Origin of the sequence: Vibrio kagoshimensis, assembly GCF_050337535.1 — a bacterium.
Lineage (GTDB): Bacteria > Pseudomonadota > Gammaproteobacteria > Enterobacterales > Vibrionaceae > Vibrio > Vibrio gallaecicus.
Map to the genome: position 1 here is coordinate 230,687 of NZ_JAKJSZ010000006.1, position 57,671 is coordinate 288,357.

Sequence of the window (57,671 nt, forward strand, 5' to 3'; positions counted from 1 at the left end):
TACTTGGTATTTGTTTAGGTATGCAGTTACTAGGCAAATTGTCTCAAGAGAAAGGTCAAAAGGCTGACGAGTTAGTTGAGTGTTTAGGCTTGTGTGATGGTGAAGTTCGTTTACTTGAAACGGGCGATTTACCCCTACCACACATGGGTTGGAACACAGTAACGGCAACACCTAACCACCCGCTATTTAAAGATATCGAAGAAGGCGAGTATTTCTACTTTGTCCACAGTTTTGCAATGCCAGTAGGTGACTACACCATCGCACAATGTGATTACGGTAATCCGTTCACTGCCGCAGTGCAAAGTGGCAACTATTATGGTGTTCAGTTCCACCCCGAGCGCTCCTCAAAGGCTGGCTCTAAGCTGATTCAGAACTTCTTGGAATTGTAATAAGGATTAGGCAGCGGCTAACGTTGCCATATAAGGAATGTAAATGATTATTCCCGCATTAGATTTAATTGAAGGTCAAGTAGTTCGCTTATTCCAAGGGGACTACGGGCAAGTAACAGAATACAAAGTAGACCCAGCAGAGCAGTTTAATCTGTATCACCAAGCTGGTGCTGGTTGGCTGCACCTTGTTGACTTAACGGGTGCAAAAGACACAACGGCTCGTCAGTTAGACTTGATTGCTAAGCTACTGGCTAGCACGCCTGCCAATATTCAGATTGGTGGTGGCGTGCGCAACGAACAAGATGTCGTTGACCTACTAGAAGCTGGCGCGCAGCGTGTTGTGGTTGGCTCTACTGCGGTTAAGCAACCAGAGCTTGTGAAAGGTTGGATGGAAAAATACGGCGCTGAAAAAATTGTACTGGCTCTGGACATTAACATTGACGAAAGCGGCACACGTAAAGTGGCAATTTCTGGTTGGCAAGAAGATTCAGGCGTGACTATTGAAGCGCTGATTGAAGACTACCTAACTGTAGGTCTTAAGCATGTTCTGTGTACTGATATTTCACGTGATGGTACGTTAGAGGGATCAAACGTAGAACTCTACGTTGACCTTTGTAAGCAGTACCCACAAGTGCAATTCCAATCATCTGGTGGCATTGGCAGCCTAGCTGATATCGAAGCTCTGAAAGGCAGCGGTGTTGCTGGTGTGATAGTGGGGCGCGCGTTACTGGATGGTAAATTCACCGCAGAGGAGGCATTTGCATGTTGGCAAAGCGAATAATCCCTTGTTTGGATGTCCGTGATGGACAAGTGGTGAAGGGCGTTCAGTTCCGTAACCACGAAATTATTGGTGACATCGTTCCGCTAGCACAACGCTACGCAGAAGAGGGCGCTGATGAGTTAGTATTTTACGATATCACAGCATCAAGCGATGGTCGTGTGGTCGATAAAAGCTGGGTGAAGCGCGTAGCAGAAGTGATTGATATTCCATTCTGCGTGGCTGGTGGTATTAAATCAGCGGAAGATGCTGCGCGTATTCTTGAGTTTGGTGCTGATAAAGTGTCAATCAACTCACCGGCATTGGCTAATCCGCAACTGATCACTGACCTTGCTGATAAGTTCGGCGTGCAGTGTATCGTTGTTGGTATCGATTCATACTTCGATAAAGAAACCGGTAAATATCAGGTTTACCAATTCACTGGCGATGAAGCGCGTACTAAAGCAACCAAATGGGAAACCAAAGATTGGGTGCAGGAAGTACAGAAGCGTGGCGCAGGTGAGATTGTGTTAAACATGATGAACCAAGATGGTGTCCGTAACGGTTACGATATCGAGCAACTCAACATGGTTCGCTCAGTATGCAATGTTCCATTGATTGCGTCAGGTGGCGCAGGTGCAATGGAACACTTTGCTGAAGCCTATAAAAAGACCAACGTGGATGGAGCACTTGCGGCTTCGGTATTCCACAAACAAGTCATCAATATTGGTGAACTTAAACAGTATTTAAAACAACAAGATGTAGAGGTGCGACTATGAGTTTTGAACCCGTAAGCTTATCAAAAACAGAAGTAGGCGCATTGTCAGAGCGTATTGATTGGGAAAAAGTGGGTGGCTTAGTGCCAGCTATTGTTCAAGATTACCAATCTAGCCAAGTGCTGATGATGGGATACATGAACCCAGCAGCACTTGAGAAAACAGGTGAAACCGGTCAAGTGACGTTCTTCTCTCGAACAAAAGAGCGCTTATGGACTAAAGGTGAAACTTCAGGAAATGTTCTTCAGTTAGCTAACATCTCTTTAGATTGTGACAACGATACTTTACTCGTTAAGGTCAATCCGATTGGACCCACTTGCCACACAGGAACAACAACATGCTGGGATGGTGATAAGCAAGAAGAAACACAAATGGTCTGGCTTCATCAACTTGAGCAGCTACTGGCTGCCCGCAAGGACGCCGACCCTGAATCTTCTTATACTGCCAGTTTATATGCCCGTGGCACCAAGCGTATTTCGCAGAAAGTGGGTGAAGAAGGCGTTGAAGTTGCGCTTGCGGCGACGTCGGGCGATAAGGCGGAATTAGTTTGTGAGTCTGCTGACTTGATTTACCACCTTATGGTACTGCTACAAGACCAAGGTTTGTCTATGGATGATGTAATCAATAAGCTTAAAGAACGCCACAAATAGTCAGTGTTCTGAGAATAATTATCTTTAATGAAAAAGGCTTCCGAATGGAAGCCTTTTTATTTTGTACGAAGTGGCGAAATTAAGTGACGGTAAGCTTAGTTAATCGAATTGGATATCTTTATCCGCAACACTTTTTATATTTCTTATCACTCCCGCAAATACATGGGTCATTACGACCAATTTTAAAGCTTTCAATGGTTTGGTTTAAGCGTGGATCAATTTCAGGTTGTTGATTTTCTTCTTGTTCAGGGAAGGTGCCATCAATGTAATACCAAAGACCATCCTCACGAACAAAACGCGAACGTTCTTGCATGCAAAACTGTTCGGTACCGTCGTTGAAGTAAGCTTTAAACTCAACAAAGCCTTCGTTCTCATGAGATCCTTTGGTTGTATCAATGACTTCTAAACCTGCCCAGTCGCTGTCGATCGACTCGGCAATACCTGTTCTTTGCGCTTCTGCATTGCAACTAGGGTGGTAGGTAGTGATTACGTAATCAACTAAACCAAACACGTGTGCAGAATAACGAGAGCGCATTAACTGTTCTGGAGAAGTTACTTTAGCATGGTCATTATGGGCAATTTCGCAGCATTGTTGATAGTGTTTAGCACTACCACAGGGGCATACAGACATTGGGTATTTCCTGAATATGTTGGTTTGTAAGTGTGATGTATGACTTAATCAATGAGTATATCAAACCATATATAAAATAAGCACAATGATACTTCACTATCGAGTGATAAATTGAGGTTATATATTTAACTGGGTCTATTGGTTAAATCGTGATCGATGAGTTTGATATATAGACATTCAATATTAAATGTCATGAATAATGCCATGACGCTGTGGCTGTTCCCTTTTATTTGTAATACTCTCGCCGCCTGAATTGCATATGAGTTTTTCTTTTGTAATTTAATAGCTTACCTATTGAACGGTAAGTTCGGGTTCTGTTTGATTTGATAGAAAGTAAATGGAACGTTTGGGCAATAAATAATAATTAAAGAACAATAATGATATCAAAAATAGTAGCGGCGGTATTAGTCGGCGGGCTTTCGTTTAGTTTAAGTGCGTATGAGATTACCTCTAAGCAAACTCAATCTATCTCACTTGCTGGTATGAAAGCACAAGCTGGAGCATCATCAATCTCATTTGGTAAATGGGATGCAGATTGTGATGAAAAATGCGATAAAAAATTGGTTATTGATGGGTATGCCCATCGCTTTGATCATTCAGCGCGCTTACAAACAACGGCAACATATAAAAACCGTTCGTACGCTTTAGTCAGTCAGGAATACCAAAAAGGAAGTGGTAAAAGTAGCTCACGTAATGAGTATCACTTTGTGAGCGGTAAATACTCTCAGCGTAGAAATGTATATGGTTACTCTTTATGTGAAGGTTCTCAATCGACAGGTTTCAGTTATAAAGGTGAGCTACTGTGTTTGAATGAAAACTCTGTAGACGTTTATACAGTGAGTAATAAGCATTCAATCCCGCTTCCTACTGAATCTGATTTCGGGGCTATTAATAATAACCTTGCAGGTACAGTTTCAATAGCATATGTAAATACCTCGGATCGTAAATTACGTTACGCTAACTTATATGATTTAAATAGAGTCGGAGCAGAAGCTTGGGGTGCTCATAAGACTGATATACACAGCCGGTCAGATCGTAGAGACGTTATTGCCACTTATCCTATCAATCGTGAACGTGGTTTAGTTGGAATTTATGAATATATTAATCCATTTAATAAAGGCATAAATTTATATTACTTTGAAGGTGATCAAAGTGCACGTCGCGTGATCAGTAACAGCGAAGAAGGTAACTTTGGCTTTGGACCCGAGGTATTTGTGTACGGTCAGCAGTATGCGATTACAGCTCATGACCCTAAAGATAATGAACGACAAACCTATTTAATTGATCCGAGTGAAATGGAGAAACCAGAAGTCTATACCAACGAAATATCATCAAAGTCTAGTGTTGATTTTCTAGCTGGATATGGCTTGATGAATAATTATTGGGAAGCGACTCAGTCAATTGGTGACGATGTAGAAACTAAGTATGATATCAACGATAGCTTTCTTCATTCTGTTTACCTTCAAGCACGCCTTAAAGATACACAAGTCTCACTAAAGTACCTTACAAACCAAGCAGAAGAGTCTGCTGGTCAGGGTTCTGAAGCCGTCAGTATGCTTACTGGTCTCGTCGATTTTAATGCTTTCTTTGAGGGTGCGGATACTTTACGTTTAAAAATGGATTGGACTAAGACCGATGGGTCAGCCACATTCAAATCAACAGATACCAATAACTGTCTTGTTACAGGTTGCAATGTTAAGAAAAACTTTTCTACGGAATACAAAGCCATTGAAACATTAGTGTTAAGTGAAGGTGGCATGTACATGGGGTTCAGTTACTCAAACTATTCAATGCCTTCAGCCGTTGGTTTTCAAAATAACAAAGACAGTTCTTCACTAACAGGTGTGGCTTTTGATGAAGACTTTGAACAAACACGTTATATGTTTGTGATTGGTCGAGATGAAGCGGCATACGGTGCTCGATACGAGACCAATTATAATCGTTTCTATATTATGCCTAAGTTCGGTATTGGTATAGCTCAATATGACATTTCATCAAAAGCTGAAGAAGAAGCTAGAAATGGAGAGTCAGGAAGCATTACAGGTAAGTATGGCTTAGCACTGACAGGTGGTCTAGATGCTGGTTATATTTATCAGCGCCGTTGGTCAGAGGCTAGTGGGCTTGGTTATTCAATTCAAGGTGGCTTACGAGCTAATATTGATTGGTCAGCGAATGGCTTATTAGATTCAGGCGATGATGGACTGTATTTTGATTATAATCGCTTCGATATCATGTGGGGTCCATATATTCAATTTAATGCGATATTTTAACTCATAGAGCTATAACGTAAAAAGGAAAGCTATTTTGCTTTCCTTTTTAATTAGAGAGTATTTAAATTCAAAGGTATATAATTGAAAACGATTTGAAAATTGAGTTAAGGCTGAGCAAGAAGCTCTTGCGCCCAAATGGTTGCTTGGTCATAAGTTTTACCAAGTTGTTCTTCATTCAATTTTAATCGATTGCGAATTTTTGTAGCGTCGTCCCAACGCGCTTGTTCATAAGCGACCACCATCGCTAGCACTGCACCTAGCACGCCTTTTTTCTCGATTAACGCTCTTTTTATTTCTTCATCAATAGGCACTGAATTTAGTACCTGCTCTAAAGGTTGATCGAGTAGAGAATCCAATAAAGAGAACATGCCAGTCAGAAAAGCCTGACCAGGTTCTTCCTTAACATTCAATTGTTCAATGATCAGCTCACACTGCCTCGCTCGAAGTATGGCTAAACCATATAAAGAGTCTGGCTTGTCTTCTTTCGCTGATGCAACCGCAACTAGAGAGACAAATTTACGTAATTTTTGCTCTCCTAAATATACTAGAGCTTGATGAAAAGAACGTATTTTTGTCGAGGAACCGCCTGCCGAGTTAACGTATGTAAGCAGTTTATAAGATAAGGTCACATCTAATGTGATTAAACGCTCTACTTCTTTAAAATCGATAGGCTCTTGCGCGATCTCTTTACACAGTTGGATCGTGGTAAGAAAGGCAGGGTTAAGAGCCCTAGTTTGAATCATTTCAGGTTTACTAAAAAAGTATCCTTGAAAGTAATGAAACCCAGCATCTTTTGCTTGCTGGTACTCTTCGTAAGTTTCAACTTTTTCAGCTAAGAATTCAATTTTAGTGCCTTTCAAACTGGACATAAACATTGAAGCTTTCGCGATTGGCACTAAGCGTATATCGAACTTGATGATCGAAATATATGGCAAAAATCTTTTCCAAGCTTTGCTTGGGATGAAATCATCTAGTGCTATGGTGTAACCAGCTTGAAATAGTTTTTCGATAGAATGCAATAATTCATCTGTTGGCTGGCAATCTTCCAATACTTCAACGACCAAACTGTCTTTCGGAAAAAGGGTAGGTACTAAGTTGATCAGGCTAGCATATGGAAAATTAACAAAACCTAATTTGTCACCTAGCGTGTTGTAGTGCGTAGATAAGAAATGATCAGACAACAGTCGACTTGTGGCGAGTTCAGGCTCCACTTCAGGGAACGTATTTTTAGGACCATCCCTAAATAATAGTTCGTAACCGATGGTTTTTTTGTCTATGTCTAGTATTGGCTGACGAGCTACGTATGAAAATTTCAACTTGTATTGTGTTCGGTTTAATTACTGTGAATTGATAATAGCTAATTTGAAGAAAAATACTATCCAGAATATGAGAAATTAAGAGCAAGGTTAATAAACCTGTTTAAAGATTAGCTATCTTTAGGAAAAACATTGCCAAAAGCACGATTTTGCAGTTCAAAACCTTGTTCGGTAAATTCTAGAACTGAGCCTTGAGTATACCAGTCTCCTAGTACAATACGTTTTTTAGCTACTTCATTCATATCGAAGGAGTGGATGTTCGGTCTATGAGTGTGACCGTGTATCATGAGATCAACTTTGTTGGCTGAGATAACATTCTCAACTTCTTTTTGAGTGACATCCATGATATCTAAAGATTTAGTTTGTTTGTCGTCTTTAATATCTGATTGTACTTTTGAAACTATCTTTTTTTTAATAAAGAAAGGAATACAATTAAAGACCCACTGCAACCAAGGTTGGTGTACTTTTTCACGGAAGGCTAGGTATTTTATGTCATCTGTACATAAAGTGTCACCATGCAGTACTACGGCAGATTGACCGTAAATATCAATGACAGCCACTTCATCAAGGAGTGTCACTCCGGTTTGTTTTGCAAATCGTTTACCCACTAAAAAGTCTCGGTTACCTTGAGTGAAGTAACAAGGGACACCAGAATCAGTGAGCTTAATAAACGCTTGTCTAATTGTATTTGCAAATTCGGATCTATCATCATCCCCAATCCAGAACTCGAAAAGATCCCCTAGAACATATAAAGCATCGGCATGACTAGCTTCTGTCTCCATAAAGTTAAGAAAGCAGTCTGTGATGTCCTGTCTTGAAGGAGTGAGGTGGAGATCTGAGATAAAGTAAGTCTTCATGGGTAAGTCAATTCTATAGGTCGAAAAAAGGGGAGCAAGTTGCCCCCCATGTCTGGTCTGTAATCAATAAGATCAGATATACAATCGAATTAAGCTTCGATTGTTGTACCTGTAATGATTACTTCTTCAAGAGGTACGTCTTGGTGCATGCCCATAGTACCAGTACTTACATTTTTGATTTTGTTTACAATGTCCATGCCTTCAACTACTTCAGCGAATACACAGTAACCCCAACCATCTAGGCTTTCTGAACGGAAGTCTAGGAAAGTGTTGTCATTTACATTGATAAAGAACTGAGAGCTCGCTGAATGCGGTTCCATAGTACGAGCCATTGCTAGAGTGCCTACTTTGTTGCTCAGGCCATTGTTTGCTTCGTTCTTAATCGTTGCGCGAGTTGTTTTTTCTTTAAGGCCAGAAGTCATGCCGCCGCCTTGAACCATGAAACCATCAATAACACGGTGGAAAAGCGTGTTGTCGTAAAAACCGTCACGGCAATACTGTAGGAAGTTTGCGCTTGTTTCTGGTGCTTTTTCTTCGTTTAGTTGAACTTTGATATCACCAAAATTTGTGTGAAGGATGATCATGATTGTTACCTTACTGTCTTTTTAATATGAAAGGCGATTCTAGCGTAAGTTGCGCCACTTTCAAATCATCAAATCAATTGATGCGAATAGAGTTGAATGAATTGTTATTAAGGGTATTACCTAATAAGTCATGAGTTGTTATACTCACGACTTATTTTGGTTTATACATAAATATAGATAGAGATCATGCTGAAGATATATAACACGCTCACAAGACAGAAAGAGGAATTCAAACCAATTACAGCCGGCAAAGTTGGCATGTATGTCTGTGGGGTAACCATTTACGATCTCTGTCACATCGGTCATGGACGCACATTCGTTTCATTTGACGTTGTTTCTCGTTATTTACGTTACCTAGGGTACGATTTAACTTTTGTTCGCAATATCACGGATATCGACGACAAAATCATTAAACGAGCAAATGAAAACGGTGAATCTTGTGATTCTCTAACAGAACGATTAATCGGTGAAATGCATGCTGATTTCGATTCTTTGAACATGAAGCGTCCAGATGTTGAACCTCGTGCAACAGAATTCATCCCAGAAATTATCGAATTGGTTGAAACGTTAATTCAACGTGGCTTCGCTTACGTAGCAAGCAACGGCGACGTTATGTTTGAAGTTAAGAAATTCGATGAATACGGTAAGCTTTCAAAGCAAGATCTTGATCAGTTACAAGCTGGTGCTCGTGTTGATATTGAATCGGCAAAACGTAGTCCTCTTGATTTTGTACTTTGGAAAATGTCTAAGCCAGGTGAGCCTACTTGGGAATCACCTTGGGGCGCAGGTCGTCCGGGCTGGCACATTGAATGTTCAGCAATGAACTCATCTATCTTAGGTGACCATTTTGACATTCATGGCGGTGGCTCTGATCTTCAGTTCCCTCACCATGAAAATGAAATTGCGCAATCTTGCTGTGCACACGGCACTGACTATGTAAACACTTGGATGCATAGCGGTATGGTGATGGTTGATAAAGAAAAAATGTCTAAGTCTTTAGGCAATTTCTTCACGATTCGAGATGTGCTTGAGCATTATGATGCTGAAACTGTTCGTTATTTCTTAATGTCAGGTCACTATCGTAGCCAACTTAACTACAGTGAAGATAACCTGAATCAAGCTCGTGCATCTCTAGAACGTCTATACACGTCATTACGCGGCTTAGATTTAACGGCGAGCCCTGCTGGTGGCGAAGAGTACGTAACTCGTTTCTCTACGGCAATGAATGATGACTTCAATACACCTGAAGCTTATTCAGTATTGTTCGAAATGGCACGTGAAGTGAATCGTCTAAAAGGCGAAAATATTGAAAAAGCGAGCAGCCTAGGTGCATTGCTTAGAGAACTAGCTGACATCATTGGTATTCTTCACCAAGATCCTGAAGCATTTCTGAAAGGTGACACTATTGGCAACGATGACGAAGTTGCTGAAATTGAAGCTCTTATCAAATTGCGTAATGATTCTCGTGCATCAAAAGATTGGGCAAATGCAGATCTAGCAAGAGATAAGCTTAACGAATTAGGTATTGTGCTAGAGGATGGTCCTGAAGGGACAACTTGGCGTCGTAAGTAATTTATAAAAGGGCTGATTTTCAGCCCTTTTTTCTTGTCCCTATTTCTTCCTGAAATAGGTTTTTACAATCAAAAATAAATGGGAATATCTCTGTGGCTCAGATGTATTTTTACTACTCTGCAATGAATGCGGGTAAATCTACAACACTTCTTCAATCCTCTTTTAATTATGAAGAGCGCGGCATGACTCCCGTCATTTTTACCGCAGCACTTGATGATCGTTACGGTATCGGAAAAGTGAGCTCACGAATTGGCTTACAATCTGAAGCGCAATTATTTAGAAGTGACAGTGACCTTTTTGAAGCCATAAAAGAATTGAACGAGAAAGAGAAGCGCCATTGTGTGTTGATTGATGAGTGTCAGTTCCTATCAAAAGAACAAGTGTATCAACTTACTGAGGTTGTCGATAAGCTTCATATTCCAGTACTGTGCTACGGCTTAAGAACGGATTTTTTAGGGGAGCTATTTGAAGGCAGTAAGTATTTATTGTCTTGGGCTGATAAGTTAGTTGAATTAAAAACAATTTGCCACTGCGGTCGTAAAGCGAATATGGTGATTCGCACCGATGAGCATGGTGTTGCTATCGCTGAAGGTGATCAAGTCGCTATTGGTGGTAATGATAAATACGTATCTGTTTGCCGTTTCCATTATAAAGATGCGCTAGGCAAATAATCGTCTAGATCCAGTATCAGGGTCTTTGATGAAACAATAAAATGGCGACCTTAATGGGTCGCTATTTTTATTTAAATAGTAAGAAGCTTTTGCTTCAAATAGCAAGGGGCTTTAGCTTTTGATGAAGAGCTTGGTAAGCAGTTTCTACTTCAGGTGGGATCGGCATTTCGATTTGATAACCTTTCGCCGGATAGTCTCTAATTCGCTCAAAATCGGCAAGTAATGCTTCAATGACCATTGGCAAAGGTAATGTTTCGTTAAAGTAGTCGACCCAGTTTTTCCAAGGGGAAGTCACCATGACTTGCTCAACTTCATTTGGCCACTGCTTTTTAAAAGTAGCAAAGGTACGTTTTTCCATAAATGGTTTTTGCACCAAGATGAAAGAAGTAGGAAATAGTCTCTTTTCTGATAATACTTGATGAGTAAATCGAACGTTTTCACCAGTATTCGTCGCATTCGTCTCAGTGATGATTGCAGTTTTAGGAACACCGTAATCTCTGGCTATGTCAGAAAAGGTTTCTGCTTCTGACTTATCGAAAAGCTCTTCAGTGAACCTGCCTTTACCTCCAGAAAATACGACATAGGGAGCAAAGCCTTGGTGGTACAACTCAGCAGCGTGCTCTGCGACTCGAACATCATTACTACATAATACAAAGATGCAATCTGCTTTGGTTAGTTGATGCCCCATTTTCATGAAATCCCACAAAGTATCAAGGTGGCGATGCAGGTGAGTTCGGTTATTCATACAAGGCATCCAATGTTGATTGAAAATAAAATTGATATCCGAGTTTTAAGATCTTCTCAGGTGAAATCAGCTTGTCAGGTGTATCAACTTTTGGTGGTAGTGGGTCATTACTTTCTGCTGAAGCTAAGGCTGCTTGATAAAATTCAGCTTTACTAACGGTAGTTGGGGTAGTGGCATTTACTATTTCTTTCGAAGCACTGCTAATACAGAACGATACAGCGCCAATAGCATCGCGCAAATGAAGCATATTAGCAGGAGCAAGAGTGCTTACTTGTTTCAGTTTGCTAGCAAAGCGTGATGGATGGCGTTCTGGTCCAATTAACCCACTGCAACGTACAATCGAGTAATCTAACCCTGAATCAATAACATGTTGTTCAGCTCGTAACATTGTCTTCGCGTTAGAAGAAAACTCGTCATTATTCGTTGCTAAACATTCAGAAGCATCCTCTTCGTGCATGACACCACTTCTAGACGGATAAACAGTCGTTGAGCTTACCATTATCACTTTAACTACATTTGTGTTCTTTGCTGAAGTAATGAGTTGATGCCAATAATCAGCATACTCTTCTCCATTACCTTTTCTGAACCCAGGAGGAAAGCAGCCAATGATTATTGAGATGTTTTTATTCGCTAGGAGTGCAGAAAGTTCATTAATAGATTTTGTTGGATGCTCGTGATCAAACTGAAATTGTTCGCAAGGTATACCTTGGTTAATACATTTTGATTGCCCAAGTTCCGTCGTATTTGTGACGATTGAGTCCATGCCTTTTTCGATAAGTGACTGACATACGGGTTTACCTAACCAGCCACCGCCAATAATTAAAATAGATGCCATAAAGAACCCCTAGGAAAGAAAAAACATACCCGCTAAAACGAAAAAACTCCACAGCTTGCGCATGTGGAGTCCTTGAATTCGAAGTTTTACTTACTTGATTACACGTAATAGCTTGTCTGCACGCTCAGCTACTTCAATGCCTTCATCGGTTAAGTAACCGCCGTCAGACTGAGTACAAAGACCTTTAGCAAATAAGCGTTTTACGGCATCCTGCATTTCTTGGCTTGCTTCTTGATGAACTTTAATGCCTGTTGCTGCGCTACTGATGTCGAATTGTAGAAGAAGGTTTAAATCGGCAATGTGTTCAGCGGTGTATTTCATATTCAACCTATCAATTTTAATGTTTTATCTACCCTCACCTTAGTGCTCAACGCTACTTCAATCAACTAACAATAAATAAAATTGATAAGTGATACCAAATTGAAGAATTAATCATCAGTGCAAAAATAAATGTATGTTGTTTTGTATGAAATATATACGTTTGATTGGTCTAGATATGTCTATTTAATGAAGGCTGTAATATATTGGTTACATTATAAATAAGCAGCATCATATTCAGGTGCTTTGAATTAAGGATTTTTTGTGAAAGTCAGTAAAGTTGCATTGGCAATAAGCGTATTACTCAGTGTTGTTGGTTGTCAGAGCACGTCGACAACCAGTGATTCAGCTCAAAAACCAACGAATATGGATGTTCAGACACAGACTGAAACTCGTACTTTCCAATCAATTCAACCAATTTATGAAGAGTGGGAAAAGACGCTTGTAGGGGTTACTTCTTTAGAGATTTATGCACCAGAGAACTATAGTGACTTACAAGATGCTTGGTCTGAAGCTCAAGAAATTTATCTTGATATTGAAAAGAAGCCTGAACTTCTCTTAAAAGATTATTCTATTTTCTCAAGTCAGACTTATGCCGAAGCTTTTGATGAGCGCATTGCAGTACTAGAAAATAATTACAAATCAATGTTAGAGCTAAAAGAGAAGTCTGATCGCGTATTAGCAGATTCTATTGCTCAAATAGAGTACCTTCAGTTTTTAGAGGCTGATAAGTTATTCTCATCAAACTACAAAAATATATACTCTCAATACCGTGACTTATTTAACTATGTATTAGTGGATGAATTAGAGAACGCACAGGAAGCCCAAGTTGATTTCTTGAATGATGCTAGAGAGCTTGAAGTAAAAGTTGTGAGAGAAAAGTACATTACGCCTTTAAAAAAGCAGCTAAAAACTTTGAAGAATGAAGACTTCCACGAAGTTGCTCCGCTGACTTTTTCTAAAGCGTCATCTCAAATTGAATTAGCTGAAAGCAAAATTGAAGCAAGCCCTAGAGATAAGTCAATTATCACCCTTGCAGTCCAGTCTGCGGAATTCGAACTGAACCATGTTCGAAATGTGGCTCAAGAAGTGAAACTTTTAGCCAGCGTTGAAGACGATAAGTTTGAACAAGCAGTGTTACGCATGGAAAACAAACTGTTGTCTATTTCAACAGTCGTTAATAATAAAGACTACCGTGACTTGGCTATTCGCGTCCAATCTCAAAAGATCATCGAGAGCATTTCCGAGTTGAAGACTTCAAACCAAACTGTTGAACTGTCTTCAGAGGTAGATAAATTGTCTGAGAAGTTAACGCTGTTAGAGAGTGAAAACAAGAAACAGGCTCAGCAATTAATTGATAGCGATAAACGAAGCCAACTACTAACTGAACAAATTACAAGAGGTGATGCTCATATTAAAAGTTTAGAGGAGTTAGTTTCAAATCTAAAAGGTAAAGGCGAGAAGGCTTTAGCTAAAGATGCTGAACCGGCTACAGAAAATAAAGCTGAACCTGTTGCTGAAAGTGAAGCTGAACCGGTAGCTAGCGAATCATCTTCTGTAGATGCTCCTGCACCTGAGGTCGCTCCTGAAGTGACTCCTCAGACTAGTGAGGCTGGGGTTGTAGCTGATAACACATAATTAATTTTACTGTTTTGTGATATGAAAAAGCGCCTGATGGCGCTTTTTTTGTTTCTGTTGATCTATATCAAATTTACAAAATTATTTTTGTTTAASGAAAAATTCAGGTAATGCTAAGTTGTGATTTTCCGTTAAACATATGATTTTAAAGTATTGTTTTTACTTTTGTGTTCTTTTGGGAATACTACTAAAGATGTATTGATAATTCAGGGGAGTCGATTTGTTTTTGTTAGTGAGGCTTACATTGCTTTCCTCTAGAAAATAGCGCTTGAATAAAAAAATAAAAGGGGGGATTATCGCCAGCCCTAAACATGTATCAAAATGTAAACGCTATGAACTTAAATCAATTTGATTCTTTATTACCACCACAAATGGCTGAGCGAGCTGCTGAAATTGGTGTGGGTAAAGCCACCAAAGACCCGGTCAAGTCGTTCTTATTGGCTATATCAGCCGGCATCCATATTGGTATTGCATTTGTCTTTTACACTATTGTAACGACAGGTGCCGGTGATTTACCTTGGGGCATCACTAGATTGCTGGGAGGGTTAGCATTTTCTCTTGGGCTTATTCTTGTTGTGGTGACAGGAGGCGAATTATTTACAAGTTCAGTCCTTACATTAGTCGCGAGAGCCAGTGGAAAGATTAGTTGGCGTGTACTGGTAAAAAACTGGGCGACTGTTTACGTAGGGAACTTGATTGGTGCGCTATTGTTGGTCGTGTGTATGCTTTTTACCAAACAATACATGTTCGATAATGGTCAAGTTGGTCTGAATGCGATGGCTATTTCGCAACACAAGATGCATCACGGTTTCTTCCAAGCGGTTGCGTTGGGAATTATGTGTAATGTCCTAGTTTGTATTGCTGTTTGGATGACGTTTAGCGGACGCACATTAACAGATAAAATTGCTGTAATGATTCTGCCCGTTGCTATGTTTGTATCAGCAGGTTTTGAGCATTGTATTGCAAACATGTATCAAGTGCCTCTTGCGATTGGTATCAAGACATTTGCTCCAGCTGAATTTTGGGCGATGACAGGAGCGAACCCTGCAGACTATTTGGATTTAAACATGCTGGATTTTATTACCAACAACTTACTGCCAGTAACGCTCGGTAATATTATCGGTGGCGGGATATTTGTTGGTATGTGGTACTGGTTAATCTATCTAAGAGACTAGTTTTAAACGCTCTGAATTAGATTCGGCTTACCAGATGGTAAGCCGATTTTGTATGTACTCGAATAAAAAATCCACTAGTTAAAGTATCGATACAAAAGCGGCGTTTATTGCTGTGAGTTTTAAAAAATCACTTAGGTGGTTATTTCTGCTAGAAGTTAAATCAACGCGTCTTTTGGCTTTTAATGAAAAAGCAGGTGAAGATCAAAATCGATACATAGAAATAATAGATAGCTTTTTGTTATCCACAGTTTCTGTGGATAACCTGTCTTAAAATCGGTGTGTAATCAAGTTTATAGCCGTCATACCAGTCGTTCACCAATGCCTATCTTTTTTATTTAAACTTTGGCAAGTTCTAAATTACTTAGCTTTGATAACTCTGACTTTAACGCGTCCTTCTTTGCTCAATACGGCTTTTAAAGAAAGGTGTAGTGCTAAAGAAAGCGAAACACTCATCATTGTAAAAATCGCAACCATAATCATTAGCTGGTACTTAATCGCAATCATGGGTGAAGTTCCTCCTAATATCTGACCTGTCATCATGCCTGGTAATGTCACAAGCCCTGTTGTTGCCATAGAAGCCATTATTGGAGACACAGCCTTCTGCATTGACTCTTTCACGAAAGGTACAGAAGCGTACTGTGGAGACGCTCCTAAGGATATAGCGGCTTCATATTCTGATTGCCGATGTTCATATGAGCTAAAGAGGTTCTGTAACGCCACGATATTACAACTTAAGCAGTTACCTAAAAGCATCCCTGATATTGGTATTAGATACTGAGCGCCAAACAAAGGGGTTGGCTTGATGATATAGAAACAAATAATCAGAACGATAGGGATAGCGGTAATGGCAAGGCTAAACGCGATTGGGAGGATTAATAAGCGTTTTGGTAATTTTGCTTTACTAAGAATAGAGCTCGCTCCGATAAGGACCATAACCATAAGCCATAGTAGGTTAATCCAAAGGTTATTAAGAGCGAATAAATATTCGAGATAAAGACCTACTAGACATAACTGGAAGAACATCCTGAAAATACTGATTGTCGCTTCAGTGCCAAGCCTTAGTTGGAAGCGATAGTTTATCCCGATAGGTAATATGAGAATTGAGCTAAAAAATAGTAATTGCCACCAAGATATATCAACAACGTCTTGCATGAGAACTCCTTATTGTGGAGCTAGAATAGTAGCGGAATTGCACAACCATTACAGGTAGATTTTAATCTACGCTTCTTAAATAAAAACCACTCCTCATAACATTGCATTAACAAGTAAGTGGTAAGTTGTGAGCTTTTTAGCTACTACTTATTAGGTAAAAAGTAGTATTCAGTTGATATTATGTAATGAAAATGTATTTTTTTAACATTGTCGCATCATTATTAATTTGTCATATTTGTTAATACTTTTTAATATATATTATTAACTGCAAACATCTATGGATGAGCTCAAAAAAGTGTTGAATAACAAGGTTTCTAGCTGTTGAATTGATTGAACCCTACTTTGTGTATGGTCTAATATTTGTAGTTAGAAACTAAAAAACTTTGGCTCATTACACTGGGCTATTCGGAATTACTAAATACAAAATAGGCAAAATGTATGAGTGATGTTAATAAAATTGAAAATGGCGAAAAACAATCGCTGGAGTGGAAGTCATTCCTCTTCATTGCTGTTGTTCTCTTTCCAATCCTTAGTGTGGCATTCGTTGGTGGCTATGGGTTCATCGTTTGGGCTCTACAAGTCTTCTTCTTAGGTCCTCCTGGCGCTCATGGCGGCATGTAACGTCAAAGCTTCCTTCCACTTTTTGATTGATTTTTAAGAGAGCTAAACATGAAATCATTTTTAGTTAAATTATGGCGCACAATGACTCGCCCAGCGGTACACATTAGTCTTGGTGTACTAACTATGGGTGGCTTTATCGCCGGTGTTATCTTTTGGGGCGGTTTCAATACGGCTTTAGAAGCGACTAACACAGAAGAATTCTGTATCAGCTGTCACACGATGCGTGACAATGTATACGTAGAACTGCAAGAAACGGTTCACTGGAAAAATACATCTGGTGTTCGTGCTACTTGTCCTGACTGTCACGTTCCACATGAATGGACAGCAAAAATTGCACGTAAGATGCAAGCATCTAAAGAAGTATTCGCTCAAGTTTTTGGTGACTTAGATACGCCAGAGAAATTCGAAGCTCGTCGTATTGAGTTAGCAAAACATGAATGGGATCGTTTCTCAGCAAACAAATCTTTAGAGTGTAAGAACTGTCATAACTATGAGTCTATGGACTTTGAAAATATGCGCCCGACAGCTCGTATTCAAATGAAGAATGCGGCAGAGCGTGACCAAAGCTGTGTTGACTGCCATAAAGGTATCGCTCATAACTTGCCTCTAGATATGGCATCAGCAAGCGGCATTGTTGGCGAGCTAGAAAACGTGGCAAGTAGCACATCTTATGCTTCAGGTAAGGATGTTATTTCAATTCGTCACCTTCCAATGTACACGGATGAAACAGCAGAAGTTGAAGCTGGTCTACTTAGCCCAGCAAGTCAAGTTGCCGTGATTGAAGAAAAAGGCGACATGATCAAGATTCAAATCGATGGCTGGCGTAAAGCGAAAGGCTTCGGACGTGTAATCCAAGAAGACTTCGGTATGAACATCTCTACAGCAATTTTGACTAAAGATGTTTCTCAAAGTGACGTTATCACTGTTGGTGAGAAGAAAGAAGATGAGCTAACTGGTCTTCCATGGGAAAAAGTTGACCTTGCACTTTGGATGAAGAAAGAGTCAATGGTTGATAACTTCGACCCAATTTGGAACGCAGCAGGTCAGGCTTACCAGTCAAACTGTTCTACTTGTCACTCACAACCAGATGAAGGTCACTTCAGCGCTAACGGTTGGGTTGGCATGCTAGATGGTATGATTGCATTCGTTAACTTCGATACTGATACAGAAGCACTTGTTCTTAAGTATCTACAGAAGCACTCATCAGATTTTTCTGAAGGCCATCACTAATAAGACGTCAATTGGAGTAACACAATGGCAATTACAAGAAGAAGTTTTCTGAAAGGTGTCGCTACTACTAGTGCGGCATCGGTTATCGGTCCAAGCTTATTGGCGTCGGCATCTGCTTCAGCAGCAGAAACAGAGGGAACTTGGAAGGTATCAGGTTCTCACTGGGGTGCTTTCCGTGCTCGTGTTTATGCGGGTAAAGTACAAGAAATTAAACCTCTAGAAATCGATCAGCACCCAACTGAAATGCTGAAAGGTATCAAAGGCATTATTTACAGCCCATCTCGTGTGCGTTACCCAATGGTTCGCCTAGATTGGTTGAAGAAGCACAAATACAGCGCAGACACACGCGGTAATAACCGTTTCATTCGTGTGACTTGGGATGAGGCACTAGACCTTGTTTACCGCGAGCTAGAGCGCGTACAGAAAGATTACGGTCCATGGGCACTTCACACTGGTCAAACTGGTTGGAGGCAGACAGGTCAGTTCCACAGCTGTACTAACCACATGCAACGTGCAATGGCACTTCACGGTTATTCTGTGAAGAAAATCGGTGACTACTCAACAGGTGCTGGTCAAACGATCATGCCTTATGTACTAGGTTCTACTGAAGTTTATGCACAAGGTACATCTTGGGAACTTATCCTAGAAAACAGTGACAACATTGTCCTTTGGGGTAACGATCCTGTTAAAAACCTTCAAGTAGGTTGGACATGTGAGACTCACGAGTCGTTTGCATACCTAGAACAGCTGAAAGAGAAAGTTGCTAAGAAAGAGATCAACGTTGTTTCTGTTGACCCTGTTAAAAACAAAACAGGTCGTTACCTAGAAAACGAGCAAATGTACATTAACCCACAAACTGATGTGGCGTTTATGCTTGGTGTTGCTCACGTTCTTTACAACGAAGACCTATACGACAAGAAATTCATTGAAACGTACTGTCTAGGCTTTGAAGATTTCATCAAGTACGTTCAAGGTGAAACGAAAGATAAAGTTGAGAAGACACCTGAGTGGGCTTCTGCTATCTGTGGCGCAAGCGCGGACTCAATCCGTGACTTTGCTAAGATGCTAGTTAACGGTCGTACACAGATTCTTGTTGGTTGGAGTATTCAGCGTCAAGAGCACGGTGAACAGCCTTACTGGATGTGTGCGGTTATCGCAGCAATGATTGGTCAAATAGGTCTACCAGGTGGTGGTATTTCTTACGGTCACCACTATTCAGGTATCGGTGTGTCTTCAACTGGTTTCGCTGCTCCGGGTTCGTTCCCGTTGAACATCGATCAAGGTCAATCACCTAAGCACACGAACACAGATTACAACGGTTACAGCCGCGTAATCCCAGTTGCACGTTGGGTTGATAGCTTGCTAGAACCTGGTAAGAAGATCAAAGCAAATGGTGGAACGGTAACACTGCCTGACATCAAGATGATGGTATTCAGTGGTAATAACCCGTGGCACCACCACCAAGACCGTAACAAGATGCGTAAAGCATTCAAGAGCCTACAAACTGTAGTCGCTGTTGATTTTGCTTGGACTGCAACTTGTCGTCACTCTGACATCGTGCTTCCAGCATGTACACAGTGGGAGCGTAACGATATCGATGGTTACGGCGCGTACTCTGGTCGTGGTTTGATTGCGATGCACAAACTGGTGGATCCTCTGTTCCAATCTAAGACTGACTTCGAAATCATGTCTAGCCTAACTAAACGTTGGGGTCGTTACGACGATTACACACGTGGTATGGATGAAATGCAGTGGGTTAAATCTCTGTACGATAACTGCCGCGCTGCAAATGAAGGCACTATCGAAATGCCAGAGTTTGCTGAGTTCTGGGAAAAAGGTTTCCTAGACTTTGGTAAAGGTAAGCCATGGACTCGTCACGCTTCATTCCGTGAAGATCCAGAAATCAACGCACTAGGTACACCTTCTGGTTTCATCGAAATCACCAGCCGTACTGTTGGTAATATGGGTTACGAGCACTGTCAAGAACACCCAATGTGGTTCGAGAAATCTGAACGCTCACACGGTGGTCCAGGCTCTGACAAACACCCGTACTGGCTACAATCTTGTCACCCGGATAAGCGTCTTCACTCTCAGATGTGTGAATCTGAAGAGTGGCGTGCGACTTACGCGGTACAAGGGCGTGAGCCAATCTACATCAACCCAACGGATGCTAAGAAGAAAGGCATTAAAGATGGTGATGTAGTACGAGTGTTCAACGACCGTGGTCAACTACTAGCAGGTGCTGTCCTTATGGATAGCTACGCTCCTGGTGTTGTACGTATCGAAGAAGGTGCTTGGTACGGTCCAATGAACGAGAAAGTGGGTGCGCTAGATACGTACGGCGATCCAAACACACTAACTCAAGACATTGGCTCATCTGAGCTGGCTCAAGCGACATCAGCAAACACGTGTTTGGTTGATTTCGAGAAGTTCCAGGGCAAACTGCCTCCAGTAACTTCATTTGGTGGCCCAATTGAAGTAGCGTAGTTTACATATGAACTAGTGCTATAACGATAGTCTTCAATTTAAGCCCGAGAGCAATATGCTCTTGGGCTTTTTTGTAAGCTCAGGAAAGAATGGAGATTGAAGTACCAAAGTAATTAAGCGAAAGCGTAGTCGCTTGGTTTCTCTGAATCTATCAAGCCGAGATATTGATACATAGTCAAGCTGGCAGCTCAACATATTCAACTAAACTCTTAGTATTGGACCTGCCTGAAAGCCTCCTGTGTATCAGGCAGACTTATAACCAGTTTGGATGATAACGATTGTGAATGGTCTGAACGTGAGTTTCTTTTGGGCTACCCTGCAGCCTTACATTTTCCTTCTCAATATTATTCCAAGTTAGCCAAGTGAAACCTGTAAAGAGTGAAAGGCTTAAATGAGAATAGTGAAGATCAGTTCAAACATCAGGTCTTGTTAAAGAGAGCTTCACGCGATGGGGGAACGGCTTATGACATACAACTTGAAAAAGAGAAAATGGAAGAAGGTTGAGTGTAATAAGACCCCCTTACTTTATAAAGAATGAACGCTTTAACATGATGCGTGAAAATGAGTAAATCAAATGCCAACCCACTAAGTGTGCTTTTTGTTCGTTTTTGTCAAAACACCTAAAATGTAACATTTCAAATAAATATATTTTTACTTTTTATTGAGGCTATATCGACATTTCTTTGAGATCGGGCTCACTGAATTTATAGGGTATTGTGTTTTTATTGTTCGGATTTTATATTTTTTGATGTTTGTGCTTAATTTTCAATCGTTTGGTTTAGGTTTTTTTATTTGTGTTGATTCATTTTTTTACCTAAATTCTGCCTCAGAAAAGGGTGTGTTAACTCCCTCGCATAAATAATACTTATAGGTATAAAAATGAAAAAAACAGCAGTAGCGATCGCATTATCACTTGTAACGGGTTCAACATTTGCAGCAGAAGCACTAACAGGAGAGCAATTTACTGTATCTGGTGAATTAGCAGCTGGTTTCTATTCTGATTCAAGCCGTACTGAAGATGAAGTTTACAATGGTGGTGTTACTGGTTTCGATATCTTCGCTGATTACGAAAACGGTAAGATTGTAGGTAAATTTGGCGGTGAGTTCGACGTAGAAGACGACTACGCAACAACTGATTCGACTTTCACAATCACTGATACTTGGGTTGGTTACAAAACAGGTTTTGGTATCGCTTCTGTAGGTTATGCAAATGACACTGCTCTAGATGCAGTAGATGGCGCAGCTGACCAAACAATTGAATTCTTATGGTCTCCATCTGATGCTTCAGATGCACGTCAAGTTGTAAAATTTGAAGGCGAGAAAGAAGGCATCAAATACGGTATTTCTTACTTCGGTGACCGTAACTACGAGTCTCTAGACGCTCAAAGTGGTTTCAACGGTTACGTTGGCTACGCAACTGAAACTTTCTCTATCAATGCTGGTTACGAAGATAACGATCAAAAAGAAGGCAGCACTGACAAGCTATACCTAGTAAACGGTACTGTTACTGTTGGTGAAATCGGTCTAGGTGCTACTTTCGCTGAAGAAGAAGATTCTGCTGGTCTTAAAACTCAGTTAGTAAACGCTTCTGCTGGTTACACTATGGCAGAACTATACTTAGCTATGGGTTACGTTAAAGTTGAAGATATTCGTGAAGCAATCAACGTTGGTGGTTCTTACGCAATCACTGAAAACTTCAAAGCTTTAGTTGATATCGCATACCACATCTCTGATGAAGGTTATGTTTCGGCTAATAAAGGTTGGGAAAAAGGTGACGTTGAGTCATTCGTTAAACTTGCTTACGCATTTTAATTAATCGTTTAAATTTATGGTCCGAATAGGACCATTTATCAGCAGGATGCTTAGAAGTTAATCCACTGCCTTTTTGTGCCCTCCGGAGTTGGAGGGCCTTTTTCGTTTTGTGCTTCCGTAGCCGCTATTACTTAATATAAGTTAAGTGCAGAGGTACATCCTACATTTCAAAAATAAACCAGTAACCATAAGCAAACAGTAGGGCTGGGATAGCAGAATAGATTGTCGCAACAAGCGCCGCTTTAGGCGCCATTGCAATAGCAGGGAATAGGGCATCCCCGTCATTAGAAATCGCATTACCAATTTGTGCCGAAAGAGGCAATGCTCCTGATAGGTATAGAGAAGTTACAAGTAGCTGAGGTCCGCAACCTGGCAATAGCCCCATTAATACGCCAGCTAAGGGAAGAAGCATTCCCCAACTTGAAAATACCGTAGCAAAATCAATTTGAGCTATCTCTGCTCCAAATTCAAAAATTAAGAAGGCTATAACAACCCAAGCGGTAACAAAGTTAGTATCTTGCGCAGTTTTCTGCATCGGATGTGAGCTAACTGATTTTTCATCTTCACTCACTACGGAACGGTAGTCATCTATTTCTTTTGTCAGTGCCCATAGAGACATAGAAATGAGCAACAGTATTGCTCCACTCCACTCAATCGTCATCTCTGGTAAGGCAAACATCGAATTTACATCAACTTGAAATGAGCCAAGAAGTGCTACAACTGCCCCCGGAATGATCAATAAAGCCCAAAGCATACCTTGGAGGTTAATTGCATTCCTCATTATGTTTTGTTTGCTTTCAGATTCATCATCCTGAGCACAATGAGGGAACATTTTTTGGACAGTTTCATTTGCGTTATCGGGTCTTAAAAAGTCATCTTTATGAAAAGCATTAATGATTAGCCCTGATATTGAACCTACAATAATCCCCATTGCTACCATCGCGAAGCCAGTTTTAGGCTCACTGGCTAGTAGAAGGAAAGCTGCGTCTCCCATAGTGGAAACTAATACAGCTACGACCGAGCCAAAACCTAGTCGCCCAGAGATAAATTGCGTGGTGACAACAATGGCTCCACCACAGCCAGGCAAGGCACCCATTAAGGCTGAGAAAATGACCTGGTGAGAGCGAGTTTTGTATGCCATCCGTGTGAAAAGGTTATTACTTGAGACGTGCTTACTTAGCCAATGATAAACAGCAAGCGTTAGTGCTACATAGCATGAAACTGCCCAAAATGCGTCAGAAAGCGTTGCGACAGTCAATTCACGGGTGGCTGGTGCCAACATTAAAGCAAGTAGAAAAACGGGTAAAAGTACACGCTTGAATGAGAAAGAAAACTGACTTTTATCCACAATGTTTCTTGGAAGTTGGGTGACAAATTGGCTCATAAAATACAATCCTAAATGATAACTATTTACAACTATATACTAATGATAATAATTCTCAATTGTATTTGGTGTTTTTTTATAGTCAGTGACTCGAAGAGGGGTAACGAACAAATGATCATTGTAAAAAAATAAGGTAAAGTACCGCCCATATAAAAAAGCTCTTAAATAGAGCGGTACTTGATAGGTAATAGGAAGCAAAATGATTTTAGTTGTTGGTCATAAGAACCCAGATAGCGATAGTATTTGTAGTGCACTTGTTGCGACGGAGCTTTTACAAGCTCGTGGTCTAGAAGCAATGCCAATCCGTCAAGGTGAAATCAATCGTGAAACTCAACACATTTTAGAAGTTGCAGATGCAGAGTCTCCAGAACTTCGCACCTCTGTTGCTGGCGAAAAAATCTGGCTAGTAGACTACTCAGATCTAGCGCAAGCACCTGATGATGTTGCTGATGCTGAAATCTTAGGTATTGTTGACCACCACCGTCTTGGTGATGTAATGACAGTGAATCCAATGGAAGCGTGGATTTGGCCTGTTGGCTGTACTAACACTGTTCTTTTCAATATGTTCAAAATTGAAGGCCACTCTATCTCTCAGAAGATTGCCAAACTTATGATGTCAGCAATTTTATCTGACACCGTTGGTTTTGCTTCTCCAACATGTACTCAAAAAGATAAAGATGCAGTGGCAGAACTTGCTGAAATCGCAGGTGTGACTGACATTGACACTTTCATTAAAGATCTTTTGATTGCTAAAACAAACATTGAAGGTCTGTCTGCTGCTGAACTAGTAGAGAAAGATTTAAAAGGCTACCCATTCAACGGTCGCGACGTGGTTGTTGGTCAAGTTGAACTTGCTACTCTTGAGCAAGTAGATGGCATGATTGAAGCTCTTGAAGCTGACTTAGAAGCTCGTTGTGAAAAAGACGGTCTAGCGTTTGCTGCAGTAATGCTAACGGATATTACAACGGCTCAGACTCAACTTCTTTACAAAGGTGAGTGGGCAGAGAAGTTAGTGAAGCATGAAGTAAACGGTCAGTTAATGATGGAAAATACTTTAAGCCGTAAGAAGCAAGGCTGGCCTTGGCTTCAAGGTGAACTAGCTTAAGTTTCACCACGAACATATGTTAAAACGCCTACTGATTTCAGTGGGCGTTTTTATTTTAATCTATCTTTACTTGTTCGCTATCCTTGCTATAAGTAAATGCAGAAAATAAGCCGCAGGAAAATAAAATGACAAAACAGTTAGATGACAAGCAAATAGCTGATATCAATAAACTCGATGGTGAACAGCGTTTGAAATACTGTGTTAAAGAGATCGTTGCAAACCGTGAAGTTTGGATCTTAAAAGATGAACACGGCTGTGTAATGCTGAATACTGAAGAAGAAGATTGCGTACCAGTTTGGCCTAACCAAGAGTTTGCAGAACAATGGGCGACTGGTGAGTGGGCTGACTGTACTGCTGAATCTATTTCATTAAACAAATGGCATAGTCGCTGGACAGTAGGCTTAGAAGACGATGAATTGGCTATCGTGGTTTTTCCAAATCAAAATGAAGAGGGTGTTATTCTGTTCCCTGATGAATTCGATTTTGAATTAAAGAAGCAAGCTTCTAAGCGATAAAAGAGCTTTAGATTTACGATTGTTCTAAGTAGATCAATTATCAGAGCTGACCATGTTCAGTGCTGATGAAAGTATTAGAATCGCTGTGTTTAAAAGTAATACACTATTTGAAGCATTGATTATTTCAGTATCCCACAAGTTGATATAAAGGGGCTTGTGTGGATACTTTAGATGCATTTTGTAATACACCTTCGGCTTGGTAGCGCTTTAGTATCCTTTGAATTGTTGGCTTTAACTGCGTTTTAGTTAACCCTATCTTTAGTTCCGGCTCATATAATAATTTGAGTAAAACGACATCAAGTGGTGATAAAAGATCATTAGGTGTTTGGTCATTAAAAATTGAAGGGTAGGCGAGTTCAGAGTCATTTGGTAGACCGAGAACTTGGGTTATTTCCTCTACTATACATGCGAGAAGCTTCCCTCTTTCTCGTGCGAGATCTACCGGTATCGCAATTCCCGCTTTAACAATTTCACCTCTATGATTCATTTGGTAACCAGCTGTACAAATAGCGGTTTTTAGGTGATCCGTAGATTTAATACCTATTGCATTCTTTGCGTCTTGATACCAAGTAGATTCCGAAGTGAACACCCATTTTATATTGGCTTCAGACTTTTGGTTCACAATCGTGATGTTCAGACCCGTAATAGTTGAAAGGTGAGCGAGATGAAGTTCAACTAACTCTTGATGAAGATCTTTATCTGTAACTTTATGCTGAATCCAAATCTTTAATGGTTGATTCCATTTGGTCAGTGATTTTTGACCTTTTGAATATTCATTTTTTAATGCCACCTCATAAAAGGCAGTCTCGACAAATTTGGGGTCAAGCCAAGTTAGCCCTGTAGCCAAGCTTGGAAAGGACAAAGTCGAAAGTAATAAAGTTAGCATGTATATAAGCCGAATCATCGAAGCTCTAATAACTTAGCAGTTTTTATGTTGTTAGCTGGATTCAAACGTAATACCTCAGACGAGAATTGAAGTGAAAGTGTTCACTTCAATTCGTTAAACTACTATCTATTGTTTTTATTTGTTCTATTTACACTTGGACAAATGACTCGGAGCTTTGAAGAAATGGCTTTCTACTAATCTCTGTGTAATTTGATGAGACGGTTCAGTGAGTACTTGCTGTGTATTGCCGGACTCTACAACATTCCCTTCATGCATGACCATGATCTTATCTGTGATGTGTTTTACTACGCCAATATGTTGAGAAACGTAAACAAATGACACTCCCATCTCTTCTTGAAGCTCAAGAAAGAGGTTGATGATTTGAGAACGCATCGCCATATCAAGCCCGTTAAGAGCTTCATCCGCGACGATGATAGACGGCTGCAAGATTAAAGCTCTAGCAAGACAGACCCTTTGCTTTTGACCTGTCGCAAGCATCTGAGGGTAAAAATACGCATGTTCAGGAAGCAGACCAACTCGCAGAAGTGTGTCTTTTACGCGCCTCATGCGAGCTTCAGGTGTCATGTTGGTGTTTCGTTTTAATGGACCTTCAAGTATTCGACCAATCTGAATTCTTGGGTTTAAAGACGTATTGGGATCTTGGAAGATCATTCGAATTAATTTACAGCGAGTAGAGTAATCTTTGTGTTCTAATTTCTCACCATTGACTCTTATTTCACCGGAAGTTGGTTCCACCATCCCAGAAAGCATGCGTGCTAAAGTAGATTTCCCCGATCCATTTTGCCCAATAAACCCGATAGTCTGTCCTGCCTCTAAAGTAAAACTTACTGGTTTTACAGCATGGTGGATCTTTTTGCGGAAAAGACCAGAGCGTGTTGTAAAGTCTTTTGCTAATCCGTTGACTTCTAATAGTGCACTCATGATTTCTTTTTCTTCTCCATATTTAAAGGGAAGTGGCAGCTAAACTTATGATTTTTGACTCGTTTTGTATAAGGTATTTCTACACATTGCCTTTGAGCATATGGGCAGCGAGGACCAAGCCTACACCCTATAGGTAAATGCTGTAGTGGGGGAATAGAGCCAGGTAAAGATTGGAGTTTTTCTTTATGAGGAATCCAATCACTGAAATCAGGCATCGCTTTTAGTAAAGCAACCGTATAAGGGTGTTTCGGGACTGAGAGAATCTTTGCAGTATCTGCAGACTCAACAGATTGACCACAGTACATTACTGTAATTCGGTTTGCCCACTGAGTGATGGTTGTTAAATCATGTCCAATCAACACAATGGTAGTGTTGTTTACTTGGTTCATGCGACTCAAAAGGCGCAATATTTGTGACTGTGTAATAGGGTCTAAGTCATTCGTTGGTTCGTCAGCAATGAGTATTTTTGGTTTAGCGGCAATAGCCATCGCAATCATTACTTTTTGGCACTCTCCATCTGTAAGTTCATAAGAATAGCTATCCATCAGGCGAGAGTGATCTTTTATACCCACTTTATGCAGTAAACCTATCGCTTGCTTTTTACGCCATTTAAAACGTTCCCACCATTTACCATCAAAAGATCGTGATGGGATGGCTTCGATAAGCTGACGCCCCACTTTTTCTGATGGGTCAAGGCAAGTTGATGGCTCTTGGAAAATCATGGCAATATCACTAGCAATAACACGGCGTCTTTCTTTCGGAGTAAGCTGCAATAAATCTATGCTGCCGAGGCGCATTCTATCAGCCGTTACCTTCCAGTTTTCTTTGCAAACGCCCACAATCGCTTTAGCAACTAAACTTTTTCCTGATCCAGACTCACCTACTAGTCCCCTGATCTCACCTTCATTGAGAGTGATACTCATGCGGTCAACCGCTTTGACTAACCCTTGAGGGGTTTCAATTTCAATCGTTAGGTGTCGGATATCCAGTAATGGCATTATTCGATTCCCGCATTGAGGGCTTGGCGCACGCCTTCACCAACTAAGTTGATAACAATTACTGTAAACATGATGGCGAGTCCGGGTAAAGTAACGGTCCAAGGTGCTAAGTAAATCAATTCTACAGAGTCTCCAAGAATAGAACCCCATTCAGTACTCGGAGCTTGTGCACCTAGACCTAAAAAGCCCAAAGCAGTGATATCCAAAATCGCAACTGAGAGTGCCAATGTCACTTCCAAAGCAACTACTGTAAGTATATTAGGTAAGATGGAATTCCAAAGTAGGTAGAAGTCGTTTGCCCCGTCCAACCTTGAAGCAAGGATATAATCTTTCTCTACTTCAGTATGAACCGCAATATAAACAGAGCGAATAAACCTTGGTATTAAAGCCAAACAAATCGCGAGTAAAATATTGAATTCCCCAAACCCCAGAAAAGCAACGAAAATAATTGCTAGGAGGAGAGATGGAATGGACATTACAGTATCAAGAAGGTGATTAAGGGTGCTTGAAAGTAGCCCACGAGTCATACCTGCGAGCACGCCAATTAAACACCCAACGACAGCCGCAATAGTCGTTATGATGACGGCGGCACCAAAAGTCAGCTGAGAACCAATAATTAAACGGGATAAAATATCTCGCCCAAGATCGTCGGTTCCTAAAAAATACTCAACAGTGCCAGCTGGGTCCCAAGATGGCGGGATCAGTAGATGACCTGTCTGATCTTGTGCATCATGAGGAGCAAGCCAAGGGGAGGTGACTGTAATAATTACGATAAAGGCTAAACACCATAGTCCAAACATCGCGAGGTTATTACCACGAAAGCTGCGCCAAAACCGTTCATATTGGGTTGGTATTTGTTCTTCTTGGTAAACATTATTTGTTAGCATACCATTCCTTCCTTACCAGAGGGTTTATCGCCGCACCCAGCAAATCAGATAAAATGTTAGCAGTGAGTACAAGGGTCGCCACGACCATAACTCCAGCTTGAATTGAGACATAGTCTTGATTGGATAAAGCATCCAGCAACCATCTGCCGATACCTGGCCAGTTAAAAATCGATTCAGTGATTATTGCTAAAGTGAGCATACTGGAAAGCTGTACCCCAACCTTTGGGATAATAGGTGGGATAGCATTTCTTAATACGTGCTGAGTAACAATTTCTCGCGTTGATAAACCCTTAATTCGAGCCGCTCGAATGTAGTTTTCCGTCATGACTTCTGCAACGGAACTTCTCATTAACCGGATAACTTGAGTAGTAGGAGCTAGTGCAAGAACTAAACAAGGTAACACCATATGCTGGATAACACTTTCTAACGCATGCGCTCGATACTTACCTTCAGAAAAGAAAGCATCAATAATAGCAAAACCTGTAACGTGCTGAATTTCATAAAGAAGGTCATAGCGCCCTCCAACAGGAAAGACTTCAAAGTTTAGGGAAAATATCATGATCATCAATAAAGCGACCCAAAAAATAGGAGCGGAGTAGCCTGACATTGAGGTGAATGAGATTACCGTATCAATGAATTTTCCTTGCCTCATTCCAGCAATTGTCCCGAAAGGGATGCCTAATGATAGGGCGAGGACAAATGCAAAAAAACACAGTTCTAATGTGGCTGGAAAGACAATGGCGAGCTCATCAATAATAGGTACACCATGCTTACTGATACCAAAGTTTAGTGTCGATAGCTCACCGATGTAGTTAACCCAACCGGGCCAAAAGTCTTGAATTGCCCATGGGGAAGTCTGGTCTAAACGCAGTAAAGAGAAGCCAACCAAAGTCAGAATAGCGAGTGTAATAACGAAGAGGTTGATTCGTCTTAATGTATACCAAAACATTATTTAGGCTCCCGAACAACTTGATCAAAAGGCTGCGAATTAAATGGGCTCTGTTTAAAACCACTTAGCGAAGTGTCGTGAACTCGGAATTGAACGCCATGCGCTAATGGAATTACAGGAAACTCTTCATTTAGTATGTTTTGAGCTTGGTGATACAAATTCACGCGATGCCTTTGTTGATTGATCTCCAATGCGAGGTCGAGTAGAAAATCAAAATCTGAGTTACACCACATTGCAACATTTAGACCTGCTCTGTCTGAACTGCATGAAAGCAACGGTCGTAAGAAGTTGTCAGGATCACCAGTATTTCCAATCCAACCCGTTAACAGTAGATCTGTTGAGGATATGGAAGACAATTGAGTACGGTCAAAACGGTCATCAGTGAACAGTTTCAATTCAACTCCAATGTCGGCTAAATTTGCCTGAATTAACTCTGCCGTTTTACGCGGACTTGGGTTATAAGCTCTAGGTTCCAAAGGAACCCACATAGTGAGCTTGAGACCTTGCTCTACTCCTGCTTCCCTCAGTAAAGCAATGGCATAGTTGCGATCGTAACGAACATGTACGCTGTCTTTAGGGTAAGCCCAAGAGGTTGGGGGAAGTAAGGTATAAGCTTTAGTTCCTGTGCCGTAGTAGACAGAGTCCAGGATGTTTTGGCGATTGATTGCAAGATTCAGGGCCTTTCGCACTCGAGAATCATTCAGTGCTGGGTGCACTGTATTTAAGGCAATGAAAGAGACATTAACCGCAGGCGTCGCGCTTATTTTAAGTTCTTCTCTCGCTTGAATAATGGGAATCTGACTCGAAATTGGCGAGTTGAGTACGTCACATTCATTACGCAGTAATTTTGCTAATGTGCCAGTCCCGCGCTGTGAGGTATCAAAGACAACTTGGTCCATCTTGACCTCATTTTTCCAATACTTATCGTGCTTTTTAAGCCTGACAAGGTCATTAATTTGATATTCACTTAAATAAAATGGTCCAGTTCCTACTGGGAAAGCATCTAGTTGACCTTTTTCGTCTTCAAGCTCAAGCTGATTAGCATATTCCTTAGAATGAATGACGGCGTAACTTGTCGCGATATTATTCAAAAATGAGTTATTTGGGTGGCTAAGGGTGAACTTGACCGTTAAATCATCAAGGGCAACTACATCGACCAAAGAATTTTGGAAATCAATGCCTGCAAACCAAGGATACAGACCACCACCGACATAATGATATGGGTGAGAAGTGTCGAAAATTCTCTGGAAGCTAAACACTACATCTTGAGCGTTCAAAGATCTTGTTGGTGTGAACCATTCAGTTGTTTGAAACTCGACATTTGGTCTTAAATGAAAGGTATATTCCGTACCCGACTTATCCACTTTCCAGTGAGTCGCTAAGTTTGCGGTAGGTCTGTATGTACCAGAGTCTAACTGCAAAAGCGTGTCGAATATTTGAGGGCTGAGTGACTCAGAAGTTATGCCGCTATCCACTAACTGCGGATTAAAGGTATTTGGGTTACCTTGCCCACAATAGACAAAACCTTTTTCGCGGATCTTCTCATGGTCCACCTCTTTTCCGCAGCCAGCTAAAAGACCAACCGTACAAAGACCGAACACTAATCTGGATAATACTTTCATAGAAAGAAATACTTTTTGAAACGAAGCTTATAAGATGCCTCAAGAGCCGGACAATTTATCATTTTATTTATTTCGCTCCAAATGATTATCTATTTATACCTACGATTTGTCGCCAGTTTGCCCAACAATCGCATATTTTCTTACCATGCCTCTAAGTTGGTGGTAGCTGAGACCTAATAATTCGGCAGCATCCTTCTGATTATATTTACTTTGTTCTAATGCTTGTGTGAGCAGATGAACATCTTGCTGTTCTTGCCACGCTTTATAATTTAATGGAAATGAAAAGCTATTACCTAATGAAGTATGGCTGTTGGTGGCATTATTGTCAGGGTTTTGTGAAAGGCTGTCCGTATGTTCTGAACCTTCATCTTTTTGTCCCCAAGTTTGCTTAAACGGGTCGAAAACTAATGAGTCGATAGGGTAATCGGACTTTCCATTTTGATATATTGCTCGCTCAACTACATTTTTTAACTCTCGAACATTCCCTGGCCAGTGGTAATCAAGCAATGATTGTAGAGCGGCATCTGAAAAACCAATGAATAAATCCAGTTGAAGTTCGCGGCACATCCTAATTGCGTAATGCTCCGCAAGTAAGAGTATGTCTTCTTTTCGTTCTCTAAGTGGTGGAATGGAAATGACATCAAAGGCAAGCCTATCGAGTAAATCTGCTCGAAATTCACCTATCTGCGCAAGTTGAGGTAAGTCAGCGTTGGTTGCACATACTAGACGAACATTCGCATTCAATATTTTTTGTCCGCCAACGCGTTCATATTGACCATACTCTATGACTCTAAGTAGCTTCTCTTGTACTGATAGCGGTGCGGTTGCGAGTTCATCTAAAAATAATGTGCCGCCTTCTGCTCTTTCAAAACGTCCTTGGTGGCGACCTTTAGACCCTGTGAATGAGCCTGATTCATGTCCAAATAGTTCCGAGTCAATCAATCCCTCACTTAAAGTTGAGCAGTTTAAAGTGACTAAAGGTTGATCCCAACGTTTTGAAAGGTAGTGTAGACGTTGAGCAATTAACTCTTTACCTGTTCCTCTTTCACCTATTATGAGTACTGGTCTTTCAATAGGGGCAAGCTGAGAAACTTTATCGAGTACAGAAAGAAAAGTGGGTGACTCACCAATAAGGTTCTGCTGCATACTGTGGCCTTTCAATTGGAAATAAGTTGGATTAAAACCTTGGTAGTGTTAATAGTGACTAAGGTAGTTTTCATTAATTCGCTTGGTTAAAATAACCAAAAAATGGTTTATTTCATCATATCATGATTGTGTGAAAAGAGTTGGTAAGTTTATCTTATTGAAAAATAACAAATTTAAACTTGGCACGCGAATTGATACTAGATAGTAGCTAAACAAGTTTATGAAACACTGATTTAGGCTTAACAATAGCTGAAGTGTTTTAACCAGCGGTCAATTATTTTAAGGAGAACCCCATGGGTATTTTTTCTCGTTTCGCAGACATTGTTAACTCAAACATTAGTGCTTTACTTGATAAAGCCGAAGACCCTGAAAAGATGATTCGTCTTATTATTCAGGAAATGGAAGATACCTTAGTGGAAGTTCGCACTAACTCAGCAAAAGCCATTGCCGACAAAAAAGAATTGGCTCGAAGAGTGGAAGGTATGGATTCTCAAATTGCTGAATGGGCGAATAAAGCGACGCTAGCCTTGACCAGAAATCGTGAAGATCTTGCAAGAGCAGCACTGATTGAAAAGAAAAAGTTAGAAGACTTAATTAAAGGTCTACACACAGAGCAAACGTTAGTTGAAGAAACCATCGAAAAATTAACTGGTGAAATCGGTAAGTTGGAAACAAAAATTGCAGAAACACGCGCCAAACAACAAGCGTTAGCAATTCGTAATCAAGCGGCAACTAACCGACGAGATGTACAGAAGCACCTACACTCAAGTCGTTCACATGAAGCAATGGCTAAGTTTGAACAATACTCTCGTAAAGTTGATGAACTTGAAGCAGAAGCTGACGTGTATGCTAAAACAGGCAATGCAAAATCACTTGATCAAGAATTTGCAGAACTACAAGCACAAGATGCCATTGAGCAAGAGCTAGAAAAACTAAAGCAGCAAGTTGAAAACCGCGATAAATAACTGAGGAGCTTTATATGTCAACATTTCTGATTGCCGGACCGCTGACCGTATTTTTGATATTTGTTGCTCCGCTGTGGCTCTTTTTACACTATCGCAGTAAGCGCAAATCTGGAGATGGTCTATCAACTGAGGATCTAGAGCGTCTAAATGTATTGTCTGAGCGCGCAGAAGCGATGCAAGACAGGGTAAAAACGCTTGAAAAAATTCTAGATGCGGAGTCCCCAAGCTGGAGACGAAATTATGAGTAGAGACTTATATCGAGATCCGATTAATGGGAAGCTGTCAGGTGTTTGTGCTGGCATGGCTAATTTCTTTGGTCTCGAAGTGTGGTTAGTTAGGATTTTAGTGATATCAGCGGCTTTATTAGGTGGGAGCTTTTTAGTTATCCTAGCGTATGTAGCTATGACGTTTATGCTAGAGAAGCAGCCTACTCAATATGTGAATGAACTCAAGGCGAAACAAGAACACAAACTGAAAAATAAGCCATGGGAACAAGGTCAGTCTGCTGAGTCGTTACTCACGACTTTAGAAGGTGACTTTGAACATCTTGAGCAGACAGTAAGAAACATGGAAGCCTATGTTACTTCTGATGCATTTAAGGTGAATCGAGAATTTAAAAACATGTAACTGGTTTACTGGTTGATATCAAAGTAACGGTTTGGGTGAATATTATCCAAGCCGTTATTTTTTTTGACAATTTTCAGCGTTAAATCATCCTATCAACTGGTAAGTTTCAAATGATTAATCTATGTTATAGAATATTTCTAGATATGGATGATCGCCAATGTATAAAGCCTCCCTAGTCCTTTTGATGACCATAACAGGGTTGTCTGGGTGTGGTAAGGAGCTTCCCCCGGTTCCCGAACCTGAATCTCGCCCCGCTAAATTATTCACTGTCTCCGTTGGTAACAACAATTTTGAACGAGACTTCCCCGCGACAACAGAAGCCGGTGATAAAGCAGTGTTAGCTTTTCGTGTCCCTGGTTTGCTAGAAAGTATTGACGTAACAGCGGGTCAAGCTGTATCGAAGGGCGATGTTTTAGCTGCATTAAATCCTGATGAGTATCAGCTGCTTGAAAAACAAGCGCGTGCAAATTTCAAATTGGCTGATGTTCAATATCAGCGTTCCAAAAAACTCCGTAAAGATCGTGTTGTCTCAGAACAAGATTTTGACCAAGCTAAAGCGAACCATAACTCAGCGCGAGCTGTTCTTGAACAAGCTAAAGCTAACTTGCGTTATACGCGTCTTGTCGCGCCTTATGACGGCACCGTATCTTTAATTCCGGCCGAAAATCACGAGTACATCAGCGCCAAGAAAGGTGTCATGAATATTCAAACGAATCAGATCCTAAAAGTAGTTTTTCTTCTACCTGACCAACTCTTAAATCGCTTTTCGACAGGTGTTGAAACAACAGCAACAATGGTATTTGATGCTTTTCCACAGAACAGTTACCCACTTACTTTCCAAGAAGTGGATACCGAAGCGGATCCAAAAACTGGCTCTTATAAAGTTACTATGGTGATGGAACGCCCAACTGATGTGGGGATTTTGCCGGGTATGTCTGGAAATGTGACTGTCGTTGCGGAGAAGCAGTCGGCAACTCGTATCCCTAAAACAGCAATTGTTAATGAAAATGGAAAAACGTCCGTTTGGCGAGTAGACAGTGAAGGTATTGTTGAAAAAGCAAATGTGAATTTAGACGAACAGCACCATATTTTATCCGGTTTGAATGATGGCGATAGAATCGTCACTTCTGGTGTTAATGGTATAGAAGCGGGTATTAAAGTTCGCGAGTGGGTTAAGGAAAGGGGGCTATAGTATGAAGCATTTTAAAACGATAGCGTGTTTATCCAGCCTAGCTTTCTTGAGTGCATGTAGTGATAGCAGAACGGAATCAGTGGTTGCCACACCAAAAGTGAAAGCAATAGAGATCCAAAAGTCAGATAAGCATGACAAATTGTATTTCCCTGCGGTGGCGAATGCGGCTGAAAAGTCACACCTTAGTTTCCGTGTGTCTGGTGAAATTAACAAACTTACGATCAAAGAAGGGGCAAGAGTCAACCAAGGTGACATTCTTGCTGAGCTTGATCCTACGGATTATAAGCTAGATGTTGATAACGCTCGCGCTAGATTTACCGTAATTGATAGCCAATATAAACGTTCAAGCCCACTTGTGAAAAAAGGCCTATTAGCTAAATCTCAATTTGATGAGATAGCGGCTCAGCGACAAATTGCTTTTTCAGAGCTAGAACTGGCAAAACTGCGTTTATCATTCACTAAGCTTCGAGCTCCAGTTGACGGGATTATTTCTCGTGTCAGTGTTGATCAGTTTGAAAATATACAAGTCGGTCAGCAAATTGTGAATATTCATAGCGTAGAAGATGTGGAAGTCGTCATCCAATTACCTGATCAAATTTATGTTAACCAACCTAGCCAAGCGAGCACGGCAAAAGTAGATGCTTTAGTTCGTGTGCCAAGTGGCAATGAATATAAAGCGTCTATTAAAGAGTTCACTACAGAGCCAGATCCAACGACAGGAACTTTCACCGTTACTTTGTCACTTCCAATGCCTGAAACTGAATATATTCTTGATGGTATGGCAGTAGAAGTGACTTCGAGCGGTCGCAACATGGGGCTAAAACTTAATCTTGGTGTTCTTATTCCAATTGAAGCTATTTTCAATGCAGATGGCGATACATTAGATAGAAAGCAATCGTATGTATGGGTTGTTAATCAAGATAGTACCGTTTCCAAGCAACAAGTTGAAATAGGGAAAGCGAATCAAAAGACGCTGCAAGTTATCAGTGGATTAGAGTTAGGACAAACCATCGTAACTGCTGGGTTATCAAGGTTAAGAGACGGAATGACAGTGGAAGTATTGTCTCAGGAGACGGGTAATGAGTGATATTAATAATAAGCCTCAAACAGACGATGAAATTACTGGTGTTGCGGCCTATTTCATCCGTAACAAAGTTATTAGTTGGATGCTCGCACTGATCTTTTTAATTGGTGGTGTCTCAGCATTTTTCGGATTGGGACGTTTAGAAGACCCGGCCTTTACCATCAAAGATGCCATGGTAGTCACTTCTTATCCTGGTGCTACGCCTCAGCAAGTTGAAGAAGAGGTGACTTATCCATTAGAGAAAGCGATTCAGCAATTAACGTATGTTGATGAAGTGAACTCTATTTCCAGCCGTGGCTTGTCCCAAATAACGGTGACAATGAAAAACAACTATGGCCCTGATGATTTGCCCCAAATTTGGGATGAACTGCGTCGTAAAGTTAATGATTTGGATGGGCAACTGCCTCCGGGGGTAAATACGCCTCAGGTCATTGATGACTTTGGTGATGTATACGGGATTTTGTTAGCGGTTACAGGTGAAGGTTACAGCTATAAAGAGTTACTTGATTATATTGACTACCTAAGGCGTGAACTTGAATTAGTTGATGGCGTCAGTAAAGTTTCTGTTTCTGGTCAACAGCAAGAGCAGGTGTTCATTGAAATATCGATGAAACGCATCAGTTCGTTGGGCTTATCACCCTCAACAGTATTCAATTTATTATCGACTCAAAATGTTGTATCTGATGCTGGCGCGGTGAGAATCGGTGATGAGTTTATTCGGATCCATCCTACTGGTGAGTTTAAAAATGTTGAACAGTTAGGTGATTTGATCCTGACGGAAGGTGGCGCGCAAGGTCTTATTTATCTAAAAGATGTTGCTGAAGTCACGAGAGGTTATGTTGAAGTACCAAGTAATATTATCGGCTATAACGGAAAGTTGGCTCTAAACCTTGGTGTGTCCTTTGCACAAGGTGTTAACGTTGTAGCGGTTGGTGAAATGTTTGACCGACGCTTAGCAGAGCTTAAGTTCCAACAGCCAATTGGTATCGATATTGCTGAAGTTTATAATCAACCGAAAGAAGTAGACAAATCTGTAAGTGGCTTTGTGGTCAGCCTTGGTCAAGCGGTTGCAATCGTAATTATTGTACTATTGTTCTTCATGGGGCTTCGTTCTGGTCTATTGATCGGGTTGATACTTCTACTGACCGTATTTGGCACCTTTATATTCATGCAATACTTCAAAATCGACCTTCAACGAATCTCGTTAGGGGCGCTAGTTATTGCGTTAGGTATGCTGGTGGATAACGCCATAGTGGTGGTCGAAGGGATACTAATAGGAACACAAAAAGGCAGGACACGTTTACAAGCGGCGACTGATATTGTGACGCAAACTAAATGGCCACTACTAGGTGCGACTGTTATTGCGGTAACGGCTTTTGCGCCAATTGGTCTGTCTCAAGATGCGACCGGTGAGTATTGTGGAACACTATTTACGGTATTGCTTATCTCGTTGATGCTTAGCTGGTTCACAGCTATTTCAATCACGCCATTCTTTGCCAATATGTTCTTTAAGGGGCAAAAAATTGATGGTGGCGGTGAAGACAATGATCCTTACAAAGGAATGGTTTTTGTCGTGTACAAAAACTTCCTAGAATTTTGTATGAAACGAGCTTGGTTAACCGTAATTGTATTAATTGTCGGCTTAGCTGTGAGCTTGTATGGTTTTATGTTTGTTAAGCAAGCGTTCTTCCCATCTTCTACTACTCCAATGTTCCAAGTTGATGTTTGGATGCCTGAAGGTACAGACATTCGAGCGACTAATACTAAGCTTAAAGTTCTAGAAGGTTGGTTATCAGAACAAGATGAAGTAGACCATATCACTACAACTGCGGGTAAAGGTTTGCAGCGTTTCATGCTTACTTACGCTCCTGAAAAAAGTTACGCTGGTTATGGTGAAATTACGGTTCGAGTGAAAGATTACGAAGTTCTTGATCAGTTAATGATTCGCTTTCGTGAACACGTTAATGCGCAGTTCCCTGAAATTAACTACAAACTTAAGAAGATAGAGTTAGGTCCAGGTGGTGGTGCAAAAATTGAAGCAAGAATTGTAGGTTCTGATCCAACTGTATTACGTTCACTAGCATCACAAGTTATGGATATTATGTATGCCGATGCTGGTGCATATAATGTACGTCATGACTGGCGTGAAAGAACCAAAGTCTTGGAACCTCAATTTAATGAAAGCCAAGCGCGTCGCTATGGTATCAGTAAATCAGATGTCGATGAGTTTCTTGCGATGTCATTCTCTGGTAAATCTGTCGGTGTATACCGTGATGGCACAACATTGATGCCAATTGTGGCTCGTCTACCTGAAGATGAGCGAGTTGATATTCGTAACATCGAAGGCATGAAAATTTGGAGCCCTGCATTAAGCGAATACATTCCATTGCAGCAAGTGACTTTAGGCTACGAACTAATTTGGGAAGACCCGTTGATTGTTCGTAAGAACAGAAAGCGTATGCTGACGGTAATGGCAGACCCTGATTTGTTGGGAGAAGAAACTGCATCAACGCTTCAAAAACGCTTACAGCCGCAAATTGAAGCAATTGAAATGCCTTCTGGCTACTCATTAGAGTGGGGCGGGGAGTATGAATCATCTCGTGACGCGCAAGCCTCTTTGTTTACGACAATGCCACTTGGCTACTTATTCATGTTCTTGATTACAGTCTTCCTATTTAACTCCGTCAAAGAGCCTTTGATTGTCTGGCTAACGGTGCCATTAGCAGTAATAGGGGTAACTACAGGGTTGTTAGCCTTAGATACACCGTTTGGCTTTATGGCACTGCTTGGGTTCCTAAGTTTGTCGGGTATGTTGCTCAAGAACGGGATTGTGTTACTGGATCAAATTGAAATTGAGATGAAATCTGGTAAAGATCCTTATATTGCCGTTGTTGATGCAGCCCTGAGCCGTGTTCGCCCAGTTTGTATGGCAGCAATTACAACAATTTTAGGTATGATCCCGCTACTACCTGATATTTTCTTTAAACCTATGGCTGTAACCATCATGTTCGGTCTTGGTTTTGCAACAGTGTTAACGTTAATTGTTGTGCCGGTTTTGTACCGAATATTCCACAATATTAAAGTTGCATAAATAGATAACTGAATGCCCCGACTTAGGGGCATTTTTATGGATATTGTATGAGCTTATTAAACGAAGAATTTAACACTGAACAGGAAAGTGGACATCAAACATGTGCTTGGGCTTTGAAGCATGAATTAGAGCGTGAATACCACGATAAAGAATGGGGTATCCCTGTTTATGATGATCAAGTGCTATTTGAATTCATAACCCTTGAAGGTGCTCAAGCGGGTCTTAGTTGGATCACTATTTTGAAAAAGCGCGAAGGTTATAGAGCTGCATTTGAAAATTATGATTTACTAAAGTTAGCAGATTTAAATGAAGAGGAAGTACCGCGTATTATCGAAAGCTTTGATGTTGTTAAGCATAAAGGGAAAATTGCATCAGTTTACAATAATGCTCGTGCTGCTATTGAGCTACAGAAAGAGTTCGGTTCGTTATCCAATGCTTTGTGGCAGTTTGTAGACGGAAAGCAAATGGTTAATCACTGGGAAGATATGAGTGATGTTCCAACTTCTACCGAAGAGTCAAAACAAATGAGTAAGTTCCTGAAAAAGCGCGGTTTCAAGTTTGTAGGAGAAACCATATGTTATGCATTCATGCAAGCAATGGGCATGGTGAATGATCATATGGTGAATTGCGCCAAAAGATAAATTCCGTGCTTTGCTAAGCTATAAAGCTATAAAGCTATAAAGCTATAAAGCTATAAAGAAAGCCGCAGATTTGTTAACTGCGGCTTTTCTTATAATCCAATCTCAAAAACTTATTTCGCTAGAGCTCAGTCTTTCAAAAAACTAGCTAGCATTTGATTCGCGTTCCAGTACTAGCGCATTATGTCTTTCTAAGCCGCGTTCTAGATCAGCGATTAGGTCATTAACATCTTCTAGACCAATATGAACACGTATCAAAGTGCCTTCAAATTGTGGATGTGCCACGGTTCTCAAGCTATCAAAGCTTTTTGGTTCATTAGCTAGGATTAGGCTTTCAAACCCTCCCCATGAATAACCCATACTGAAGTGTTTCATACCATCTAGTAGTGCCGTTGTCGCTCTTGGGTAAGAAGATTTTAGTACAAAAGAAAACAGACCGTTACCACCAGTAAAGTCACGATTAAAAAACTGGTGCCCAGGGCAAGTTTCAAGAGCAGGGTGACGAACATGGTCGACTTCAGGTCTACTTTGCAGCCACTTTGCTACTTTAAGGCTGCTTTCTGCATGTTGACGTAATCTTACATCAAGAGTGCGAATGCCTCTTAAACCAAGGTAAGCATCATCAGGAGATACACATTGTCCCATTAGGTAACTTTGCTCGCGTAGCTGTTCCCAACATTTTTCATTAGCAACGGCTGTACCTAGCATGACATCAGAGTGACCGACGATGTATTTGGTCGCAGCTTGAATAGAGATATCAACGCCAAATTCAAAAGGAGAGAAATTCACACCAGCAGCCCAAGTATTATCAAGCATAACGACAATATCAGTTTCATGAGCAATGCGTGACAAAGTAGGGATATCTTGTACTTCCATGGTTACAGAACCAGGAGATTCCGTGAATAAAACCGTGGTGTTTTCTTGAATAAGGTCACGAATACCTTCTCCAATAGTTGGGGCGTAGTAAGTCGTTTCGACCCCCATTTTCTTCAGCATGGTATCGCAGAAATCACGTGTAGGTTCATAGCAAGTATCAACCATCAAGAGGTGATCACCTGTTTTCACAAAAGACAAAATAGCATTTGAGATGGCAGCGGTACCACATGGGTAAAGTGCACAGCCAGCACCACCTTCGACTTCAACCATTGCATCTTGGAAAGCAAAATGAGTATTCGTACCACGACGACCGTAGAAAAGAGTTTTGTTAGCACGGTTGACGGTTGCTTTATGCTTTTCTTCGACTGTATTAAACACAACTGTTGAAGCACGTTGAACCGGTGGGTTAACCACACCATTTGTCCATCTTTTATCGCGACCAGCAGTTATGAGTTTGGTTGTCTTACTTTCAGACATGCTATGAATTCCTTATCAATCAGTTATGGTCTATTTAAAGCATGTAGGGAGGCGTGAATGCAATAGCTAATAATGACTTTTTCCTATTTAGAACAAAATTTCAGCCCAACACACCAAAAACGATGGTTTAAAGGTGGCAGGCAGTGCAAGTTGTGATTATGAATGAAGATAAGAGATAAGAAACAATTGGGCGATTGAAGGGAAGTTTAGAAGCTTTCGTCCTTCAATCGACTAATAGCAGTAGTTAGTTCTTTTGCTCTTAGAGTCGAGTATAAGAACTTAGATACTGGCTAGAGTGGCGGGTTAAATAGCTAGAGTAGCGGGTTAAAAAGGTAGAATAGCCTTTCAAAAAATCGTGCGGGTAAACCTCGTTTATTCCAATTTTCCAAATCCACGCAATACGAATTATCTATATATGATTGTTGAAGTTGAGACAGTTCAGTAGTGAATTTCACGTCATCAACTGCTAGCGTTACTTCAAAGTTCAGCCACAAGCTACGCATATCAATATTGACAGTCCCCACTAAACAAAACTCTTCATCAATGACTACCGATTTCGTATGAAGTAACCCGCCATGAAATTCATAGATTTTCACTCCAGCTTCTAATAATTCAGTATAGAAAGCTTTGGATGCCCATTTAACCATTATAGAGTCATTAATATGAGGAATGATAAGTTCAACATTGACTCCTCTCTGGGCTGTCATCTTCAAGATTTCAAGTAAGTCTGCGCTAGGAACAAAGTAGGGTGTGGTAATGCGTACCGATTTGTTGGATTGATTGATCGCGATACTCAATACCTGCAATATCATATGTTCAGGCATGCCGGGGCCGGAAGGTACAACTTGAACAGGGTGTTGAGCCTCTGAGTCGTCAATTTGGCATTCGGGAAGTTGAGGAAGAATACGGTCACCCGTCTCTACTTCCCAATCCCAGCCATGAATGGCTGATAGTACATTCACCGTTGGTCCTGTTACTCGCACCATTATGTCTACCCATTGCCCAACGCCTGCACATTGTTTGAAATGAGCGGGGTCTACCATATTCATAGAACCGGTATACGCAATGGATTCGTCGATCACAATGATCTTCCTGTGCTGCCTAAGATCTAACCTTCTCAAAAAGATACGCCAAGGGCTTACTTCTAATGCTTGTACTACATGAATACCGGCATCTTTCATCATTGAATTCCAGTGACTCCTAAAAAATCTAGGGCTTCCAGCGGAATCAAGTAACACCTTAACTTCCACACCTCGCTTGGATGCTTGGATTAAAGCAGAGGCGACAGAGTCAGCTAAACCTCCAGGATGCCAGATATAAAAGACCATTTTGATGCTGGTTTGTGCACTTTCTATGTCTTTGATTATGGAGCGGAGTATTTCATCGGGGGATGCTTGTAGGGAAAGTGTATTACCACTTAAAGCAGGAATACCCATTCGATTATTGCAAAGCTCATCAATTTTATGGATAGGTGAGCCGACTTGAGCAGGTAAATGTGCTTGGCAGTGATTCAGTTGTCTGAACCAATCTCCAAAAGGGGTAAACATTTGTTTTGCTCGTTCTGCTCGTTTTCTACCTAAGTTGAGCTCTCCGAACAAAAAATAGCAGGCAACGCCAACGATTGGAACGATGTAAATGACCATCAACCACGCGAGAGACACACTGACAGCTCGTCTTTTAAGAACAACTCGAAGCGTGACACCTGCAACGAGAATCCAATACAGCACCAGTGAAGCGATAGTTAGAAAATGATAAACCTTATCCACATGCAAATACTCGAAAAAAGAGACACTTAGATAGTAATAGTATTTTAAAGCTATTGGAATTTTAGTTGTAACGAATTTATAAAAAGCAACAAACTGTTTACAAGTTAGAGTAAAGGCTGTAAATAGAGGAAAGTTGTTAAGTTTTAGTTAAACTAAGACGAAAACGATTGGTTTGTACGAAAAGTCGGCATTTAAACATATAAATTAACATCTAGGTGGGAATTTATACGGTGCGGGCTTCCAATTTTAATCTGAAACTGTTTTACTTGCTACACAACGAGCGTCAATCGTACTTTTATAAAGTGTACTTAAATTTTTACACTTCATCTTTTAAGACGCCAAACTCAAGCAAACACAACACAACATAAAATATATCTGGAGAGAGCGTGGCTACTAACCCATCTACAAATTCCCGTGACACATGGGGCTCAAAACTTGGCTTCGTAATGGCCGCAGCAGGTTCTGCTGTTGGTCTAGGTAACATTTGGAAGTTCCCTTACACTGCAGGCGAAAGTGGCGGCGGTGCATTCGTTGCAATTTACCTGTTTTTTGTAATCTTTATTGGTTTCAGCGTTATGCTGACTGAATTTGCTATTGGCCGTCATACACAAAAATCTGCGGTTGGCGCTTTTAAATCGACAGATCGCCGCTGGACATTCGCTGGTGTGATTGGCGTAGTCAGTGGTCTACTTATTATGGGTTTCTACCCTGTAGTAGGTGGCTGGTCTATCGCTTATATCGGTAAAATTGCTGGTGGTCTTCTTGATACACCTGAAGCAATCGGTGACAGCTTTGGTGGTTTCATCTCTGATCCTATCCAACCACTAATGTGGATGGGCGCATACTTACTACTAAACATTATTATCGTAATGAAGGGTATTTCTGGCGGTATTGAGAAAGCAGGTAAGGTATTAATGCCTTTACTGTTCATTATCCTCATCGTTGTATCTATCAAAGGTTTAATGCTTCCAGGTTCAATGGCTGGCTTAGAGTTCCTGTTCAGCCCTGACTTTTCTAAAGTAGATAGCAATGTAATTCTTGCGGCTCTAGGTCAAGCGTTCTTCTCTCTAAGCCTTGGTATGGGTTGTATGATGACATACGGTTCTTACCTTAAGAAGAAAGAGAACCTAGTTCAGACAACTGCAATGGTTACCGCAATGGATACAGGTGTTGCTATCCTAGCTGGTGTTGCAATGTTCCCAGCAATGTTCGCATTCGGTATGGAACCAGCAGCTGGTCCAGGTCTAGTATTCGTAGTGGTACCTCAGTTATTTGCTGAAATGGGTGGCGTAATTGGTCTTCTGTTTGCACTTATGTTCTTTATTGGTCTAAGTGTTGCTGCTTTAACTTCTTCAGTATCTCTATTAGAAGTAGTGGTTTCTTACCTAATCGATGAAAAAGGCATGAAGCGTGTTACTGCAGTGCTTTCGGCAAGTGTTGTAATGGCTATTCTATGTATCTTTGCTTCTCTATCTCTAGGCGGCTTAGGTCCAACATTGTTCGATACTGGTGCATTTGACATCTTCGACCTGCTAACAGATAAAATCTTCCTAGCAGTTGGCGGTATGTTGGTATGTATCTTCGCTGGTTGGAGACTAAACCGTGCAGACCTTGAGAAAGAAATCACTAACGATGGTGAAGTATCTTTCCCACTATTTGGTCTTTGGTACAACCTTGTGAAATACGTAATTCCTGTAGCAATCGCAATCGTTGCATTTATGGGTGTATCTTCAGGCTTTGATAGCGGTAAAGGAGCAATCATGCTTCTGGGCTTAGGTATCATTGCTGGCTCTGCAGTTATTTCTAAGAAGTTCTAATTAGAACTCTCTTATTGAGTTTAACTACGGTTTAAAAGCCATGAACTTAAACGAGAATCTCTATCGAGATTCTCGTTTTTTTATGCGTATAAGAAAATTTAACCTTTATTAAAGAAAACCATCATTTATTTTAAATATTGACTATAAATATGATTAAAGGAAATACATAAAGTGTCGATAAGTTATATGAGGTAGTACACTGTAACTGCTACCATTATTCTAGGAAGGTGCTGTGTGAAATTATCAGTAAGAAAAAAGTTGTATGCAGGTTTTGGAGCAATACTTGCGGTTTTAGTTATCTTAGTGGCTATTGTTTGGATGGAAGTCAGTAAGTCTCACAATATTGCTGATGAAATCAGGACTGATGATGTGCCTGAGGTAGTGACATACCTTATCCTCATTGATGAAGCAGGTGACGTATACCGTGATGCTATGGGGGGCGTTACTCTTGTTAGTGGTTCACTTGATGATTACCGTGCGAATAAAGGTGAGTTTGCCGATGCTATTCGACAAGCTAAGCAACTAGAAAACCAAGGATCTTCAGATTATCGTCGAATTGAAAAAATTGAAGATTTGATGCAACGTTTTACGCAAGAGTTTGAGTCAAAGCTGATTTCGAATATTAGTGAAGACAAACTGTTGTCAAACATAAATCAACTACGAACTTTGTATACTCAATATTTAATGCCTATTGAGGCGTTATTAGATGAAGCATCAGAATTAGAGCGCGCTGCTGCAAATAATTCGCTACTGTCTCTAAATGACTCCTTTAATACCATGGAACGAACGATCCTGATTTTATCAGCGATTGCGATTGTTTTTGGTTGTGCAATTGCTTATATCTTATCTAGTTCGATTACTAACCGTTTAACTAAGCTTGAAAGCGTAGCAAGACGAGTTGCTGAAGGAGATTTAACGGCTGAAGCGATTGTAGATGAATCTGGTGATGAATTAGCGAATTTGGCTCAATCTGTGAACCAAATGCAGAATTCACTGGTGGATCTAATTGGTTCTATCTCAACAGTTACGAAAGAAGTGCAAACGGCGACTGGTGAACTTTCATCAATTAGCCAAGACATTGTAAGCGGTGCGACTGCTCAAGCTGATAAAGCTAACCTTATTGCAACAGCTGCTGAAGAGTTGAGTTTGACTATATCAGAAGTAGCGCAGCAAGGAACTTCAACTTATGAAGAAGCACGACGCTCAGAAACCTCTGCAGAAGATGGTCGGAAAGTCATTGTAGAAATGGTTGCAAGCATCCAGCAAGTCTCTAATCAGATGAGTGACATGTCGACTCAAATGAACACACTCGGTTCGCATGGTGAGCAAATCGGTAGTGTTATTAAAGTGATTGAAGATATAGCCGAGCAAACAAACCTACTTGCTCTAAATGCAGCGATTGAAGCGGCTCGTGCAGGTGAATTTGGACGTGGTTTCGCAGTGGTTGCTGATGAAGTGAGAGCTTTAGCTGAAAGAACAACAAAAGCTACTCAAGAAGTGTCAGGTATTATTCAAGCGATTCAATCTGGTACACAAGAAGCGGTGACTTATACTCAAGATAATTGCCGCCTAGTGGAAATCGGTGTTGAGCAAAGTTCTGGAGCGGTTGTGGCGTTAGAGGCTATTGTTACCGGTGCTGGCAACGTACAAAGCATGGTTAACTCTATTGCGACAGCAGCTGAAGAACAAACTGCAGTAACAAAGGAAATTGCTGCGGATATTACTGCAATCAGTGATATCTCTGAGCAATCTCTAAGTCTTGCAAACCAGAGTTCAAACAGTACTCATGGGCTAAATGGTCGAGTTTCTGAACTGGAAGCGTTGATCAGTAAGTTTAAACTTAAGTAACAACACTGAAGTGATATTGGTTGGACAGCGAAAAAGCGAACTCTCGCTTTTTCGTTATTTATTGTCAGCCAATAATCAGTAAATAAGGGGCTAAATTTTCAAATCATACTTGATTATTTAGCCCCGCTCATTACTGGTATCTCAAATTAGAATAGGTATACTCCTCGCTCTACAATGGAGCCTTAAATGTTCAATATCCTATTCACTCATCAAGATTTTCTCGTCATAAATAAACACCCCAATGTATCTGTCCACAAAGATGATGGCGACACTATGCTCCTGCATGAAGTGGCTAAAGAGAGTGGCGATAAACAGTTATTTTTGGTGCATCGATTAGATAAAATGACTTCTGGCATTTTGTTGCTAGCGCGAAACTCAAAAGCAGCTAGCGAACTTTCCCAAAGTTTTGCTAATCGAGACGTTGAAAAGTATTATTTGGCTATTGGTTCCAAGAAGCCTAAAAAGAAACAAGGCTTAATTTCTGGAGATATGGAACGCTCAAGACGCTCTAGCTGGAAGCTATTGAATAGTAAAAATAATCCCGCTGTTACACAGTTTTTATCTGCGTCTGCTGAGCCTGGTGAAAGGCTATTTTTGTGTAAGCCGTACACAGGTAAAACGCATCAAATTCGTGTTGCAATGAAGTCAATTGGCTCTGCCATTATTGGGGATTCAATTTATAACCCTTCTAGCCAGTCTGATAGAGGTTACTTACATGCGTTTGCTATTCGATTTACTTACCAGAATCAAAGCTATGATCTCGTGTGTGACCCTAGAGAGAATGACGTTCTCGGAATGAAATGGCATGTAGACCCTATAAAAACCAATTTAGATTCTTGGCTTAAGCCATGGTTACTAGATTGGCCTAAGTTAAATATTAAGTGAGTAATATAATGCAAGCATCCGCATTACCAGTGTTTTTTAAACATATAGAACAGCAACTTAATGATGTTCCTAATGAATTACGCCGAGTCTTCCATGGTCGAGGTAAATTTTGGCCTGAATTAGATCAGTTAACGTGTGACTGGGTAGACGGGCAACTGTTAGTTAATTTATTCAAAGAAGTAGATGAAGGCTTTATGAAAAGTCTTAAAGAAGGGCTGATTGAATTAACTGAAACGCCGCTTTGGCAAGACAAAAGTGGTCGTTGTATTATGCTGCAACACCGTTACTCAGATGGTGCACCGTCTGAAGTATTATGGGGAGAATTGGATGCTTCTCCTGTTGTTGTTGAACATGGTTTACAGTACCAGCTAGATATCGGACGTAACCAGAACTTTGGTTTGTTCTTAGATATGCGATATGGGCGACAGTGGGTTCAAGACAACGCAAAAGAAAAGAATGTACTTAACCTATTTGCTTATACCTGTGGTTTTTCTGTTGCTGCCATTGCTGGTGGTGCGAACAAAGTCATGAATGTTGATATGTCACGTGGCTCATTGAATAAAGGTCGTGAAAACCACCGACTAAATGAACATGACATGCGTTCAGTGAGCTTTTTAGGTTACGATATCTTTAAGTCTTGGGGCAAAATCAAGAAAGGTGGACCTTATGAATTGGTGATTATTGATCCGCCATCATTTCAGAAAGGTAGCTTTGCTCTCACTAAAGATTACAAAAAGATCCTTCGCCGTTTACCTGAGTTGTTAACTGAAGGTGGCGAAGTGATTGCGTGTGTAAATTCACCGGCAGTATCGCCTGATTTCTTAGTCGAGACGATGGCAGAAGAAGCGCCGACAGTTATTTATCAAGAGCGATTAGAAAATCCGCCAGAATTCATTGACGTCGATTTAGATTCAAGCTTGAAAGTGCTTAGATTTAAGCTGTCGGTCTAAGTACATAACCACATAGCTTTTCAATTTTAAACATGCCGCATTATTTGCGGCATTTTTTATTGATTCTGCAAAGTTTTAAATCCGAAGAAGATTCTCATGAAAGTGGTTATCCAACATGCTGCACCAAACACATAGGCAATAATCGCAAAATGCTGTGGCCAGATACAAAAGGCGATGAAGGAAGCAATGGTTTCTGTTCCTTCAGTTAGACCAGACATGTAATACAACGATTTATGCTTATATTCCGGGTTCTCAATCCCCAATTTTCCTGCCATAACAGCGAAAGCAAGAAAGCTGCTACCAGTGCCGATGAAAGCAAAAATCAAGAATGCACCTGCCACCGCATTTTGTTCAGGGTTTGCCAGCACGAAACCGAAAGGTATCAGGGAATAAAACAAGAAATCTAAACTGATATCTAAAAAGCCACCAGCGTCTGTAATGCCTTGGATCCTCGCAAGTGCCCCGTCTAATCCATCACATATTCGATTTAAAACAACGAATAAGAGCGCTAAATCATACTCTTGATTGATTAAAGCAGGAAAAGCTAAACATCCAATAATAAAACCAAATAAAGTAGTTTGGTTAGCTGTGATACCGACTTTATTGAGAATCGCGGCAGCTTGGTTTAACGGCCATTTAATGACTTGGACAGAATATTTATCAAGCATCTTGTTTGCTCCATGGCCATTTTAGTACTTTGGCATTGTTCGGAATGTCTTCATCATCATGGGTGACTATTAAAGCTGGTATGTCGGCTTGCTTGAGTTGTTCGAAAACCCAATCTTTAAATTGCCCTCTTAGTGCTTTATCGAGCTTGCTAAATGGCTCATCAAGCAAGGCTACTTTCGGCTTGGCCAACAACATACGAGTTAAACTAATACGCGCTCGTTGCCCTCCAGAAAGCTGGTCTGGGAATGATTCTGCAAGCATAGATAACTCGATATTTTTAAGAGCAGCCATAGCTTGCGATTTTCGATTGCTTCCTTTTATCGAATTAGGCAGAGCAAAGGCGAGATTTTCCCAAACCATCATGTGTGGGAATAAAAGGTCGTCTTGAAACAAGATTCCTACTTCACGAAGGTGAGCGGGAGTTTGGTCAATACGATTGTCATTTAAATAGACTGAACCACGATAATTAAACTCAGTAGATAAGTGACCAGCAATCACATCAAGTAGCGTCGATTTTCCACAGCCACTAGGTCCCATTAAGGCCAGTATTTCACCTGAACCTAAGGCGTAATTTAAAGGCTCAAATAATTGTGAACCATCAGATTTATGGATGGTGAGGTCTTCGAGACAGAGACTCATGGGGTAATAAACCTTTAATTGAAAGACGGCGATATTTAACCTGAAGTCGGCTAACTAAAATTGCGAACGAGAAGAATAGTAAAGGCAGTAGAGCTTGCCATATCGCATAAATAGCAGTAACTCGACGGTCAAAGCCACTCGATAAAGCCACAGCTTCTGTCGTGATAGTACTAATTCTCCCAGCACCTAACATTAGAGTTGGTAAGTATTGCGCTAAGCTCACGCTTATTCCAACTGCCCAAGCAAATATGATAGCGGGGAGAAGAATCGGCGCTTTTATTTTAATCCAACTATAAAGCGGTGATTTACCCAAACTTAAAGAAGCTGTGATAATACGGTTATCAAAGCTTCTCCATGGCCCATCTAGGGATAGGTAAACAAACGGGAAGGCAAAGAATATATGCGACCAAATAACCCATAACGAATAAGCATTGCTATTGAGGTATAAAGTAGAAACTTGTAAACCAAACAAAATAGAGAGCTGCGGTACTAGCATAGGTATAGCAATGATGTAGCCAGGAAATTGCCATTTGTACTTAATGCGATACTCATGAGCGACTAAAGCAAGAAACAAAGCAATCGAAGATGCGATTAAAGCTATCCATAAACTTTGACTAACAGTGCTGATAATCCCATCCCACTCATATTCCCAAAAACGTAACGTGTAGCGGCTAGGGGCTAGGTCTGGAAATCTCCAGCGCTGAGCAATACTCCAAATGAACATTAATGGAATCATTAGGATCGAGAGAAAGGCAATACCACTAAAAATGGTTCTTCCGGGTAAGCGAATTCCGTATCTTCCAGAAAACTGCCAACCTCGATTTACTTTCAAAATCATCCACTCAATGAAACGTGCTAAAGCAATCATCAATGAAGCAATACCGAATAGTACAATTGCACCCGCTGCCGCTCTTGGAAGTAGGTTTAAATCAGGATCGCTAAACCATTGCCAAACTAAAACTGCAAAGGTAGGAGGGTTTGTCGGACCAATAATTAAAGCGATGTCCACAACTGAAAGGCTGTAAGCGATGACTGCAAGCATAGGAAAACGAAGCTTGGTAAACCACTGTGGGAGAATGCATTTCCACCAAGTTTGGGCTTTGCTATAGCCTAATGAAGCGCTAACCTTTGAAATTTTCTCCACATTAATCTGTTGAAGAATAGAAATACTCATTAATAACAGAAATGGCACTTCTTTCAGTACTAGCATTATTATTAGTCCAGCAGAGTAGGGATCTTTGATGAGTAAAGCGAGCTCTGAAGAGTCACTTATATAACTACTTCCAAAAATGCTTTCAAATGTTCTTACACCTAGACCTGTTGGAGCGAAAAGAAAAGCAAATCCAATAGCAAAAGCGACATGAGGCATTGCCAACAAAGGGGATAAGGTCAGTTCTATCTTTTTCCAGAACGGGCTTCCCCAAGTTGCCAGCAAAATGGTAAAGGTCAGCGCGCAAGCGAGATAGCTGCTAATCAACGCAGAACTTATCGTTAATCCAATTGAATGCCATACACCTTCCCATTGGAACACTTGCTCAAAACCATTAAGGGAAGGCGTGTGTAAACCAATGGGAGGAATATAGCTAAGTGAGGAGACTACCACGCCAAGTAAACCTGGAATGGTAGGTAAAATACAAACGGCTATAACAACACAATATAGGACGCGTAGCATTTATGTTTAGCTTCCGTAGCGCTTAAGCCATTCTTTTTCAAGAGCCGCTTGCCAGCTTGGGTGAGGTTCACCGACAGACTTAAATTGCTGAGTATTCTTAGCACTTCCACTTAAGTATTGGCTACTTAAAACAGAAGGATCACCCCAAACATTTAAATCACCTTTACGCGACTGAGCTTCGGGGCTTAATAAGAAGTTAATAGCAACTTGAGCTCCGGCACTTGCATTACTATTCCACGGAATTGCCAGGAAATGAATGTTAGATAATGCACCGCTTTCTAAGGCATATGCTTTAGTGGTGTCCGCTAACTTACCGCTTGCTTGAGCAGAGTAGACTGCATTTGGGTTGAATGAGATTGCGAGATCAATCTGACCGTCATCAAGTAACTGAATCGTTTCTGAAGTACCTGCTGGGAACTGCTTACCACCACGCCAAGCGACTTTATGGAATTTATCTAAATACTGCCAAAGTGGAGCAGTTAGTGTTTGAAAGTCATCTTCGTTAACGGGTTTCTGTAAAGTGGCGTCATTCTTAGTTAGCTCAATCAGTAATGATTTTAAGAAACTCGTTCCATGAAATTCTGGTGGTCGTGGGTAGCTTAACTTGTTTGGAAAAGCTTGAGCATAGCTAAGCATTTCAGAGAAAGACTTTGGTGGGTTATACAATGATTCAGAATCATGGATAAATACTAACTGGCCCACGCCCCATGGTGCTTCTAAACCTTCTGTTGGTTCAGAGAAATCTACATCAATCGGCAGCGTTTTATCAACAAATTCCCAGCTTGGTAAATTTTGAGTAAAAGGACCAAATAACAACTCATTGTCTTTCATCGACTTGAAGTTTTCGCCGTTTATCCAAACCATATCGACACTGCCGCCAGTGTTTTTGTTTGCCGCTTTTTCAGCAACAAGACGTGTCGTTGTTTCAGCAATGTCCGTTACTTTTACATGCTTCAGCGTTACACCATACTGACTTTGTAATTCCTTACCAGCCCATTGTAAGTAGCGGTTAATTTCTTGGCTTCCGCCCCATGCGTGGAAATAGACGGTTTGACCTTCAGCTTGTTGTTTTATCTGAGTCCAATGATCATTTGTTGATGACTCCGCAAATGTTCCTGATGCATAGGCAGTTGCTAAAATACTTAACGTGCTAACTAATTTGTTCATAAACCTTTCCATTTTTTAGTGAACAGGGTGGGCGGCTAAGTGTGAATGATTCACCGCAGCTATTCTATCTGTTTCTAAGATTAATTTTAATTCAGAGCTAATTTTGATTTGATAATAGTTTCAATCAATTACAAAGAAAGTAGTTCAATAACTTAACATTAGACTAAGACCGGGCTTGAACCGAAATAATTACACAAGTTACTGCTTTTTCTTTGAAGTTTGAGCATTTGGTAGGTGCTGGGTGTTTAACTCAGCATATTGGAGCATGAGAGCCGTAGTTTGTATTGGGCTAAGGCGAGTAGTAAACAAATATGGTTTAACTGCATTTCTTGTTGTTTAGCACATATGAAAAAGGGACCAATTAAGGTCCCTTTAGCATATTAAATATCATTCACTTGAACGCGAAATTAGTTTACCCAGTCGCGTAAGGTGTAGGTCAACGTGTGATTTTCGTTAGAAAGAGTCAGAGTGTCTTGAGTTAAATTGATGTCACTCCACTCACTTAAAGTTGCAGAAACTGTTTGCTCAATATCCATTGCTTCACCAGCACACATCTTCATGGTCATACCCATTTGCTTGATGCGGAATTTACCGTCTTCTAGCTCAGCTTGACCAAAAAAGTTGTTACAACCTGCAAGTCCGTTAGCTGTCATTTTTTCACCAACTTCCAAACGCGGTGCTTGTTGATGCTCACTGATTTCAATTTGGTTCCCATCGATTTTAGCCAACTCCCAATTATGGTGTTGTAGATCTACGGGTGTAACTTGTTGAGCGTTATCTCCATTGCTTGAACAAGCTGCGAGCAAAATTGGCAATGCGGTAATTGCTAGTAATTTTTTTGAACTAAACTTCATATATAAAGACTCCAATGGAATAAACGAAGTCACCTATTTAGCAGGTCACTTAATTAGGAAGAAGTATAGGTTACAAAACTGCATTCTTGTCAGCATACGGTCATAGTTTAGTATGGTTTAATACCAATTCATTAGCCACCTGAGGTTGTTGGTTAAATAGAACTCTAGAACGAAAATTTAATGGGGGTAAAAATGGAGCAGCTAGAATTCTTTCAAGTACCGAGCCCTTGTGTTGGTGTTTGTTTAGCTGACGAGAAAGGTTATTGCAAAGGGTGCATGCGTAAACGCGAAGAGCGCTTTAATTGGATGTCGATGACAACCGCTCAGCAATTACATGTGATTAAACTGTGCCAACAACGCTATAAAAGAAAAGTAGCGAAAGCTAAATTAGCAGCGTCAGCTACAGATAATCCTGAAAGCCCGCAAAGGGAATTATTTTAGTGTAAACATATCGAGTGTAATCATAGGTATAACCGTGAATGAGCGACTGTGTTCACATTATTGCTTTACAGAATGATTAAGGTGTAATAATAATTACAGTCACTATACGGTTTTGGAAGCTTTACTATGAATAGGCATGGCATAAAGGATAAACAAGTGCCAATAAAGGCATTAGATAAAAAAACCGAAGCAGGTGACGTAAGTGAAGATCTTAAGGAACAAGGTCGAGATTGGCATTCTATGAGCGAAGAAGAAAGGTTAGAAATATTGTCACACTTATCTGATATTCCATTTCAATAAACGTTACCTCACCTAAGTCTTTCAGTATTTAATCTTTTGTACTGATATGGTGTCGAATCAGCTTGGTTGCCTTCCATACAAACTCTTTTTGAAAGGCAACTTTATTAGGGCACAAAGAATACTTAATTATTTTTAAAACAGCTTAAATCAGTATCTATTTCATTCCCCAATCATCACTGACCCATCCGCCAACGTGCTCATCAAAATGACAACCACTGAAACGCTGGTTCCGCTCGACTGAACGATCACCGTCATCTTGGTGATCTAATATTGTTTGGATATGACTAGACATAGGGTCATTGGACCGTAAACGATCACGGCGGGTTGCGACTTCTTTTATGAGTTGCAGTCGATATGCAGAGCTAGCACGTTTCATTTCAATGACCTCCTTGGTTTAGACACTAATAAAAAAATCTAGTTGCCGAAACTTAACGCGTCAACGTTATTAAGAAGTATTTTTTTTGCTCAAGATTAAATCAATGACTTGGGAACAAAAACGAGTTTATTGACAAATTTGTGAGAAAAAGAAGCTTAACAAAGGGTCAAGCTTCGGATTTTTACGGGGCAAAAGATGACAAGCAGAAAGATAGAGGAAAAGCGCGTACTTACTTCATATTATTTGGTTTATCTTTATTCAGCTTCGCTCTGTTAGGTTTAGCCTTAAATTGCGTTATGCTTTTCTTTTTTGCGGTTCTACGGTTGGCTTGCTTATCTTTAGGTGGACGTTTTCGCTCGGTAGTATCTGATGACGCTGGTTTATCAGTCACTGGAAACCCATCTAAAGAAGTCGTCAGTAGCTCTTTTTGTGTGAGTTTTCTTATTGCTTCTAAATAAGCCGTTTCGCTATGGCTGACTAGTGATAAAGCCCGCCCTGTATTACCGGCTCGTGCAGTACGACCGACTCGATGCACATAAGTCTCAGCATTGGTTGGTAAGTCATAGTTGACAACTGTTGGCAAACTTTCTATGTGGATACCTCTCGCCATTACATCTGTGGCAATGAGAACATCCACATCCTTGCACTTAAACGAGTCTAATGTTTGAGAACGTTCTTCTTGGCTTTTATTTCCATGAAGTGCCGCAGCTTTTATTTTTGCTTTAACGAGTTTCTTGACTAGTGCATCAGCATTATCTTTCGCTCCGATAAAGACTAATACCTGTTCCCATGTATTTCGTTGAAGTAGAGCAATCAATGCTTGAGCTTTACTGCCTTTGTTAATTAAGAATAGTGTTTCTTGAACCGTAGAGACAACGCTATTTTCTTGATGAGCGATGACCTTTACTGGATTGAAAAGTAACGTGTTGGCGATTTGTTCCAGTTCTTCTGGGAATGTAGCAGAAAACAGTGAAGTTTGGCGCTGGTTCGGCAGCTTGCTAAGGATGGACTGAATATCAGGCCAAAAACCCATATCAAGCAAGCGATCGGCTTCATCGAGAATCAACGACTTTAGATTCGATACATCTAGCGCTTCATCTTTTAATAGATCTAACAGACGACCTGGAGTCGCAATCGCAATATGAGGTTGTGATGCTAACTCTCGCTCTTGTTCTGAACGATCTTGCCCGCCAATCAATGTCACTAGTCGAATGCTTAATGGTTGTGCAATAGGATCTAATGCGTGGCTTACTTGTGTAGCAAGTTCACGAGTAGGGACAATAATTAACGTGTGTAATACAGAGCTATTGGGTTGAATGCAGTTAAGAGCTGGTAGTCCGAATGCGTATGTTTTTCCACTGCCTGTTTGAGCCAATGCTAAAATATCTTGATGCTTTAGAGCGGGGGGGATAGCTGATTTTTGAATGTCGGTGGGTGTTTGTAATTGTTGAGGAAGAGCTCTCAGCAATTCAGATTTTAGCTTTAGTGCTTTGAAAGACATGCGTTAGACCATGTAGAAATTTGGTGCTAAGTTTACCAGCCAGTTTTAGGATAGAGAACAATAATTACTATTTACCAAACTTAGATATGCTTAGCAATTTTTCGATTTAGCTTATCCAAAAGTGCTTTTATGCCTTTTTTTTACTAAAGTTTTTATAGGTAAGGTCGAAAGTCATAGGTAATATTTATGTATATCTAGCGCAGATGGTTTTCTATACATAACCTTTTATGATGGAATCTGCCTCTAAGACTAAAGGAATGGAGTGCTAACTATGAGTGAAGAATCGTTTGCACAAAAACGTCAATATTATCGTTTAAAGTATCCCAAACGAGCTCGTCCTGTTATCCGAATTCAAGATGAACTTTTTCATGTGAGTGAAGTGTCAGAAAAAGGAGTTCGACTTCTTATTCGAAATATTTCTGCTTTTTATCGAGGTTTATCAATGGCAGGAACCTTGAGTTTGCATGATGAAAGCAAAGTTAGTGTGAGTGGATCTGTTTTAAGGTTTGATGGTGATGAAGTGATTTTAAAACTAACGAAAGGGCCATCATTCAAAAATATGGTAGCTGAGCAGCGTCATATTAGACAAAAGTACCCTTCGTTTTTTGCGAGTTTAAGAGCGGCATAAACGGCTTACATGCGTAACTAGCTTTTATGCTTAGGAGGGCAATAACGGTATAGCCTTCCTTCAATGCAAAATAGATAGACAATTTATGAATTGAACTACGGATTTCCGTAGTTTTTTCATTTTTGTGTTGTGTGAATTAAGCCAACGGCTTACTTATCGTGAACTATTTAATTAATCGTAAAAGAATTATGACAAAGACAGAGAAAAAATTAGATAAACAAATCAGAGAAATACTTACAGATGTTTGTGATTCAGCGACAGAAACAATACAAGGATTCGAGTGGTTAA

General features: G+C 40.6%; 55 protein-coding genes (2 of these 55 running past the window's edge). 30 read left to right on the forward strand and 25 right to left on the reverse strand.

Annotated features, from left to right (window positions below):
• The 4 genes in view from hisH to hisIE are tightly spaced (at most 43 nt apart) and all read left to right on the forward strand, a layout consistent with a single transcriptional unit that may run on beyond the window.
• Window positions 1-389, forward strand: partial view of an imidazole glycerol phosphate synthase subunit HisH gene (hisH, locus tag L4C37_RS07300; protein WP_137372986.1) — the 3' portion only. Its footprint begins 226 nt before the window's first position; 389 of the gene's 615 nt are visible here — the last part of the coding sequence; the start codon falls outside the window, past its left edge; its stop codon occupies window positions 387-389.
• A gap of 43 nt (window positions 390-432) precedes the next feature.
• Window positions 433-1,170 carry a 1-(5-phosphoribosyl)-5-[(5-phosphoribosylamino)methylideneamino]imidazole-4-carboxamide isomerase gene (gene hisA, locus L4C37_RS07305; RefSeq protein WP_012604374.1) on the forward strand — a complete coding sequence of 246 codons (738 nt, stop codon included), beginning with the start codon at window positions 433-435 and terminating at the stop codon, window positions 1,168-1,170.
• Entirely contained in the window at window positions 1,152-1,925 is a 774-nt protein-coding gene (gene hisF, locus L4C37_RS07310) for an imidazole glycerol phosphate synthase subunit HisF (protein ID WP_017109916.1), read from the forward strand. Before hisA ends, hisF begins: the two co-directional genes overlap by 19 nt.
• Window positions 1,922-2,572 (forward strand): bifunctional phosphoribosyl-AMP cyclohydrolase/phosphoribosyl-ATP diphosphatase HisIE, encoded by a 651-nt coding sequence (gene hisIE / locus L4C37_RS07315; protein WP_137372987.1) that lies wholly within the window; start codon window positions 1,922-1,924, stop codon window positions 2,570-2,572. The genes hisF and hisIE overlap by 4 nt, the downstream gene beginning before the upstream one ends.
• Window positions 2,573-2,690: 118 nt before the next feature.
• Here the strand turns inward: hisIE and L4C37_RS07320 are convergent, their stop codons facing one another.
• Window positions 2,691-3,203 (reverse strand): YchJ family protein, encoded by a 513-nt coding sequence (locus L4C37_RS07320; RefSeq protein WP_137372988.1) that lies wholly within the window; start codon window positions 3,201-3,203, stop codon window positions 2,691-2,693.
• A 377-nt stretch (window positions 3,204-3,580) separates the two neighbouring features.
• Between L4C37_RS07320 and L4C37_RS07325 the strand changes: the two genes are divergently transcribed.
• Window positions 3,581-5,473, forward strand: coding sequence for a hypothetical protein (locus tag L4C37_RS07325; protein ID WP_137372989.1), 1,893 nt, complete (start codon window positions 3,581-3,583; stop codon window positions 5,471-5,473).
• A 104-nt stretch (window positions 5,474-5,577) separates the two neighbouring features.
• Here the strand turns inward: L4C37_RS07325 and L4C37_RS07330 are convergent, their stop codons facing one another.
• From L4C37_RS07330 to L4C37_RS07340, 3 genes are all read right to left on the reverse strand, one after another.
• Window positions 5,578-6,789: an EAL and HDOD domain-containing protein gene (locus tag L4C37_RS07330; protein ID WP_137372990.1), complete on the reverse strand. Its 1,212-nt coding sequence runs from the start codon at window positions 6,787-6,789 to the stop codon at window positions 5,578-5,580.
• Between the two features lie 110 nt (window positions 6,790-6,899).
• Window positions 6,900-7,646, reverse strand: coding sequence for a UDP-2,3-diacylglucosamine diphosphatase (lpxH, locus tag L4C37_RS07335; protein WP_137372991.1), 747 nt, complete (start codon window positions 7,644-7,646; stop codon window positions 6,900-6,902).
• Window positions 7,647-7,735: 89 nt separating this feature from the next.
• Complete coding sequence (locus tag L4C37_RS07340) at window positions 7,736-8,230, reverse strand: peptidylprolyl isomerase (protein ID WP_137372992.1); 495 nt, start codon at window positions 8,228-8,230, stop codon at window positions 7,736-7,738.
• Window positions 8,231-8,416: 186 nt separating this feature from the next.
• Between L4C37_RS07340 and cysS the strand changes: the two genes are divergently transcribed.
• Entirely contained in the window at window positions 8,417-9,802 is a 1,386-nt protein-coding gene (gene cysS / locus L4C37_RS07345) for a cysteine--tRNA ligase (protein WP_273295126.1), read from the forward strand.
• A gap of 92 nt (window positions 9,803-9,894) precedes the next feature.
• Window positions 9,895-10,473, forward strand: a complete 579-nt coding sequence (locus tag L4C37_RS07350) for a thymidine kinase (protein ID WP_137372994.1) — start codon at window positions 9,895-9,897, stop codon at window positions 10,471-10,473.
• A gap of 94 nt (window positions 10,474-10,567) precedes the next feature.
• Here L4C37_RS07350 and L4C37_RS07355 read toward each other — a convergent pair whose 3' ends face one another.
• The 3 genes from L4C37_RS07355 to L4C37_RS07365 all read right to left on the reverse strand — a co-directional run bounded on the left by L4C37_RS07355 (window position 10,568) and on the right by L4C37_RS07365 (window position 12,374).
• The gene (locus L4C37_RS07355; protein ID WP_429768271.1) at window positions 10,568-11,167 is read right to left on the reverse strand and encodes a YdcF family protein; all 600 of its coding nucleotides are present in this window, start codon (window positions 11,165-11,167) and stop codon (window positions 10,568-10,570) included.
• A gap of 43 nt (window positions 11,168-11,210) precedes the next feature.
• Window positions 11,211-12,053 (reverse strand): NAD-dependent epimerase/dehydratase family protein, encoded by an 843-nt coding sequence (locus tag L4C37_RS07360; RefSeq protein WP_429768250.1) that lies wholly within the window; start codon window positions 12,051-12,053, stop codon window positions 11,211-11,213.
• 90 nt (window positions 12,054-12,143) lie between these two features.
• Window positions 12,144-12,374, reverse strand: a complete 231-nt coding sequence (locus L4C37_RS07365) for a TIGR02647 family protein (protein WP_137372996.1) — start codon at window positions 12,372-12,374, stop codon at window positions 12,144-12,146.
• 261 nt (window positions 12,375-12,635) lie between these two features.
• Between L4C37_RS07365 and L4C37_RS07370 the strand changes: the two genes are divergently transcribed.
• Complete coding sequence (locus L4C37_RS07370) at window positions 12,636-14,009, forward strand: ATPase (RefSeq protein ID WP_429768251.1); 1,374 nt, start codon at window positions 12,636-12,638, stop codon at window positions 14,007-14,009.
• A 332-nt stretch (window positions 14,010-14,341) separates the two neighbouring features.
• Window positions 14,342-15,184 (forward strand): formate transporter FocA, encoded by an 843-nt coding sequence (focA, locus tag L4C37_RS07375; RefSeq protein ID WP_137372997.1) that lies wholly within the window; start codon window positions 14,342-14,344, stop codon window positions 15,182-15,184.
• 357 nt (window positions 15,185-15,541) lie between these two features.
• On the opposite strand, the gene L4C37_RS07380 is transcribed toward focA, so the two are convergent.
• Window positions 15,542-16,336, reverse strand: a complete 795-nt coding sequence (locus L4C37_RS07380; RefSeq protein WP_137372998.1) for an ABC transporter permease — start codon at window positions 16,334-16,336, stop codon at window positions 15,542-15,544.
• A 438-nt stretch (window positions 16,337-16,774) separates the two neighbouring features.
• On the opposite strand from L4C37_RS07380, the gene torE reads away from it, so the two are divergent.
• The 4 genes from torE (at window position 16,775) to L4C37_RS07400 (ending at window position 22,486) form a co-directional block, all read left to right on the forward strand.
• Entirely contained in the window at window positions 16,775-16,957 is a 183-nt protein-coding gene (torE, locus tag L4C37_RS07385; RefSeq protein WP_137372999.1) for a trimethylamine N-oxide reductase system protein TorE, read from the forward strand.
• 48 nt (window positions 16,958-17,005) lie between these two features.
• Window positions 17,006-18,187, forward strand: coding sequence for a pentaheme c-type cytochrome TorC (torC, locus tag L4C37_RS07390; protein ID WP_429768252.1), 1,182 nt, complete (start codon window positions 17,006-17,008; stop codon window positions 18,185-18,187).
• Window positions 18,188-18,211: 24 nt separating this feature from the next.
• Entirely contained in the window at window positions 18,212-20,674 is a 2,463-nt protein-coding gene (torA, locus tag L4C37_RS07395; RefSeq protein WP_273296532.1) for a trimethylamine-N-oxide reductase TorA, read from the forward strand.
• An 879-nt stretch (window positions 20,675-21,553) separates the two neighbouring features.
• Window positions 21,554-22,486: a porin family protein gene (locus L4C37_RS07400; protein WP_137373002.1), complete on the forward strand. Its 933-nt coding sequence runs from the start codon at window positions 21,554-21,556 to the stop codon at window positions 22,484-22,486.
• Between the two features lie 160 nt (window positions 22,487-22,646).
• On the opposite strand, the gene L4C37_RS07405 is transcribed toward L4C37_RS07400, so the two are convergent.
• Complete coding sequence (locus tag L4C37_RS07405) at window positions 22,647-23,870, reverse strand: putative manganese transporter (RefSeq protein WP_429768253.1); 1,224 nt, start codon at window positions 23,868-23,870, stop codon at window positions 22,647-22,649.
• 199 nt (window positions 23,871-24,069) lie between these two features.
• On the opposite strand from L4C37_RS07405, the gene L4C37_RS07410 reads away from it, so the two are divergent.
• The gene (locus L4C37_RS07410; protein WP_137373004.1) at window positions 24,070-24,975 is read left to right on the forward strand and encodes a manganese-dependent inorganic pyrophosphatase; all 906 of its coding nucleotides are present in this window, start codon (window positions 24,070-24,072) and stop codon (window positions 24,973-24,975) included.
• Window positions 24,976-25,100: 125 nt separating this feature from the next.
• On the forward strand, window positions 25,101-25,490 hold the full coding sequence (locus L4C37_RS07415; RefSeq protein WP_273294625.1) for a DUF2750 domain-containing protein: 390 nt from the start codon (window positions 25,101-25,103) through the stop codon (window positions 25,488-25,490).
• 124 nt (window positions 25,491-25,614) lie between these two features.
• On the opposite strand, the gene L4C37_RS07420 is transcribed toward L4C37_RS07415, so the two are convergent.
• From L4C37_RS07420 to pspF, 7 genes are all read right to left on the reverse strand, one after another.
• Window positions 25,615-26,394, reverse strand: a complete 780-nt coding sequence (locus tag L4C37_RS07420; RefSeq protein WP_429768254.1) for a DUF2927 domain-containing protein — start codon at window positions 26,392-26,394, stop codon at window positions 25,615-25,617.
• Between the two features lie 126 nt (window positions 26,395-26,520).
• Window positions 26,521-27,318, reverse strand: coding sequence for a peptide ABC transporter ATP-binding protein (locus tag L4C37_RS07425; protein WP_137373007.1), 798 nt, complete (start codon window positions 27,316-27,318; stop codon window positions 26,521-26,523).
• Complete coding sequence (locus tag L4C37_RS07430; protein WP_429768255.1) at window positions 27,315-28,316, reverse strand: peptide ABC transporter ATP-binding protein; 1,002 nt, start codon at window positions 28,314-28,316, stop codon at window positions 27,315-27,317. Before L4C37_RS07430 ends, L4C37_RS07425 begins: the two co-directional genes overlap by 4 nt.
• Window positions 28,316-29,203: a putrescine export ABC transporter permease SapC gene (sapC, locus tag L4C37_RS07435; RefSeq protein ID WP_137373009.1), complete on the reverse strand. Its 888-nt coding sequence runs from the start codon at window positions 29,201-29,203 to the stop codon at window positions 28,316-28,318. Before sapC ends, L4C37_RS07430 begins: the two co-directional genes overlap by 1 nt.
• Window positions 29,190-30,152, reverse strand: a complete 963-nt coding sequence (locus L4C37_RS07440; protein ID WP_137373010.1) for an ABC transporter permease — start codon at window positions 30,150-30,152, stop codon at window positions 29,190-29,192. The genes sapC and L4C37_RS07440 overlap by 14 nt, the downstream gene beginning before the upstream one ends.
• Window positions 30,152-31,774, reverse strand: a complete 1,623-nt coding sequence (gene sapA / locus L4C37_RS07445) for an ABC transporter substrate-binding protein SapA (RefSeq protein WP_273294620.1) — start codon at window positions 31,772-31,774, stop codon at window positions 30,152-30,154. Before sapA ends, L4C37_RS07440 begins: the two co-directional genes overlap by 1 nt.
• Window positions 31,775-31,873: 99 nt before the next feature.
• Window positions 31,874-32,920, reverse strand: a complete 1,047-nt coding sequence (gene pspF / locus L4C37_RS07450; RefSeq protein ID WP_137373012.1) for a phage shock protein operon transcriptional activator — start codon at window positions 32,918-32,920, stop codon at window positions 31,874-31,876.
• A gap of 293 nt (window positions 32,921-33,213) precedes the next feature.
• Here pspF and pspA point away from each other — a divergent pair, with 293 nt between their 5' ends.
• The 7 genes from pspA to L4C37_RS07485 all read left to right on the forward strand — a co-directional run bounded on the left by pspA (window position 33,214) and on the right by L4C37_RS07485 (window position 40,520).
• Complete coding sequence (pspA, locus tag L4C37_RS07455; protein ID WP_137373013.1) at window positions 33,214-33,885, forward strand: phage shock protein PspA; 672 nt, start codon at window positions 33,214-33,216, stop codon at window positions 33,883-33,885.
• 14 nt (window positions 33,886-33,899) lie between these two features.
• Window positions 33,900-34,133: an envelope stress response membrane protein PspB gene (gene pspB / locus L4C37_RS07460; RefSeq protein WP_137373014.1), complete on the forward strand. Its 234-nt coding sequence runs from the start codon at window positions 33,900-33,902 to the stop codon at window positions 34,131-34,133.
• Complete coding sequence (gene pspC / locus L4C37_RS07465) at window positions 34,126-34,512, forward strand: envelope stress response membrane protein PspC (RefSeq protein ID WP_429768256.1); 387 nt, start codon at window positions 34,126-34,128, stop codon at window positions 34,510-34,512. The genes pspB and pspC overlap by 8 nt, the downstream gene beginning before the upstream one ends.
• A gap of 157 nt (window positions 34,513-34,669) precedes the next feature.
• Window positions 34,670-35,704 carry an efflux RND transporter periplasmic adaptor subunit gene (locus tag L4C37_RS07470; RefSeq protein WP_273294614.1) on the forward strand — a complete coding sequence of 345 codons (1,035 nt, stop codon included), beginning with the start codon at window positions 34,670-34,672 and terminating at the stop codon, window positions 35,702-35,704.
• Between the two features lies 1 nt (window position 35,705).
• Window positions 35,706-36,791: an efflux RND transporter periplasmic adaptor subunit gene (locus tag L4C37_RS07475; protein WP_137373017.1), complete on the forward strand. Its 1,086-nt coding sequence runs from the start codon at window positions 35,706-35,708 to the stop codon at window positions 36,789-36,791.
• A complete protein-coding gene (locus L4C37_RS07480; protein WP_429768257.1) occupies window positions 36,784-39,879 on the forward strand; it encodes an efflux RND transporter permease subunit in 3,096 nt (1,031 codons plus the stop codon). The genes L4C37_RS07475 and L4C37_RS07480 overlap by 8 nt, the downstream gene beginning before the upstream one ends.
• A gap of 47 nt (window positions 39,880-39,926) precedes the next feature.
• Window positions 39,927-40,520 carry a DNA-3-methyladenine glycosylase I gene (locus L4C37_RS07485; protein WP_429768258.1) on the forward strand — a complete coding sequence of 198 codons (594 nt, stop codon included), beginning with the start codon at window positions 39,927-39,929 and terminating at the stop codon, window positions 40,518-40,520.
• A gap of 141 nt (window positions 40,521-40,661) precedes the next feature.
• Here the strand turns inward: L4C37_RS07485 and L4C37_RS07490 are convergent, their stop codons facing one another.
• Together L4C37_RS07490 and cls are read right to left on the reverse strand one after the other, a co-directional pair.
• Complete coding sequence (locus L4C37_RS07490; protein ID WP_273295958.1) at window positions 40,662-41,870, reverse strand: cystathionine beta-lyase; 1,209 nt, start codon at window positions 41,868-41,870, stop codon at window positions 40,662-40,664.
• A 311-nt stretch (window positions 41,871-42,181) separates the two neighbouring features.
• Window positions 42,182-43,636, reverse strand: a complete 1,455-nt coding sequence (gene cls / locus L4C37_RS07495) for a cardiolipin synthase (RefSeq protein WP_137373021.1) — start codon at window positions 43,634-43,636, stop codon at window positions 42,182-42,184.
• 446 nt (window positions 43,637-44,082) lie between these two features.
• Between cls and L4C37_RS07500 the strand changes: the two genes are divergently transcribed.
• The 4 genes from L4C37_RS07500 (at window position 44,083) to L4C37_RS07515 (ending at window position 49,136) form a co-directional block, all read left to right on the forward strand.
• Window positions 44,083-45,453, forward strand: a complete 1,371-nt coding sequence (locus tag L4C37_RS07500; protein WP_372267239.1) for a sodium-dependent transporter — start codon at window positions 44,083-44,085, stop codon at window positions 45,451-45,453.
• Between the two features lie 234 nt (window positions 45,454-45,687).
• Complete coding sequence (locus tag L4C37_RS07505) at window positions 45,688-47,301, forward strand: methyl-accepting chemotaxis protein (RefSeq protein WP_429768259.1); 1,614 nt, start codon at window positions 45,688-45,690, stop codon at window positions 47,299-47,301.
• Between the two features lie 186 nt (window positions 47,302-47,487).
• Window positions 47,488-48,186, forward strand: coding sequence for a TIGR01621 family pseudouridine synthase (locus L4C37_RS07510; RefSeq protein ID WP_137373024.1), 699 nt, complete (start codon window positions 47,488-47,490; stop codon window positions 48,184-48,186).
• An 8-nt stretch (window positions 48,187-48,194) separates the two neighbouring features.
• Entirely contained in the window at window positions 48,195-49,136 is a 942-nt protein-coding gene (locus tag L4C37_RS07515) for a class I SAM-dependent methyltransferase (protein ID WP_137373025.1), read from the forward strand.
• Window positions 49,137-49,192: 56 nt separating this feature from the next.
• On the opposite strand, the gene L4C37_RS07520 is transcribed toward L4C37_RS07515, so the two are convergent.
• The 5 genes from L4C37_RS07520 to L4C37_RS07540 all read right to left on the reverse strand — a co-directional run bounded on the left by L4C37_RS07520 (window position 49,193) and on the right by L4C37_RS07540 (window position 54,137).
• Window positions 49,193-49,804, reverse strand: a complete 612-nt coding sequence (locus L4C37_RS07520) for a CDP-alcohol phosphatidyltransferase family protein (protein ID WP_429768260.1) — start codon at window positions 49,802-49,804, stop codon at window positions 49,193-49,195.
• A complete protein-coding gene (locus L4C37_RS07525) occupies window positions 49,797-50,444 on the reverse strand; it encodes an ATP-binding cassette domain-containing protein (RefSeq protein ID WP_429768261.1) in 648 nt (215 codons plus the stop codon). The genes L4C37_RS07520 and L4C37_RS07525 overlap by 8 nt, the downstream gene beginning before the upstream one ends.
• The gene (locus L4C37_RS07530) at window positions 50,410-52,116 is read right to left on the reverse strand and encodes an ABC transporter permease (protein WP_429768262.1); all 1,707 of its coding nucleotides are present in this window, start codon (window positions 52,114-52,116) and stop codon (window positions 50,410-50,412) included. The genes L4C37_RS07525 and L4C37_RS07530 overlap by 35 nt, the downstream gene beginning before the upstream one ends.
• Window positions 52,117-52,122: 6 nt before the next feature.
• Window positions 52,123-53,283 (reverse strand): ABC transporter substrate-binding protein, encoded by a 1,161-nt coding sequence (locus tag L4C37_RS07535; protein WP_273296902.1) that lies wholly within the window; start codon window positions 53,281-53,283, stop codon window positions 52,123-52,125.
• Window positions 53,284-53,690: 407 nt separating this feature from the next.
• Window positions 53,691-54,137 (reverse strand): META domain-containing protein, encoded by a 447-nt coding sequence (locus tag L4C37_RS07540; RefSeq protein ID WP_137373030.1) that lies wholly within the window; start codon window positions 54,135-54,137, stop codon window positions 53,691-53,693.
• A gap of 192 nt (window positions 54,138-54,329) precedes the next feature.
• Between L4C37_RS07540 and L4C37_RS07545 the strand changes: the two genes are divergently transcribed.
• Complete coding sequence (locus L4C37_RS07545) at window positions 54,330-54,578, forward strand: DUF1289 domain-containing protein (protein WP_137373031.1); 249 nt, start codon at window positions 54,330-54,332, stop codon at window positions 54,576-54,578.
• Window positions 54,579-54,704: 126 nt separating this feature from the next.
• A complete protein-coding gene (locus tag L4C37_RS07550; protein ID WP_180033697.1) occupies window positions 54,705-54,878 on the forward strand; it encodes a hypothetical protein in 174 nt (57 codons plus the stop codon).
• Between the two features lie 154 nt (window positions 54,879-55,032).
• Here L4C37_RS07550 and L4C37_RS07555 read toward each other — a convergent pair whose 3' ends face one another.
• Both L4C37_RS07555 and L4C37_RS07560 read right to left on the reverse strand, forming a co-directional pair.
• A complete protein-coding gene (locus tag L4C37_RS07555; protein ID WP_273296903.1) occupies window positions 55,033-55,254 on the reverse strand; it encodes a hypothetical protein in 222 nt (73 codons plus the stop codon).
• 229 nt (window positions 55,255-55,483) lie between these two features.
• Window positions 55,484-56,755 (reverse strand): DEAD/DEAH box helicase, encoded by a 1,272-nt coding sequence (locus L4C37_RS07560; RefSeq protein ID WP_429768263.1) that lies wholly within the window; start codon window positions 56,753-56,755, stop codon window positions 55,484-55,486.
• A gap of 271 nt (window positions 56,756-57,026) precedes the next feature.
• Here L4C37_RS07560 and L4C37_RS07565 point away from each other — a divergent pair, with 271 nt between their 5' ends.
• Both L4C37_RS07565 and L4C37_RS07570 read left to right on the forward strand, forming a co-directional pair.
• Complete coding sequence (locus L4C37_RS07565; RefSeq protein ID WP_137373034.1) at window positions 57,027-57,383, forward strand: PilZ domain-containing protein; 357 nt, start codon at window positions 57,027-57,029, stop codon at window positions 57,381-57,383.
• Window positions 57,384-57,571: 188 nt separating this feature from the next.
• Window positions 57,572-57,671, forward strand: partial view of a Fis family transcriptional regulator gene (locus tag L4C37_RS07570; RefSeq protein WP_372267215.1) — the 5' portion only. 239 nt of this gene lie beyond the right edge of the window; the window shows 100 of its 339 coding nt (coding positions 1-100); its start codon is at window positions 57,572-57,574; its stop codon lies beyond the right edge, outside the window.

Excerpts from the sequence above, each read along its gene's own strand:
- L4C37_RS07380 (WP_137372998.1), bottom strand. The coding sequence starts at position 16,336 with ATGCAAGACGTTGTTGATATATCTTGGTGGCAATTACTATTTTTTAGC.
- hisIE (WP_137372987.1), top strand. The coding sequence starts at position 1,922 with ATGAGTTTTGAACCCGTAAGCTTATCAAAAACAGAAGTAGGCGCATTG.
- L4C37_RS07510 (WP_137373024.1), top strand. The coding sequence starts at position 47,488 with ATGTTCAATATCCTATTCACTCATCAAGATTTTCTCGTCATAAATAAA.
- pspC (WP_429768256.1), top strand. The coding sequence starts at position 34,126 with ATGAGTAGAGACTTATATCGAGATCCGATTAATGGGAAGCTGTCAGGT.
- L4C37_RS07470 (WP_273294614.1), top strand. The coding sequence starts at position 34,670 with ATGTATAAAGCCTCCCTAGTCCTTTTGATGACCATAACAGGGTTGTCT.
- L4C37_RS07405 (WP_429768253.1), bottom strand. The coding sequence starts at position 23,870 with ATGAGCCAATTTGTCACCCAACTTCCAAGAAACATTGTGGATAAAAGT.
- torC (WP_429768252.1), top strand. The coding sequence starts at position 17,006 with ATGAAATCATTTTTAGTTAAATTATGGCGCACAATGACTCGCCCAGCG.
- L4C37_RS07500 (WP_372267239.1), top strand. The coding sequence starts at position 44,083 with ATGGCCGCAGCAGGTTCTGCTGTTGGTCTAGGTAACATTTGGAAGTTC.
- L4C37_RS07525 (WP_429768261.1), bottom strand. The coding sequence starts at position 50,444 with ATGAGTCTCTGTCTCGAAGACCTCACCATCCATAAATCTGATGGTTCA.
- L4C37_RS07530 (WP_429768262.1), bottom strand. The coding sequence starts at position 52,116 with ATGCTACGCGTCCTATATTGTGTTGTTATAGCCGTTTGTATTTTACCT.
- L4C37_RS07560 (WP_429768263.1), bottom strand. The coding sequence starts at position 56,755 with ATGTCTTTCAAAGCACTAAAGCTAAAATCTGAATTGCTGAGAGCTCTT.
- L4C37_RS07360 (WP_429768250.1), bottom strand. The coding sequence starts at position 12,053 with ATGGCATCTATTTTAATTATTGGCGGTGGCTGGTTAGGTAAACCCGTA.
- L4C37_RS07320 (WP_137372988.1), bottom strand. The coding sequence starts at position 3,203 with ATGTCTGTATGCCCCTGTGGTAGTGCTAAACACTATCAACAATGCTGC.
- pspF (WP_137373012.1), bottom strand. The coding sequence starts at position 32,920 with ATGCAGCAGAACCTTATTGGTGAGTCACCCACTTTTCTTTCTGTACTC.
- sapA (WP_273294620.1), bottom strand. The coding sequence starts at position 31,774 with ATGAAAGTATTATCCAGATTAGTGTTCGGTCTTTGTACGGTTGGTCTT.
- L4C37_RS07545 (WP_137373031.1), top strand. The coding sequence starts at position 54,330 with ATGGAGCAGCTAGAATTCTTTCAAGTACCGAGCCCTTGTGTTGGTGTT.
- L4C37_RS07520 (WP_429768260.1), bottom strand. The coding sequence starts at position 49,804 with ATGCTTGATAAATATTCTGTCCAAGTCATTAAATGGCCGTTAAACCAA.
- L4C37_RS07440 (WP_137373010.1), bottom strand. The coding sequence starts at position 30,152 with ATGTTTTGGTATACATTAAGACGAATCAACCTCTTCGTTATTACACTC.
- L4C37_RS07365 (WP_137372996.1), bottom strand. The coding sequence starts at position 12,374 with ATGAAATACACCGCTGAACACATTGCCGATTTAAACCTTCTTCTACAA.
- pspB (WP_137373014.1), top strand. The coding sequence starts at position 33,900 with ATGTCAACATTTCTGATTGCCGGACCGCTGACCGTATTTTTGATATTT.
- pspA (WP_137373013.1), top strand. The coding sequence starts at position 33,214 with ATGGGTATTTTTTCTCGTTTCGCAGACATTGTTAACTCAAACATTAGT.
- L4C37_RS07430 (WP_429768255.1), bottom strand. The coding sequence starts at position 28,316 with ATGCCATTACTGGATATCCGACACCTAACGATTGAAATTGAAACCCCT.
- L4C37_RS07475 (WP_137373017.1), top strand. The coding sequence starts at position 35,706 with ATGAAGCATTTTAAAACGATAGCGTGTTTATCCAGCCTAGCTTTCTTG.
- L4C37_RS07355 (WP_429768271.1), bottom strand. The coding sequence starts at position 11,167 with ATGAAAATGGGGCATCAACTAACCAAAGCAGATTGCATCTTTGTATTA.
- L4C37_RS07485 (WP_429768258.1), top strand. The coding sequence starts at position 39,927 with ATGAGCTTATTAAACGAAGAATTTAACACTGAACAGGAAAGTGGACAT.
- L4C37_RS07420 (WP_429768254.1), bottom strand. The coding sequence starts at position 26,394 with ATGATTCGGCTTATATACATGCTAACTTTATTACTTTCGACTTTGTCC.
- L4C37_RS07565 (WP_137373034.1), top strand. The coding sequence starts at position 57,027 with ATGAGTGAAGAATCGTTTGCACAAAAACGTCAATATTATCGTTTAAAG.
- torA (WP_273296532.1), top strand. The coding sequence starts at position 18,212 with ATGGCAATTACAAGAAGAAGTTTTCTGAAAGGTGTCGCTACTACTAGT.
- L4C37_RS07400 (WP_137373002.1), top strand. The coding sequence starts at position 21,554 with ATGAAAAAAACAGCAGTAGCGATCGCATTATCACTTGTAACGGGTTCA.
- L4C37_RS07550 (WP_180033697.1), top strand. The coding sequence starts at position 54,705 with ATGAATAGGCATGGCATAAAGGATAAACAAGTGCCAATAAAGGCATTA.
- L4C37_RS07325 (WP_137372989.1), top strand. The coding sequence starts at position 3,581 with ATGATATCAAAAATAGTAGCGGCGGTATTAGTCGGCGGGCTTTCGTTT.
- cysS (WP_273295126.1), top strand. The coding sequence starts at position 8,417 with ATGCTGAAGATATATAACACGCTCACAAGACAGAAAGAGGAATTCAAA.
- hisA (WP_012604374.1), top strand. The coding sequence starts at position 433 with ATGATTATTCCCGCATTAGATTTAATTGAAGGTCAAGTAGTTCGCTTA.
- L4C37_RS07480 (WP_429768257.1), top strand. The coding sequence starts at position 36,784 with ATGAGTGATATTAATAATAAGCCTCAAACAGACGATGAAATTACTGGT.
- L4C37_RS07515 (WP_137373025.1), top strand. The coding sequence starts at position 48,195 with ATGCAAGCATCCGCATTACCAGTGTTTTTTAAACATATAGAACAGCAA.
- L4C37_RS07490 (WP_273295958.1), bottom strand. The coding sequence starts at position 41,870 with ATGTCTGAAAGTAAGACAACCAAACTCATAACTGCTGGTCGCGATAAA.
- L4C37_RS07555 (WP_273296903.1), bottom strand. The coding sequence starts at position 55,254 with ATGAAACGTGCTAGCTCTGCATATCGACTGCAACTCATAAAAGAAGTC.
- L4C37_RS07410 (WP_137373004.1), top strand. The coding sequence starts at position 24,070 with ATGATTTTAGTTGTTGGTCATAAGAACCCAGATAGCGATAGTATTTGT.
- hisF (WP_017109916.1), top strand. The coding sequence starts at position 1,152 with ATGTTGGCAAAGCGAATAATCCCTTGTTTGGATGTCCGTGATGGACAA.
- sapC (WP_137373009.1), bottom strand. The coding sequence starts at position 29,203 with ATGCTAACAAATAATGTTTACCAAGAAGAACAAATACCAACCCAATAT.
- lpxH (WP_137372991.1), bottom strand. The coding sequence starts at position 7,646 with ATGAAGACTTACTTTATCTCAGATCTCCACCTCACTCCTTCAAGACAG.
- L4C37_RS07535 (WP_273296902.1), bottom strand. The coding sequence starts at position 53,283 with ATGAACAAATTAGTTAGCACGTTAAGTATTTTAGCAACTGCCTATGCA.
- focA (WP_137372997.1), top strand. The coding sequence starts at position 14,342 with ATGAACTTAAATCAATTTGATTCTTTATTACCACCACAAATGGCTGAG.
- torE (WP_137372999.1), top strand. The coding sequence starts at position 16,775 with ATGAGTGATGTTAATAAAATTGAAAATGGCGAAAAACAATCGCTGGAG.
- L4C37_RS07340 (WP_137372992.1), bottom strand. The coding sequence starts at position 8,230 with ATGATCATCCTTCACACAAATTTTGGTGATATCAAAGTTCAACTAAAC.
- L4C37_RS07540 (WP_137373030.1), bottom strand. The coding sequence starts at position 54,137 with ATGAAGTTTAGTTCAAAAAAATTACTAGCAATTACCGCATTGCCAATT.
- L4C37_RS07415 (WP_273294625.1), top strand. The coding sequence starts at position 25,101 with ATGACAAAACAGTTAGATGACAAGCAAATAGCTGATATCAATAAACTC.
- L4C37_RS07425 (WP_137373007.1), bottom strand. The coding sequence starts at position 27,318 with ATGAGTGCACTATTAGAAGTCAACGGATTAGCAAAAGACTTTACAACA.